General features: G+C 71.8%; 52 protein-coding genes, 1 tRNA gene and 1 pseudogene (2 of these 54 running past the window's edge). 23 read left to right on the top strand and 31 right to left on the bottom strand.

The genetic code is table 11. The features are described 5' to 3' along the window. Together ACTMS9_RS02480 and ACTMS9_RS02475 are read right to left on the bottom strand one after the other, a co-directional pair. A protein-coding gene (locus ACTMS9_RS02480; protein ID WP_441149556.1) for an MDR family MFS transporter crosses the window boundary here: on the bottom strand, positions 1 to 1,550 show its 5' portion. It extends 127 nt beyond the left edge of the window; only the first 1,550 of its 1,677 coding nucleotides appear in the window; the start codon lies at positions 1,548 to 1,550; its stop codon lies beyond the left edge, outside the window. A gap of 129 nt (positions 1,551 to 1,679) precedes the next feature. Then, a complete protein-coding gene (locus ACTMS9_RS02475; RefSeq protein ID WP_441149555.1) occupies positions 1,680 to 2,231 on the bottom strand; it encodes a type 1 glutamine amidotransferase domain-containing protein in 552 nt (183 codons plus the stop codon). Positions 2,232 to 2,347: 116 nt separating this feature from the next. On the opposite strand from ACTMS9_RS02475, the gene rfaE2 reads away from it, so the two are divergent. Further along, complete coding sequence (rfaE2, locus tag ACTMS9_RS02470) at positions 2,348 to 4,252, top strand: D-glycero-beta-D-manno-heptose 1-phosphate adenylyltransferase (RefSeq protein ID WP_441149554.1); 1,905 nt, start codon at positions 2,348 to 2,350, stop codon at positions 4,250 to 4,252. Next, positions 4,249 to 5,127 (top strand): glycosyltransferase, encoded by an 879-nt coding sequence (locus tag ACTMS9_RS02465; protein WP_088959196.1) that lies wholly within the window; start codon positions 4,249 to 4,251, stop codon positions 5,125 to 5,127. The genes rfaE2 and ACTMS9_RS02465 overlap by 4 nt, the downstream gene beginning before the upstream one ends. 19 nt (positions 5,128 to 5,146) lie before the next feature. Here the strand turns inward: ACTMS9_RS02465 and ACTMS9_RS02460 are convergent, their stop codons facing one another. Genes ACTMS9_RS02460 through ACTMS9_RS02450 form a run of 3 tightly spaced genes read right to left on the bottom strand, consistent with a single transcriptional unit; the run spans position 5,147 to position 7,330 of the window. After that, the gene (locus ACTMS9_RS02460) at positions 5,147 to 6,271 is read right to left on the bottom strand and encodes a glycosyltransferase family 9 protein (protein ID WP_441164005.1); all 1,125 of its coding nucleotides are present in this window, start codon (positions 6,269 to 6,271) and stop codon (positions 5,147 to 5,149) included. 7 nt (positions 6,272 to 6,278) lie between these two features. Next, on the bottom strand, positions 6,279 to 6,827 hold the full coding sequence (locus ACTMS9_RS02455; protein WP_441149552.1) for an Hsp20/alpha crystallin family protein: 549 nt from the start codon (positions 6,825 to 6,827) through the stop codon (positions 6,279 to 6,281). Then, complete coding sequence (locus ACTMS9_RS02450) at positions 6,824 to 7,330, bottom strand: DUF2231 domain-containing protein (protein WP_210776454.1); 507 nt, start codon at positions 7,328 to 7,330, stop codon at positions 6,824 to 6,826. Before ACTMS9_RS02450 ends, ACTMS9_RS02455 begins: the two co-directional genes overlap by 4 nt. A 157-nt stretch (positions 7,331 to 7,487) precedes the next feature. On the opposite strand from ACTMS9_RS02450, the gene ACTMS9_RS02445 reads away from it, so the two are divergent. The 4 genes from ACTMS9_RS02445 (at position 7,488) to ACTMS9_RS02430 (ending at position 11,036) form a co-directional block, all read left to right on the top strand. Further along, the gene (locus tag ACTMS9_RS02445; protein WP_441164004.1) at positions 7,488 to 8,108 is read left to right on the top strand and encodes a pyridoxamine 5'-phosphate oxidase family protein; all 621 of its coding nucleotides are present in this window, start codon (positions 7,488 to 7,490) and stop codon (positions 8,106 to 8,108) included. Positions 8,109 to 8,254: 146 nt separating this feature from the next. Further along, the gene (locus ACTMS9_RS02440) at positions 8,255 to 8,905 is read left to right on the top strand and encodes a hypothetical protein (protein ID WP_441164003.1); all 651 of its coding nucleotides are present in this window, start codon (positions 8,255 to 8,257) and stop codon (positions 8,903 to 8,905) included. A 62-nt stretch (positions 8,906 to 8,967) separates the two neighbouring features. Continuing rightward, on the top strand, positions 8,968 to 9,516 hold the full coding sequence (locus ACTMS9_RS02435; RefSeq protein WP_441164002.1) for a GNAT family N-acetyltransferase: 549 nt from the start codon (positions 8,968 to 8,970) through the stop codon (positions 9,514 to 9,516). 410 nt (positions 9,517 to 9,926) lie between these two features. Beyond that, positions 9,927 to 11,036, top strand: coding sequence for a hypothetical protein (locus ACTMS9_RS02430; protein WP_441164001.1), 1,110 nt, complete (start codon positions 9,927 to 9,929; stop codon positions 11,034 to 11,036). Positions 11,037 to 11,185: 149 nt separating this feature from the next. Here ACTMS9_RS02430 and ACTMS9_RS02425 read toward each other — a convergent pair whose 3' ends face one another. Beyond that, a complete protein-coding gene (locus ACTMS9_RS02425) occupies positions 11,186 to 11,632 on the bottom strand; it encodes a VOC family protein (RefSeq protein WP_441149547.1) in 447 nt (148 codons plus the stop codon). Between the two features lie 593 nt (positions 11,633 to 12,225). Between ACTMS9_RS02425 and ACTMS9_RS02420 the strand changes: the two genes are divergently transcribed. Then, complete coding sequence (locus ACTMS9_RS02420) at positions 12,226 to 12,693, top strand: hypothetical protein (protein WP_441164000.1); 468 nt, start codon at positions 12,226 to 12,228, stop codon at positions 12,691 to 12,693. 219 nt (positions 12,694 to 12,912) lie between these two features. Here the strand turns inward: ACTMS9_RS02420 and ACTMS9_RS02415 are convergent. Continuing rightward, positions 12,913 to 13,020, bottom strand: a pseudogene (locus ACTMS9_RS02415) (integrase core domain-containing protein); the annotation flags it as partial. A gap of 228 nt (positions 13,021 to 13,248) precedes the next feature. Here ACTMS9_RS02415 and ACTMS9_RS02410 point away from each other — a divergent pair. From ACTMS9_RS02410 to ACTMS9_RS02390, 5 genes are all read left to right on the top strand, one after another. Next, positions 13,249 to 14,088 carry an alpha/beta fold hydrolase gene (locus tag ACTMS9_RS02410; RefSeq protein WP_441149545.1) on the top strand — a complete coding sequence of 280 codons (840 nt, stop codon included), beginning with the start codon at positions 13,249 to 13,251 and terminating at the stop codon, positions 14,086 to 14,088. Between the two features lie 141 nt (positions 14,089 to 14,229). After that, entirely contained in the window at positions 14,230 to 14,418 is a 189-nt protein-coding gene (locus ACTMS9_RS02405) for a hypothetical protein (protein WP_441149544.1), read from the top strand. Between the two features lie 259 nt (positions 14,419 to 14,677). Continuing rightward, positions 14,678 to 14,941, top strand: coding sequence for a hypothetical protein (locus ACTMS9_RS02400; protein WP_441149543.1), 264 nt, complete (start codon positions 14,678 to 14,680; stop codon positions 14,939 to 14,941). A gap of 676 nt (positions 14,942 to 15,617) precedes the next feature. After that, positions 15,618 to 15,941 (top strand): hypothetical protein, encoded by a 324-nt coding sequence (locus ACTMS9_RS02395; RefSeq protein ID WP_167999487.1) that lies wholly within the window; start codon positions 15,618 to 15,620, stop codon positions 15,939 to 15,941. Between the two features lie 62 nt (positions 15,942 to 16,003). Then, positions 16,004 to 16,714 carry a hypothetical protein gene (locus tag ACTMS9_RS02390; RefSeq protein WP_441149541.1) on the top strand — a complete coding sequence of 237 codons (711 nt, stop codon included), beginning with the start codon at positions 16,004 to 16,006 and terminating at the stop codon, positions 16,712 to 16,714. Positions 16,715 to 16,880: 166 nt separating this feature from the next. Here ACTMS9_RS02390 and ACTMS9_RS02385 read toward each other — a convergent pair whose 3' ends face one another. Continuing rightward, entirely contained in the window at positions 16,881 to 17,936 is a 1,056-nt protein-coding gene (locus ACTMS9_RS02385; protein ID WP_441163999.1) for an IS110 family transposase, read from the bottom strand. A 304-nt stretch (positions 17,937 to 18,240) separates the two neighbouring features. Here ACTMS9_RS02385 and ACTMS9_RS02380 point away from each other — a divergent pair, with 304 nt between their 5' ends. Continuing rightward, entirely contained in the window at positions 18,241 to 18,426 is a 186-nt protein-coding gene (locus ACTMS9_RS02380) for a hypothetical protein (RefSeq protein ID WP_441142586.1), read from the top strand. Positions 18,427 to 18,714: 288 nt separating this feature from the next. Here the strand turns inward: ACTMS9_RS02380 and ACTMS9_RS02375 are convergent, their stop codons facing one another. After that, complete coding sequence (locus ACTMS9_RS02375; RefSeq protein WP_441142584.1) at positions 18,715 to 19,170, bottom strand: VOC family protein; 456 nt, start codon at positions 19,168 to 19,170, stop codon at positions 18,715 to 18,717. 667 nt (positions 19,171 to 19,837) lie between these two features. Here ACTMS9_RS02375 and ACTMS9_RS02370 point away from each other — a divergent pair. Further along, positions 19,838 to 20,425, top strand: a complete 588-nt coding sequence (locus ACTMS9_RS02370) for a tyrosine-type recombinase/integrase (protein ID WP_441142582.1) — start codon at positions 19,838 to 19,840, stop codon at positions 20,423 to 20,425. Positions 20,426 to 20,442: 17 nt separating this feature from the next. On the opposite strand, the gene ACTMS9_RS02365 is transcribed toward ACTMS9_RS02370, so the two are convergent. Then, positions 20,443 to 20,516, bottom strand: a tRNA-Thr gene (locus tag ACTMS9_RS02365). 132 nt (positions 20,517 to 20,648) lie between these two features. Here ACTMS9_RS02365 and ACTMS9_RS02360 point away from each other — a divergent pair. After that, positions 20,649 to 22,388, top strand: a complete 1,740-nt coding sequence (locus tag ACTMS9_RS02360) for a metallophosphoesterase family protein (protein ID WP_441142580.1) — start codon at positions 20,649 to 20,651, stop codon at positions 22,386 to 22,388. A 106-nt stretch (positions 22,389 to 22,494) separates the two neighbouring features. Here ACTMS9_RS02360 and ACTMS9_RS02355 read toward each other — a convergent pair whose 3' ends face one another. From ACTMS9_RS02355 to tmk, 6 genes are all read right to left on the bottom strand, one after another. Beyond that, positions 22,495 to 23,334, bottom strand: coding sequence for a PSP1 domain-containing protein (locus tag ACTMS9_RS02355; RefSeq protein WP_441142578.1), 840 nt, complete (start codon positions 23,332 to 23,334; stop codon positions 22,495 to 22,497). A gap of 261 nt (positions 23,335 to 23,595) precedes the next feature. Continuing rightward, positions 23,596 to 24,261 (bottom strand): hypothetical protein, encoded by a 666-nt coding sequence (locus tag ACTMS9_RS02350; RefSeq protein WP_441163998.1) that lies wholly within the window; start codon positions 24,259 to 24,261, stop codon positions 23,596 to 23,598. After that, positions 24,261 to 24,566 (bottom strand): hypothetical protein, encoded by a 306-nt coding sequence (locus ACTMS9_RS02345; protein ID WP_357922958.1) that lies wholly within the window; start codon positions 24,564 to 24,566, stop codon positions 24,261 to 24,263. Before ACTMS9_RS02345 ends, ACTMS9_RS02350 begins: the two co-directional genes overlap by 1 nt. Position 24,567: 1 nt before the next feature. Further along, positions 24,568 to 24,894, bottom strand: coding sequence for a YbaB/EbfC family nucleoid-associated protein (locus tag ACTMS9_RS02340; RefSeq protein ID WP_154940248.1), 327 nt, complete (start codon positions 24,892 to 24,894; stop codon positions 24,568 to 24,570). Between the two features lie 109 nt (positions 24,895 to 25,003). Then, the gene (locus tag ACTMS9_RS02335; protein WP_441142573.1) at positions 25,004 to 26,245 is read right to left on the bottom strand and encodes a DNA polymerase III subunit delta'; all 1,242 of its coding nucleotides are present in this window, start codon (positions 26,243 to 26,245) and stop codon (positions 25,004 to 25,006) included. Further along, positions 26,245 to 28,344 carry a dTMP kinase gene (gene tmk, locus ACTMS9_RS02330; protein ID WP_441164422.1) on the bottom strand — a complete coding sequence of 700 codons (2,100 nt, stop codon included), beginning with the start codon at positions 28,342 to 28,344 and terminating at the stop codon, positions 26,245 to 26,247. Before tmk ends, ACTMS9_RS02335 begins: the two co-directional genes overlap by 1 nt. Positions 28,345 to 28,632: 288 nt before the next feature. Here tmk and ACTMS9_RS02325 point away from each other — a divergent pair, with 288 nt between their 5' ends. Next, positions 28,633 to 29,841 carry an alanine racemase gene (locus ACTMS9_RS02325; RefSeq protein WP_441163997.1) on the top strand — a complete coding sequence of 403 codons (1,209 nt, stop codon included), beginning with the start codon at positions 28,633 to 28,635 and terminating at the stop codon, positions 29,839 to 29,841. A gap of 23 nt (positions 29,842 to 29,864) precedes the next feature. Here the strand turns inward: ACTMS9_RS02325 and ACTMS9_RS02320 are convergent, their stop codons facing one another. Beyond that, a complete protein-coding gene (locus ACTMS9_RS02320; RefSeq protein ID WP_238448734.1) occupies positions 29,865 to 30,437 on the bottom strand; it encodes a TetR family transcriptional regulator in 573 nt (190 codons plus the stop codon). A gap of 227 nt (positions 30,438 to 30,664) precedes the next feature. Here ACTMS9_RS02320 and ACTMS9_RS02315 point away from each other — a divergent pair, with 227 nt between their 5' ends. Beyond that, complete coding sequence (locus tag ACTMS9_RS02315; protein WP_441163996.1) at positions 30,665 to 31,969, top strand: D-arabinono-1,4-lactone oxidase; 1,305 nt, start codon at positions 30,665 to 30,667, stop codon at positions 31,967 to 31,969. Positions 31,970 to 32,004: 35 nt separating this feature from the next. Here the strand turns inward: ACTMS9_RS02315 and topA are convergent, their stop codons facing one another. From topA to ACTMS9_RS02285, 6 genes are all read right to left on the bottom strand, one after another. Then, positions 32,005 to 34,830 (bottom strand): type I DNA topoisomerase, encoded by a 2,826-nt coding sequence (gene topA / locus ACTMS9_RS02310; protein ID WP_441163995.1) that lies wholly within the window; start codon positions 34,828 to 34,830, stop codon positions 32,005 to 32,007. Positions 34,831 to 35,260: 430 nt separating this feature from the next. After that, positions 35,261 to 35,878: a hypothetical protein gene (locus tag ACTMS9_RS02305; protein ID WP_441163994.1), complete on the bottom strand. Its 618-nt coding sequence runs from the start codon at positions 35,876 to 35,878 to the stop codon at positions 35,261 to 35,263. After that, positions 35,869 to 36,411 carry a hypothetical protein gene (locus ACTMS9_RS02300; RefSeq protein WP_210776160.1) on the bottom strand — a complete coding sequence of 181 codons (543 nt, stop codon included), beginning with the start codon at positions 36,409 to 36,411 and terminating at the stop codon, positions 35,869 to 35,871. The genes ACTMS9_RS02305 and ACTMS9_RS02300 overlap by 10 nt, the downstream gene beginning before the upstream one ends. Positions 36,412 to 36,525: 114 nt before the next feature. Next, on the bottom strand, positions 36,526 to 38,877 hold the full coding sequence (locus tag ACTMS9_RS02295) for a sodium-translocating pyrophosphatase (protein WP_441163993.1): 2,352 nt from the start codon (positions 38,875 to 38,877) through the stop codon (positions 36,526 to 36,528). Between the two features lie 319 nt (positions 38,878 to 39,196). After that, positions 39,197 to 39,634 carry an ATP-binding protein gene (locus ACTMS9_RS02290; protein ID WP_441142994.1) on the bottom strand — a complete coding sequence of 146 codons (438 nt, stop codon included), beginning with the start codon at positions 39,632 to 39,634 and terminating at the stop codon, positions 39,197 to 39,199. Further along, positions 39,631 to 39,987: an STAS domain-containing protein gene (locus tag ACTMS9_RS02285; protein ID WP_088959229.1), complete on the bottom strand. Its 357-nt coding sequence runs from the start codon at positions 39,985 to 39,987 to the stop codon at positions 39,631 to 39,633. Before ACTMS9_RS02285 ends, ACTMS9_RS02290 begins: the two co-directional genes overlap by 4 nt. A 140-nt stretch (positions 39,988 to 40,127) precedes the next feature. Between ACTMS9_RS02285 and ACTMS9_RS02280 the strand changes: the two genes are divergently transcribed. The 3 genes from ACTMS9_RS02280 to ACTMS9_RS02270 all read left to right on the top strand — a co-directional run bounded on the left by ACTMS9_RS02280 (position 40,128) and on the right by ACTMS9_RS02270 (position 43,619). Then, a complete protein-coding gene (locus ACTMS9_RS02280) occupies positions 40,128 to 42,641 on the top strand; it encodes a DEAD/DEAH box helicase (RefSeq protein ID WP_441163992.1) in 2,514 nt (837 codons plus the stop codon). Positions 42,642 to 42,786: 145 nt separating this feature from the next. After that, on the top strand, positions 42,787 to 42,993 hold the full coding sequence (locus ACTMS9_RS02275; protein ID WP_357995582.1) for a hypothetical protein: 207 nt from the start codon (positions 42,787 to 42,789) through the stop codon (positions 42,991 to 42,993). A gap of 47 nt (positions 42,994 to 43,040) precedes the next feature. Further along, positions 43,041 to 43,619 (top strand): hypothetical protein, encoded by a 579-nt coding sequence (locus ACTMS9_RS02270; protein ID WP_441143000.1) that lies wholly within the window; start codon positions 43,041 to 43,043, stop codon positions 43,617 to 43,619. A 71-nt stretch (positions 43,620 to 43,690) separates the two neighbouring features. On the opposite strand, the gene ACTMS9_RS02265 is transcribed toward ACTMS9_RS02270, so the two are convergent. From ACTMS9_RS02265 to ssd, 7 genes are all read right to left on the bottom strand, one after another. Then, positions 43,691 to 44,011, bottom strand: a complete 321-nt coding sequence (locus ACTMS9_RS02265) for an Rv3654c family TadE-like protein (RefSeq protein WP_441143002.1) — start codon at positions 44,009 to 44,011, stop codon at positions 43,691 to 43,693. 107 nt (positions 44,012 to 44,118) lie between these two features. Continuing rightward, positions 44,119 to 44,487, bottom strand: a complete 369-nt coding sequence (locus tag ACTMS9_RS02260) for a TadE family type IV pilus minor pilin (protein ID WP_441143004.1) — start codon at positions 44,485 to 44,487, stop codon at positions 44,119 to 44,121. After that, positions 44,484 to 44,612: a DUF4244 domain-containing protein gene (locus tag ACTMS9_RS02255; protein ID WP_208418639.1), complete on the bottom strand. Its 129-nt coding sequence runs from the start codon at positions 44,610 to 44,612 to the stop codon at positions 44,484 to 44,486. Before ACTMS9_RS02255 ends, ACTMS9_RS02260 begins: the two co-directional genes overlap by 4 nt. A 64-nt stretch (positions 44,613 to 44,676) precedes the next feature. Then, the gene (locus tag ACTMS9_RS02250) at positions 44,677 to 45,417 is read right to left on the bottom strand and encodes a type II secretion system F family protein (protein ID WP_441143006.1); all 741 of its coding nucleotides are present in this window, start codon (positions 45,415 to 45,417) and stop codon (positions 44,677 to 44,679) included. Then, positions 45,414 to 46,694 carry a hypothetical protein gene (locus ACTMS9_RS02245; RefSeq protein ID WP_441163991.1) on the bottom strand — a complete coding sequence of 427 codons (1,281 nt, stop codon included), beginning with the start codon at positions 46,692 to 46,694 and terminating at the stop codon, positions 45,414 to 45,416. Before ACTMS9_RS02245 ends, ACTMS9_RS02250 begins: the two co-directional genes overlap by 4 nt. Next, positions 46,691 to 47,896 carry a TadA family conjugal transfer-associated ATPase gene (locus ACTMS9_RS02240; RefSeq protein WP_441163990.1) on the bottom strand — a complete coding sequence of 402 codons (1,206 nt, stop codon included), beginning with the start codon at positions 47,894 to 47,896 and terminating at the stop codon, positions 46,691 to 46,693. The genes ACTMS9_RS02245 and ACTMS9_RS02240 overlap by 4 nt, the downstream gene beginning before the upstream one ends. After that, positions 47,893 to 48,948 (bottom strand): septum site-determining protein Ssd, encoded by a 1,056-nt coding sequence (gene ssd / locus ACTMS9_RS02235; RefSeq protein ID WP_441143998.1) that lies wholly within the window; start codon positions 48,946 to 48,948, stop codon positions 47,893 to 47,895. The genes ACTMS9_RS02240 and ssd overlap by 4 nt, the downstream gene beginning before the upstream one ends. A gap of 1,224 nt (positions 48,949 to 50,172) precedes the next feature. On the opposite strand from ssd, the gene ACTMS9_RS02230 reads away from it, so the two are divergent. Further along, positions 50,173 to 51,507, top strand: a complete 1,335-nt coding sequence (locus tag ACTMS9_RS02230) for a hypothetical protein (RefSeq protein WP_441163989.1) — start codon at positions 50,173 to 50,175, stop codon at positions 51,505 to 51,507. Between the two features lie 312 nt (positions 51,508 to 51,819). After that, positions 51,820 to 53,652 carry a glycoside hydrolase family 15 protein gene (locus ACTMS9_RS02225; RefSeq protein ID WP_441143012.1) on the top strand — a complete coding sequence of 611 codons (1,833 nt, stop codon included), beginning with the start codon at positions 51,820 to 51,822 and terminating at the stop codon, positions 53,650 to 53,652. Between the two features lie 18 nt (positions 53,653 to 53,670). Here the strand turns inward: ACTMS9_RS02225 and ACTMS9_RS02220 are convergent, their stop codons facing one another. Further along, positions 53,671 to 54,270: a hypothetical protein gene (locus tag ACTMS9_RS02220; protein WP_441143014.1), complete on the bottom strand. Its 600-nt coding sequence runs from the start codon at positions 54,268 to 54,270 to the stop codon at positions 53,671 to 53,673. A 1,058-nt stretch (positions 54,271 to 55,328) separates the two neighbouring features. Here ACTMS9_RS02220 and ACTMS9_RS02215 point away from each other — a divergent pair. Then, positions 55,329 to 56,064, top strand: partial view of a tyrosine-type recombinase/integrase gene (locus tag ACTMS9_RS02215; protein WP_441143016.1) — the 5' portion only. It continues 527 nt past the right edge of the window; only the first 736 of its 1,263 coding nucleotides appear in the window; its start codon is at positions 55,329 to 55,331; its stop codon lies off the right edge, out of view.

Genomic DNA, 56,064 nt, shown 5'->3' with positions numbered 1-56,064 from the left:
TGCGGACCGGTCCCGCGCAGCTGGTCGTCCGGCAGGGCCAGGGTGACCAGCACCGCCAGGATGGCGATCAGGCCGGCGGTCAGGAAGACCATGTCCAGCGAGTCGACGAAGGCACCCTGGATGGCGGCCCGCACCGGCCCCGGCAGCGCCAGGATGGTCGCCGGGTCGTTGATCGAGATGTCGGCTCCGCCGCTGGCCGCGACGGCGGCGCGCTGCTCCGGAGGGAGCTGGGCGATCGCGGCCGGCAGCCGGTCGGCGAGCTGCGCGGTCAGCTGGGAAGAGAGCACCGCGCCGAGGATCGCCACCCCGAACGAACCCCCCAGCGACCGGAAGAACGTCGCCGACGAGGTGCCCGCGCCCAGATCGCGGACGTCGACCGCGTTCTGCACCGCGAGGATCAGCGACTGCATGCACAGGCCCAGCCCGACGCCGATCACCACCATGAAGCCGAACGCCACCCAGAGCGAGGTCTCCACCCGCAGCCGGGTGAAGAGCAGCATGCCGACCAGCAGCACCACCGAACCGACCACCGGGAACCACTTGTACCGACCGATCCGGCTCATCGCCCGGCCGGTGAGGACCGAGGTGACGATAATGCCGGCCATCATCGGCAGCATCAGCAGACCGCTGCGGGTCGGGGAGGCGCCCTTGACGATCTGGAGGTAGAGCGGGATGAAGATGATCGACCCGAACATCACCAGACCGAGCACGAAACCGGCCGAGTTGGCCAGCGCGAAAGTGGCGCTGCGGAACAGCCGCAGCGGCAGGATCGGCTCGGCGACCCGAGCCTCCTGCACCACGAAGAGCACCCCGAGGACCACCCCGGCGACGAAGAGCCCGATGATCACCCCGGAGTCCCAGGCGTACTCGTTGCCGCCCCAGCTCAGCGCCAGCAGCAGGGCGCTCACCCCGGCCACCAGCAGCCCCGCGCCGAGCCAGTCGATCGCGTGCTCCCGCCGCTCGAACGGGATCAGCCGCATCACGTGGTAGCAGACCACGATCGCCAGGATCGCCAGCGGCACGTTGATGTAGAAGATCCACCGCCAGTTCGTCTCGGCGAAGTAGCCCCCGACCAGCGGCCCGGCCACCGACGACAGCCCGAAGACCGCGCCGAAGAGTCCCTGGTAGCGGCCCCGATCCCGGGGTGAGACGACGTCCGAGATGATGGTGAACGCCAGCGTCAGCAGGCCGCCCGCGCCGATGCCCTGGATGCCCCGCGTGACGATCAGCTGGGTCATGTTCTGGGACAGGCCGGCCAGCAGCGAGCCGAGCAGGAACGTGCCGATCGAGAAGAGGAAGACCGGTCGGCGGCCGTACAGGTCGGCCATCTTGCCGTACAGCGGGGTGGAGGCGGTGGAGGCCAGCAGGTACGCGGTCACCACCCAGGAGTAGTGGTTGATGCCGCCCAGCTCGCCGACGATGGTGGGCAGCGCCGTACCGACGATGGTCTGGTCGAGCGCGGCCAGCAGCATCCCGGTCATCAGGCCGAACATCAGCAGGCGGATCTGGCGGGCATGCAGGACCGGGCCGCCCTGGGCTTCCGTCGTCATCCCGCCTTCTATCCCGGACCGTGCGGAACATGCGCCCCCGGGCCGGAAAACCCGTCGACAGGCCTGCCGACCGGGGCGAGTTGATCATGAAGTTGTTGTCCCGACACGCCGGGCCGGTCGACAACAACTTCATGATCGACGGGAGCCGAACGCTTCGATGATCGCGGTGCAGAAGGCGGGGAGGTCGGCGGGTTTGCGGCTGCTGACGAGGTTGTTGTCCTTGACGACTGGCTCGTCCAGCCAGGTGGCGCCGGCGTTGGTCAGGTCGGTGCGGAGGCTGGGCCACGACGTGATCCGTCGGCCGCGCACCACGTCCGCCTCGATGAGCGTCCACGGGCCGTGGCAGATCACCCCGACCGGCTTGCCGGCGTCGAAGAACGCCTTCACGAACCGGACCGCGTCCGCATCGGTCCGCAGGAAGTCCGGGTTCGCCACGCCGCCGGGCAGCACCAGCGCGTCGTAGCCACCGGCGTCCGCGTCGGCCACGGTCACGTCGACGCCGTACGTCCTGCCGTGGTCGAGGTGATCGAAGGACTGGATCGAGCCGGGCTTGAGCGAGACCAGTTCCACCGTCGCGCCCGCCCGCTCGACCGCCTGGCGCGGCTTCACGTACTCGGCCTCCTCCACGCCGTCGGCGGCGAGGAAGGCGATCCGCCGGCCCTGCAGTGGCGTCGCTGCCATGTCGTGTTGCTCCTCTCCGGGGTGTCCCTTGCCGGTTCCCGGGCTCGAATGCCCGAAACGTGGCGCCCGGCCGGCGGGGATGTTTGGCCCGGGGCCCTCGGGGGAGTCGGGAAGGCATGGCAGGAGCAGCAGCGGAACAGCGCCGGCTCGCCACCGTCGTGGAGAGCTGGCTCGGGCGCCCGGTCCTGGTCGTCGGGGACGCCATGCTGGACGAGTGGCGGTTCGCCGAGTCCGACCGGCTCTGCCGCGAGGCGCCCGCCCCCGTCCTCACCCTGCGCCGGCGCATCTCCGCCGCCGGCGGCGCCGCCAACACGGCGGTCAACATCGCCACCCTCGGCGGCCGGGCGCTGCTGGTCGCCCCGGTCGGCGCCGACGTGGCCGGCGACGAACTGCACGACTGCCTGGACCGGGCCGGGGTCTGGGACCGTACGGTCAGCCAGCCGCACCGGCCGACGCCGGTGAAGCGGCGGATGCTCGCCGGCAACCAGATCCTGCTCCGGGAGGACTCCGGCGACCCGGAGGACGCGCTCGACGATGACGGGGTGCGGGACCTGCTCACCGCGCTGGACTGCGCGACCGAGGAGCTGAAGGCGGCCGCCGGGGGCGCCACGCCCACCCTGGTCGTCTGCGACTACGGCCTGGGCGCGCTGCCCGCGCCGGTGCGCGCCTGGCTGGTCGCCAACCGCGAGCGCTACACCACCGTCGCCCTGGACGCGCACGACCTGGCCGACTGGCGGGGCCTCGCCCCGACGGTGGTGACCCCGAGCTTCGCCGAGGCGACGCGGCTGCTGGCCCGCGCCGCCGCCGGCTTCGGCGCCGCGCCGCGGCCCGCCGGACTGACCGGCGCCGGCCCGGACCTGCACCTGGACCACCCGCCGGTCGACCCGGCCGACGGCCCGTCCGAGCTGAGCGTCGGCGCGGCCCCGGGCGGGGTCGGCGTACGCCTCTCCGCCACCGGCGACCGGTCCGGTGTGGTCGGCACCGGGCCGACCGGGGAGCCCACGCCCGGCGAAGACCGGGTCGCGATGACCGGCGACGGGCTGAGCGTCACCGGCACCGGGGTCACCCTGAACACCGCCGCCGGCGACGGCGTCGACCGGGCGGTGCTGGCCGAGTCGCGGCTGGAGGAACTGCGCGAGCACACCGGCGCGGACGTGGTGGCGGTGACCCTGGACACCGAGGGGGCAGTGGTCGGCGGGGCCGACGGCGAGCCCCGTCGCAGCCACAGCACACCCGTCCCCGCCAGCCACGCGGTCGGCGCCGGGGACGCGTACCTGGCGGCGATGACGCTGGCCCTGGCGGCCGACGCGCCGCTGCCGACCGCGGCCCAGCTGGCCCAGCTCGCCGCGACCATCACCGTGTCGGACACCGGCACCTGCGTCTGCCGGCGGGAGGACCTGCTCGCCGCGCTGGGCACCACTGCGGACGGTACGGCCCACCCGACGCTGGTCGGCACGGCCGAGCTGGCCGCAATCGTCGGCGACCACCGGCGCGCCGGCCGCTCGATCGTCTTCACCAACGGCTGCTTCGACGTGCTGCACCCCGGGCACGTGCGCTACCTGGAGCAGGCCCGCGCGCTGGGCGACCTGCTGGTGGTGGCGGTCAACTCCGACGGCAGCGTCCGCCGGCTCAAGGGCCCGGACCGGCCGGTCAACCCGGTGGAGGACCGGATCGCCCTGCTCGCCGCGCTGTCCTGTGTGGATCACGTGGTGGTCTTCGAGGAGGACTCGCCGGCCGCTTTGATCGAGACCGTCCGGCCCGACGTGTACGTCAAGGGCGGCGACTACCCGCCGGAGATGGTGCCGGAGGCGCCGCTGGTCCGCCGGCTCGGCGGTCAGGTCCGCACCCTCGGGTACGTGCCGGACCGCTCCACCTCGGCGATCATCGAGCGGATCCGCGCCCAGGCGACCCCGTCGCCGCAGCCGCCGCAGTCGACCCGGTCGCCGCAGTCCACCCCGTCAACGCAGTCCACCCGGTCGCCGCAGTCCGGAGCCCCGCAGCGGATGGGCAGGTCGGCGTGAACCGACCGCTCGACCTCGGCAGCGCCGAGGAGTTCCGCCGGCCCCGGCAGCTCGACGTGCTGATCCCGACCCGCAACCGCCCTGCCGAACTGGCCGTCACCCTCTCCGGGCTGGCCGCCCAGGAGGGCGTACCCGGGTTCGGGGTGGTGGTCAGCGACCAGTCCGACGGCGAGCCGGCGTACACGCACCCGGCGGCGGCCACCATGGCCCGGGCACTGCGCCACCGGGGGCACCCGGTGCTGCTGACCCGCCGGCTGCCCCGGCGCGGGCTGGCCGAGCACCGCGCGTACCTGCTGGGCCGGTCGGCGGCGCGGTACGTGCTCTGTCTCGACGACGACGTCTGGCTGGAGCCGGGCACCCTGCACCGGCTGGTCACCGCGATCGGCGAGCTGGGCTGCGGCTTCGTCGGCAACGCTGTGCACGGCCTGTCGTACGCCGACGACGTGCGCCCGGAGACCCACGCCCACTACGAGGAGTGGGACGGCCCCGTCGTGCCCGAACGGATCCGGCCGGACACCCCGCAGTGGCAGCGAGCGTCGATCCACCCGGCGGCGAACCTGCTGCACGTGACGCGCAAGCTGGACCTGCCGCCGGGCGCGTGGCGGGCGTACAAGGTCTCCTGGATCGGCGGCTGCGTCCTCTACGACCGGGCGGCGCTGGTCGACTCCGGGGGCTTCGACTTCTGGCGGCGGGTGCACGAGCGCCACCAGGGCGAGGACGTCGCCGCGCAGCTCGCCGTGATGGCGCGCCACGGCGGCGCCGGCGTGCTGCCCAGCGGGGCGTATCACCTGGAGTCGCCGACCACGGTCACCGAGCGGGAGGTGGAGGCCTGGGAGGTCGTGCTCGCCGACTCCGACACCCCGCAACCGGCCTGAGCCGGGCCGTCGAAGCAGGTCAGCGCGGCGCGCCCGGTTCCGGGCGGAGCAGCTCGGCGGCCGCCTCCAGCACCTCCACCACCGGCACGTCGGTGACGAACGAGTCCCGGTGCGGGCACTCGCCGTCGCCCGGCCGGTGCGGGTAGATCCCCGGGGTGCAGTCCACCCCGCAGACCGGGCAGTGCGTGGTCCAGGAGGCGATCGGCCGGTGCCGGGCGCGCAGCGGCGTCGCCCCGTTGATCAGGTTGCCCAGCCAGTAGATGCCGACCGTCGAGGTGCCGACCGCGCCGGCCAGGTGCAGCGGGCCGGTGTCGTTGGAGATCACCAGCTCACACCCGGCGTACGCGGCGGCCAACCCGCCGAGGCTGAGCGTGCCGACCTGCGGGCGTACCGGCACGCCGGCCGCCACGACCACCGCGTCGACCAGTTCCCGCTCGGCGGGGGTGCCGGTGACCAGCACCTCGTACCCGTCGCCGTGCAGCGCCCGGGCGACCTCGCCGAAGCGTCCGGCGGGCCAGCGCCGGCGGGTGTCGGTGGCCCCGGGGTGCAGCGCCACCCGGGGCCGGTCCGGCTCGCCGAGCACCGCCAGCGCCTCGGCCCGGTCCGCGTCGGTGACGGCCAGCGCGGGGATGACGGTGGTGGCCGGCGCGCCGACCAGGGCGACCACCTCCAGGTAGCGGATCACCTCGTGCTGGTAGTAGACGTACCGGATCCACCGGTCCAGCGGCGGCGCGTCCTCGGCGCGCAGCCCGGCGGTCACCCGGGCGCCGAGCCGGCTCATCAGCGGGTTCGAGTTCGCCCCGCCGCCGTGCACCTGCACCGCCAGGTCGATGCCCTCCTTCGCGGTCCGCTCCAGGAAGTCGTCCATGGAGGCGGGCGGCTCGTCGGGGCCGGGGTCGCGGATGCCGGGGGCCGGCGGGACGACCAGCACCCGGTCCACCGGACCGGGCCGGTCGCGCCAGAGCTTCGCGTGCCACGGCGCGCCGAGCAGCACGATCTCCGCCTCCGGGTACGCGGCCCGCAGCGACTCCAGCGCGGGCAGCGCGAAGATGAAGTCGCCGAGCGCGTTGGCGCGCAGCACGGCGATGCGCCGCACGTCGGGCACGCGCTCGCCGACCGGGCCGAGCAGGGACGCGGTGGCCACCCGAACGCTACAGCCGGTCGATCTCTTCGGCGGTGGTGTCCGGGTGGTGCATCTCCCGGTCCGCCGCCGGATCGGCGAGCCTGCCCGTACCAACGGCGGCCGGACCGCCGCGGTGGACGGCGCGGCCGACGGTGATGGTGCGCGGCGCGGCCCGCTTCGCCCGGGGCAGGCGGACCCGCAGCAGGCCGTGGTCCATCACCGCGTCGATGGCGTCCGGGTCCACCCGGGACGGCAGGTCGATCCGATACTCGAAGCCGCGGGTCTCGAAGCCGCCCGGGATGCCGTGGTCGGCGTTGACCTCCGCCTCGGAGCGGGCGCGCACGCACAGCTCCCGCTCGTCCAGCTCGACGGCGACCTCCTCCGGCGCCACGCCGGGCAGCCGGACGACCGCCTCCCAGCCGTCGGCGGTCTCGGTCAGCTGGACGTCCGACGTGCCACCCCGGCCGCCGACCAGCCGGCTCAGCTCCGACCGCAGCGACTGGAGCTCCCCCATCGGGTCCCAGCCCTGCTGCCGACCCCGCCATCCGCGGCCGAAACCGCCGGGCTGTTCCGTCATCGCACGTCTCCGATCCGCTGGGTGGCCGCCGGGGGCCGCAGTGAGCTGGGGGCGTCGAGGCCGGCCTCCCGGTCGACCCCGACACCGAGCCGGTCGACCAGCTCGCCACCGAGCCAGGCACTGACGCCGAGGATGGCCATACCGACCACCTCGATGGCGATCAGCGCGCCGCCGGCCGCCCGGGAGTCGGCGTTGAGCCGGACCGCCCAGACGGCGGCGAAGAGCAGGATGACCGCCACGTTCGCGGCGGCGTGGGTGAGCGCCACCCGCTTCGCGCGGGTGCCGGCCGGGATGGCGAGCAGGTCGAACGTCCCGGCCGCGGCGGCCAGCAGGCCGCCGACCAGGCCGACCGTGATGTTCCAGTACGCCACTTCGCCGAGGAAGTCGGGGCCACCGACGGTGTCGACGATGTCGAAGAGCGTGCCGACGACCAGGAGCGCCACCGGGAACATCACCAGCATCGGGTGCACGGGGTGCCCGAGCACCTTCAGACGGCTCTCCATGGTGGGCCTCCACTGCTCGGCTCGGGGGGCGCTGTGTGAGCCGGTACCCGCCGCTCCGGTGGGCAAACCTCGCGCTCGCCACGCCCGCCTAGGCTGACGGACGGCGGTCGGCGTCCGGCCGGGCCGCCACCGGGGTCAACGCACGGGGGAGGCGGACGTGACGGTGGAGATCACCTCGCACGAGGAGCTGCGCGACCTGCTGGGGGCGGCGATGCCCCGGGCGGTCGCCAAGGAACGCGTCGTGCTGCACGAACGGGACCGGCAGTGGCTGGCCGCCTCACCGTTCTGCCTGATCGCGACGGCGGGGTCGGACGGCAGCTGCGACGTCTCGCCCAAGGGCGACCCGGCCGGCTTCGTCAAGGTGCTGGACGAGACGACCCTGGCCATCCCGGAACGGCCGGGCAACCGGCGGGCCGACGGCTACCGCAACATCCTGGACAACCCGCACGTCGGCCTGATCTTCCTGATCCCGGGCCGGACCGACACCCTGCGGATCAACGGCCGGGCGCGGCTGCTGCGGGACGCCCCGTACTTCGACGACATGGTGGTCAAGGGGCACCGGCCGATCCTCGCGATCGAAGTCCAGGTGGAGCAGATCTTCTACCACTGTTCCAAGGCGTTCCTCCGCTCCGAGCTGTGGCAGCCGGAGACCTGGCAGCCGGACGTGCTGCCGACCCGGGCCAGGCTGATCAAGGAGGTCGAGAACACCGCGGAGAGCCTGGCCGACCTGGAACGCCGCTACGGCCCGGAATACCTCAACTCGTTGTACGCGGGGTAGGGGCGGCCGTTCCAGCGGGTCGTCAGCGGGGCGCACGCTCGGCCACGTCCCATCGGCGCAACGTATGGCCGCTCTACGCCGAGCACGGGTTGACCCGGCCGCCACGACTTCCCGTGTCCCTTGCCGAGGTCTGGTGTCATCGACGCATGAAGGGTGTGTGGCAGAGCGCCAGCCGCCGGGCCGAGCGGGAACGCCTCGCCAGCGCGGCACTGATCCACGAGAGTAACCAGAACTGGTTGCACCATCGCCACCTGGAGACACAGCGCGGGCAGTACCTCGGCTTCTTCTTCACCGCACTACTCGCCTCGGCTGGCCTCCTCACGAGCATCGCCACGCAAGACCGCAGGGACACCGACCTCGTCGTGCTGGGTGGTGCGTTGCTCTGCTTCATCCTGATGATCGTCAGCTTCGCCATCTATGCGGCGGTTCGTAAGCTCGGCGCAGTGCTCCGCTTCTACGACCGGGAGATCCGACTTCTCCGGCAGAAGCTGTTCGCGAACCTTGAGCAGGAAACCGGAGGCTATGGAGAACGAGAACTGGCGGGACTCCACGTGCCTCCGATCATGCGTACCCGGATCTACAGCGCCCAGGGAGTAGCGGAGAACATCCTGGCGAGCACATGTGTCCTCCTGCTCCTCATCCAGGAGGCAACCGCGGCCCTCGTTCTCATCACACCGTCAACGGGCGCCGTCGTCCGCTGGGGCACCGTGACCCTGGCGCTGGCCGCACTGATCCTCGCCGGGCTGTTGGCGACGTTGCACTTGCGGGTGAGACGGGCAACTCGCATCAGGGCGTGATCCGCTGGAGCGTGCTCGGCCCGCGACCGCGCCGACCAACCGCAGAGCTGATACTGGGCAGCATGTCTGAGCTGGCACTGCCGATCCGTACCGAGCGACTGGTCCTCCGCCGGTACCGGGCCGACGACGTGGATGCCCTGCTCGCGTACTACAGCAACCCGCTCGTCGCCCGCTACATCCCGTGGGAGCCGTGGACGCGCGAGTTCGCCACCACGGTGGTCACCAAGCGGCTCACCAGCACAGGGATCACCGGGCCGGAGTCCCGTCTCGCCGTGGTGGTGGAGCACGAGGGCAAGGTCGTCGGCGATGTGATCCTGTGGCCGGCCGACGAGACGCTGTCCCGCGGCGAGATGGGGTGGGCCTTCCACCCGGCGGTCTCCGGCCGCGGGTTCGCCACGGAGGCGGTTCGCGCGGTCATCGACGTGGCCTTCGCGCACTGCGGCATGCACCGCGTGATCGCTCATGTCGATGCCCGCAACGAGGCGTCGGCGCGGCTGTGCGAGCGGGTGGGCATGGTCCGGGAGGCGCACCTGCGCCGGGACCACTGGACCAAGAGCGAGTGGACGGACACGCTGATCTACGGCCTGCTCGCCGAGCAGTGGCAGAGTTGATCGAGGCTGCCTGCGGATCACGGCCGGCGATCGAGGGCTGATCGGCCCGGGAGCGGCGCTGCGCGACCAGCGACCGACTTTGGGCGGGATCTTTCCTGCGGAGGCCACCCCCTTCCCTCAATCTCGCCAGGGCGCCTGACATCTCGTCGCCGCGACCGCCGGTCGGGACCACTCCTTTCGACCTGCGGCACAGCACGCCAGGGGTGTTCGCCTCGGATGCCAGGGCTGGATTGTGGCCGGCCTGCGCCATGGCACCAACGTGCCGGCCGCCAACCATTGCTCACGTCGAAGCTGACCAGTTCCCTTCACTCACGACCGTCCCTCACCGATTGATCAACAAGGTTGGAGATAGCGTGAGACGCACCGCCATCGCTGGCACACCGCCGACCAGCAGATCGTGGTACTCCCGGTTGTCCGCGTCCGTCGGCACGGCGACGGCCCTCGCCGTGCTGGTGGCTCCCTCCGTCGCCTCGGCGAGCACGACCGACCGGGCACCGGCGGCGACCCCGACCACGGTGTCCACCGCCGGCGTACCTGCCGGCTTCGCTCCCACGTCCACCTCGTGGACCAGCGCCGCCGACGGCTGGGTGCTGGGCTTCGCACCGTGCCGGGCCGGTTCATGCCCGACCCTGGTCAGCACGGCGGACGGCGCGCAGACCTGGCAGCAGCACACCGCCCCACGGGTGTCGTCCACACCTGACCAGACGAAGATCCACTTCGCCAACAAGCTCGACGGGTGGACCACCGACGGCCAGGTTCTCATGGCCACCCACGACGGTGCCGGCACATGGCGGCGCGTGCGGCTGTCCGGCGCTGTCGGCTCGGTCAGCATCGCCAAGCTGGCTTCGACCGACCGGTACGCCTACGCGATCGTCACCTACGGAATCGGAAGCACCAGGACCACCCAGCTCTACTCGTCGCCCCTCGGCGCGGACAACTGGCAGCCGGTGGCCGGCGTCGCGGTACCTGGCAGCGGCGGGTGGGACATCGCCACCCACGGTTCGGCCGTCTACGTCGCCCTCGGCGTGATCCACACGTCGATCCGGATGTGGTCGGCGGCCGACGGCAGTGCCTGGACCGAGGTCCAGCCGGTCTGCTCGGCGTACGACGCGGTACGGCTCAGCAGCACTGAGCCCGATGACGTCGAGGGCATGTGCAGCTTCGGACCGGAGCGCGGCTACATGCACAAGCAACTGGTCGAGTCGGTAGGCGGCACGGCCCCCGTCGTGCTGGGGTACGCGCCCACCACGGGGATCACCACCGGGTTCGCGACGACCTCGGCCGGTAGCACGGTCGTGGCCGGCGTCGGTGCGGGCGCGAGCTGGCTGCACGCCAGCTTCGACAACGGCGCCACGTGGGAGACGCCCCTGGCGATCCCCGACGTGCAGCTCCCGATGCTCGACCTGGACTTCCAGGACGCCACGCACGGCGTGGTGGTCTGGGGTGGCCCCGCATGGTCGGGAGCCGCGGTGTACCGCACCACCGACGGCGGTCACACGTGGAGCCAGCTCACGCTCTGACGTCAAGGCGGTCCGGGGACCGTTTCGGCCCCCGGACCGCGAGGCCCCGCAAGATCGCTCCGCGCTGGCTGCTGCCGGCGCTCGCTCCCGGCCCGGGGGCGGGTGCGCCCGGCCTGCTCATTCATCCTGGAGAAGCGCTGGCCCGGCACTCACCACAGCCGGCCGGGGAAGCGCGTGGTGACCTCCTGGAGGAACCAGCCATTGCCGTCCGGGTCGTTGAACGATGCGAACGAGAAATAGCTCGCCCGGTCCGGAGCCAGCCCGGGGGTCCGTCCTTGGCCGTTCGCAAGGGGCAAGCCACCGCCTGCGGCATGGAAGACCTCGCTCACGTCGACGCCGCGGCCAACCAGCTCGGCGCGGGCCGCCTCGATGTCGTCCACGACCAGGTACAGGCCCTGCATCGAACCGGGCGCGGCCGTGGTGAGGCTGGGGCCCAACATGATCGAGCAGTCCGACCTGGGCGGTGTCATCTGCACCACCCGGCCATCCCCCTCGCCGACGTCGATATCCTCCCGCCAACCCAGCGCCTTGTAGAAGTCCTTGGCCCGTCCCGCGTCGGCAACGGGCAGCACGACGAATTCCAGCTTCATGTCCATGCTGTCGGCTCCTCTTCCTGCGTTGGCAGGCGACGTGTCAACGCCCTGGTTCCTGCGCCCTTGGCTGGCCCTGCCGCCCATCCTCAACCAGCCCTTGCCCAAATGCCCTGGAAACTACAAACCTCTCGAATCCCTCATGGATGTGATGCCCCGATGGCGTCTTCGGGCAGCGGACAGCTTGGCCGCGGTCACGGGCTGGTCCATGAGGTGGAAGCGGGGAGCGATGCCGGTACGCCAACGGTGGCCACCGTGGTCGGGTGAGTGCGGCGTTGGCTGCTCGCTTCGGTCCTCGGCTTCACGACCGGCATGAAAAAGCCCAGGTCATGATCGGCGATCAAGCCGGTGACCTGGGCTTTTCTACGGAGCCGCCTGACGGAATCGAACCGTCGACCTACGCATTACGAGATCAAGTTGCCCGCCCCGCCGACCTGGGCACATGCGGGCCCAGCAGCAGAAATGCCTCTCGACATCTCACACCACTCCCCCGCCGTCCGCCGACCTCTTGCGGACCAGATGCGGACCGCTCACGGTCAGGAGACGGGCAGAGGTGACCGCAGCGTCCGCCTACCCCTGATACTTGGCAAACTGACCGCGTGATGGATGAGCACGGCCAAGACGAACCCGACACCGACCAGCCGGCCCGGACACCAACTCTGAAAGTAGCGAGGCAGTTGGCACAGGAGTTGGCAGGGGTGGCGACTGTGGAGGTCGACAGCGTCGAGGGCGGAATATCGGTGGGCGTCACACCAAGTAACCCCGATGCTCGTGCCTTCGGATGGACGGACTTCTCCGATGAACTCATCTTGGGGGTCGGTGACTACGGCGGCCGATGGGAACTGGAAGCCGGCCCTGAAGACGTCGCCCTGCTCGAAGACATCGCTCGCTCAGTGATCGCCGGCAGGGTCCGGGAGGTGTTTGCTCCGGGCCGCTCGGCCGTCTCGGTCACGCTCGCCGATGGATCAGTGGAGACCGAGATCGGAGGCGAAGCGCCGGCCGGCTGCCTGCCGCTACCCTTCTGGCGGCGTTGGTCCCGCAGCGTCCACTACGCCCCCTACAGGTAATCCGGTGTGCGCGTCAGTTTGGAAGGACGAAGAACACGGCCGCCAAGGACCTGGTGGGCCAGGTCAAGGCAGGAAGCGCGTGACCGTTCGTGCCCCCTGGTGACCGTCCGAGGTACCGGCTACTGGCACGTGGATGGCACGGAGACCGGAGAATTATGAGATCAAGTTGAGCGACCCGGCGAGCTGCACGTATGAACCTCTAGCTGTACCCGGCCATAACGTTGGTGACAGGCGGCTGGTCGGCGGAAGTCCTCCGAGTGCGGTGTGACGCCGTGGAGTGTTGTACTGCTCGAGCCATGGGGCAAGGGCGGCTGATCGGTCATCGTTCCCTTGCGGACAGGGTCCCGATGAGTTTCCGCCCCGCCAGTTGTCCATCTCTGAGAGCCAACCCCAGTCGCGTACGTTCAACGCGACGCATACCACCGGCGGGGACGCGTAGCTTGTGCCGCCGTCCCCGCGCCACCGGTCCACTACGCCGCCCTGGAGGGTCATGATGTATCCGACGGCCCACTCGTTCTGCACGTCCGGCGGCGTCATCGCGACGGCGGAGGCGTGATGACGACGGTCGAGGCGGACGGCGTCACGCTCGGGGTCGAGCACTTCGGCGACACGGCGGCGCCGCTCGTTGTGCTCGCGGGCGGCACGACCATGCTCTCCTGGCCCGACGCACTCTGCGAGGCGCTCGCGCACGGCGGGCGCCACGTTGTGCGGTACGACCTGCGCGATTCCGGCGCGTCGACCACCGTCGATCCCGAGGCGCCGGCGTATACGCTGCGCGATCTTGCAGCCGACGCCGCAGCGCTCGCCCGCGAACTCGACGACCGGCCGGCGCACCTGGCAGGCATCGGCGTTGGCGGGATGGTCGCCCAGGTCGCCGCGCTCGACCACCCGGACGCGTTCTCGGCGCTCACCCTCGCCGGAACGCGGCCCGTCGCTCCAGGCCCGGTCGACGACGACCTGCCTGACCATGACGCGGCGACGATGGACCGGCTGTTCTCGCGTTCGATGCCCGATTGGTCCGACCGCGCCGCGGTGGCCGAGTTTGCCGCCGCAGGCGCAGAGATCCTCGGTGACGACCCCGTCGCCGCGCGCGCGACCGCCGAGCGCAGATGGGACCGCACGCCGGGCACGGAGCCCGCGGTGCAGATGGCCAACCACCTGGGCATGGTGTTCGCCAAGCTCGACTGCAAGCCGCGCTGGCGCGAGCGCCTGTCCGAGCTCGCGATCCCGTCGCTGGTGGTGCACGGTCGCCGGGACCCGTTCTTCCCTGTCGGCAACGGCGAAGCGCTCGCGCGCGAGATCCCCGGTGCGCGGCTGCTCGTGCTCGAACGGGCCGCGACGGCGATCCCCGATGCGGCCGCCGGTGAGGTCGCGGCGGCGATGCTCGCGCTCTAGCAGCGGAAACGCCTCTCGGTATCTCTCACCACTCCCTCGCCGTCCGTGGACCTCTTGCGGACCTGGCCTCGCTGGCGGATCTCTGAGGGTCGGGGTTCGGGGCGGAGCCCCGAGGTCTTCGAGTCCTGGTCGTCTCCAAGCGTGGCCGGCCGGCGCGGCCCGCTTGCGGGCCGCCTTGACGTGTACGCGGGGCTGTTCGGCGACGACCTGGACGCCGTTGCCAACCGGCTGGACGAAGCGGTCGCGGCGCGGGATGCGGACTATTTGCAGACTGGCACGGCCATCGGCGACGTGATCGACCTTGGGAAACGGCGAAGCCCAGGCCGTTGACCTGGGCTTCTGCACCGAGCCGCCTGACGGAATCGAACCGTCGACCTACGCATTACGAGATCAAACTGCCCACCTCGGTCTACCTGCCCGAACCCGGCTTGGCCTGCGGAAACCCCTCTCGGCATCTCTCAGCGTCGGCGGTCGAGGGCCAACCTATTAGGGACTGGATGAGGACTGAGGGCCCCTGGACTGCTTCGCGGCCGGGACCGAGAGCCACCGGCGCCCGGCGGACGATGTTCCGTACCGCAGGGGTTCCGGCATGCTGATGCTTATGGTCCAGAGGAACGGGACGCCGGAGCCGGCCGGATATGAACAGGCCATGCCAGATATTCAGGCGCGGGTGAAGAAGCATGAGGCAGCTCTTGCGAAGGCCCGCCTGACCCATAGTGGGTCGGTGGAAGAAGTGCGGGAGGCTCTCGCCGAGGCGTTCGAGGCCGAAGGCCTGACAGTCTGGAAGGAGGTAGCAGACGATGCGGCTCGGCTGATCGCAGGTGAGGACGAGCCTGGTCCAGCCGCAGGTTGATGTAGGAGGCCACTTGTACGGCCATCTGATCCGTAGATTCCCAAGACCATGTCTAGGCCGTCCGATGTCGTCCGCCTGGTCCTGGTCCTCAAGCGCTCGGCAACTCGATCGGTCCCGCCCCGTCCGGTCCAGTCCGCCCCGGTGGCTCCCACGCCTGGCTCCCAGACTGTCAGCTTGGGAATTGTCGATCTCCGGCGGGCCACGGGCTTGGCGGCCTGGTCTCGGCAGTCTCGCGTGGCCTCGGCTGGCCCCTGGTGTCCTCGCCCAATGGCACGCTAATGGCACGCCGGGTGCTTGCCCCGACCGCCGGCCGGAAGCGATCGCCGACCACCGAATTGCAAAGGCGAGTAGCGGGCGCTGAGCGTAGGCGACTGATGGCAACGCCAGTCGCCCATGCCCAGCGCCCATCGCCCGTTGCTAGCGGCTATCAACCAGTGTCAGGGCTCTCGCTGACTTTCCGCTGACGCTTCCGACGCCCACACAGCCTCTTCTGGAGACCTTGGCCGGCCCGCTAATCGGGGTCTACGAACTTAAACAGGGGTCGAGGTGCTCGCGGGCTCGTCGGTGGCGAGTCGCCCACGATGCTCCGGGTCTTGGATCAGCCTGGCGACGACGGACGTCAGCCAGCCCGGCACCTTGGAAAAACGAGCCTGGGCGCATTAGACATGATGTGTACATGTCTCGCGCTCAGACTCTTGCCGCCGCCCTTCTGGCCGGGCTGATGCTGGCCGGCGTAACCCTCGCCGGTTGGGGTCTGCACGATCTCGCCCGTGCGCGAGGATGCCTGGAGAACGGCGCGGGCGTGTCCGGGTGGACCGGGAGCACGATGACGGACGCCGGGTGCCTGATCGAGACGGAGCATCAGGGGACGATCCTGCTCGCGCTGTACGGTCCTGATTTCGGGACTACCTTGCTGGCGATGGCGGTCGCCGTTGGCTCGGCGGTTCTGCTAGTCGTACAGCTCGCGCGGCGTCGGCGGGATCGGAAGATCGCAGCATAGGCGGCTTCCGGCGTCGAAGCGGCCCGCCCAATGCCGAATCCAGTGGGAGCTAGGTGGACTCAATGTGGCAAAACCCCAACCAGTCGCACCAGGGACCACGGACGCTGCCGGTCGCCATCGACAGCGCCGCAGTCCTGCCCGGCCGCACCCTCCAACTCGACACGCTGGAACTGGGCGCCGACCGTGTGGTGCTGCGCTACCGGGCATGCCCTGGCTTCAGCGTGGCCGAGCTCCGGGAGCACGGCCGCCGGAGCTACGCCTGGCAGGCATTCCTCGAAGACGATCTCGGAACCGACTATTTCTACGGATTCTCCACTGGCGGCTTCAGCACGGACGAACCGATCACCACCGGTGACAGGTCCACCAACATACCTGTCCCGTCCGGCGCCCGCTTCCTCGCCCTCAGCATCTACACCGCTCGTCTGCCGGAACAGCCCTACGGCCGGCCCGTCCTCGCGGTGTTCCTCCCCGTGCAGCCGTCGGGGACGGCCGAGACGCTCGGCGCGGCGGCCGAGACGCTCCCAGCAGCCGCCGAGGAGCTTGAGTACTACCGGAGCGCCCGCCGGGCGGGGCTGCGCAGCCTGCTCCGGTCGATCGCCCGCGGCGCCGAAATACTCGAGCCGCCGGCCGGCGTCGTCGCCGAGGGGCATCAACGCGCCTGGCTACACGCGCTGGCCGCGCACGGGCTCATCGAGCGTCACGCGGGCCGCTGGCGGGTCACCTCGTCCGGCGAGGCCGCCGTGGACGCCGCCAACGTCTATCCGCTGGGCTAACGCGCCGGGTGGCCCCAGACCCCAACCAAGATCCAAAAAACCTTCAAGATCACCATACTGACGTCTCTACGGTTTCAGGGGATTGCCAGTCTTCTTCATCTACGCGGGCAGCGGCCTTGCTGTGGACCGGGTGACGCCCGACCTCACACTGATGCTCCTATGGAGGTCAAGGGGTGAGAGCGGCGAAGTCGGCGCGTAGGGCGGTGTAGACGTCGCGGACGATGTAGCGCTTGAGGCAGCGGAGGATCTCTTGTTTGCTGAGGCCTTCGGTGATGCGTCGTTGCTGGTAGGCGCGGGTGCGTTGGTCGTAGCGCAGGCGGCAGAGAGCGATGGTGTGTAGGGCGTGGTTGGCGCCGCGGTCGCCTCCTCGGTGAAGGCGGTGGCGGCGTACCCGTCCGGAGCTGGCGGGGATGGGTGCTGCTCCGCAGAGGTGGGCCAGGGCCGCTTCGGATTGGAGTCGGTTGGGGTTGTCGCCGGCGGTGGTGAGCAGCTGGGCGGCGACCTCGGGGCCGACGCCGAACAGGGCGCTGGTGCGGGGTGCCGCTTTCTGGACGATGGGTGTCACCTGCCGGTCGAGGAGGGCGATCTCGTCGGTGAGGGCGGTGACTCGTCGGGCGAGCCCGACCAAGGCTGCCGCGGTGGCGTGCTCCGGCTCGTGGAGTCTTGCAGGGTCGTAGGCCAGTGCCCTGCATCGGCTGACCAGCACGGCGGCGCTGACCCTGGTCAGGTGGGCTCGCAGAGGTTCGGGGGCAGCGGCCACCAGGCCGCGCATCTGATTCAAGGCGGCAGTGCGGGCCTTGACCGCTCCTCGACGAGCGACCCTGAGGGCGCGGATGGCCTCCACTGGTCCGGTGCGGGTCTTCGGAGTGCCCATGGCGGTGCCGGCGAGGGTCGCGCGGGCGGCGGCGATGGCGTCGATGGGGTCGGACTTGCCCTGGCGGCGGCGGGCACGGCGGTCTGGCCGGTCCACCTCTATGACGGCGATCTTCTTGCTGGTCAGATGACGGGCCAGGCCTGCGCCGTAGCTTCCGGTGCCCTCCACGCCCACGGCCATGATCCGTCCGAAGGAACGCATCCAGGCCAGCAGATCCGCATAACCGGCGGTGGTCGCCGGGAACTCAGCGTCGCCCAGTAGCCCGCCCGTGCTGTCGATGATCCCAGCGTGGTGCATGTCGCGGTGAGTGTCGACACCACCGATTACAGATCGCTTCTTGGCTGCCATGCTGGTGAGGTCCGCCCTTCTCGTCTGCGTCGAGATCCGTGGACACGTCACCGGTCAGGCGATGCGGACAACACAGTGGTGGGCGCCTCTCGCACAGGCTCCTATCAGGTCACGACGCCTGACCGGTGACATGCAGCTGTCGGGGCCACCGAGCGGGCCGACGAATCGGGATGAGGACAGCAACCGTCGGTCTGCCGGTGAGTCAGACCAGCTCGGCGACCCACCTCACCATCCTCACTGATGCCGCCGACCCACACACCCTGGCCCTGGCCTGCTCGGCTTGCCTGGGTCGGTGGCGGGCGGGATGGCATCCCACCTCAGCCACTCACCCACCGCGCTGCACGAGGTGCTACGCGCGGACCGGAAGACGTCCAAGAAGTCTGCCGGCGGCGAGGGCAAGAACAAGGACAAGCCGGGCAAGAAGTCGGGCGCCAAGAAGGGCAAGAAGCGGTCAGCGGACCGGGAAGGCACCAGGGATGACCGAGGCTAATGGCACGCCAATGGCACGCGGCCTGGTCCTTGGCTACGGAACATCGAAGGCCCTGACTCGGACTCGTGTCCTGGCCAGGGCCTTCACGCCGGAGCGGGTGACGGGAATCGAACCCGCACTGTCAGCTTGGGAATCGCACAATATCGCTTCGACGTGGCGCCGCTTCTCCTGCTCGCCTCGGCCGTAGGCGGCCTCACGTAGCCCCCGATGACATCGGCTTGTGGCCCGTGGATGGCCCGTCTCAGGAGGCAGGCGGTAGGTGGTGTAGCAACGACGAGGCTTGTAATGTCACGAACGGGCCTCGCGACCCGGCATGCGGGTAGTGACCTCCTGCAGCGTCCAGCCGTTTCCGTCCGGGTCCTGGAATGAGGCGAACGAGTTGTAGCTATTACGTTCGGGGTCGGGGCCGGGTTGGCGCGCCTCGGGCCAGAAAGCGCCGCCGGGGCCGTGGTAGACCTCGGTGACGTCGACGCCCCGCTGGGCCAGCTCCTCCCGTGTGGCCACGACGTCGGAGGTCACTAGCTCTAGGTGCCGCATCGACCCCGGTGGAGCGGCTATCGGCAGGCCTTTGCCGAACGCGATGGACGTATGGCCGTCACCAGTCGGGGTCAGTTGCACGATGCGGACGTCGTCGCTGACCTTGATGTCTGCGTCCAGTCGCCAGCCCAGGCGATCCCGGTAGAACTCCAGCGCCCTGTCGACATCCGACACCGGGATCGTGACCACCTCAAGATTGACGTCCATCGTACCCACTCCTTGCCTGTCCTGTCTGCGGTGTTTTGTCCCGACGGCGGGAACCCTTTGGTCCTGGCCCCGGGCCACCCGGGCTCCCGCCGGCCATCAGTCACCAAGACCGGATCAACGCCCCTGTGATCGAGGAGCGGGAGCGGCTACTGCCGCCGCTGTTCCTACCGCCGGACGTTACCCCCGATTGGGCCACGTCGCGGAGGATCCGGAGGTTGTGCTGGCGGATCTCCGTCGCGAGGGTCCGTGGCCCGCTGCCGGTGACGAGTGGTTCGGTTGCGGACCAGCAGGCGGGACAGCGCTGCTTCGTTACGGTCCACGCTACAAGCACCTGGCGGAGTGACATGCGCGACCTCTAAGCAGGCCGATCGCGGAGGCGTGGATCTCCTCGTCGGGCAGTCGGCAGACCGTCCAGGGAGGCTGGTAGCCCTTGTGGTGCCCGGCGAGGAGATCCACGCCAGCTGATCTCCGAGGAGGGTCGGGGTTCGGGGCGGAGCCCCGAGGTCTTCTGGTCCTTGTCGTCCCTCAGCGTGGCCGGCCGGCCCGGCCGATGCCGGCCGAAGGTCGCCAGCAGGCCGGGGCCGGGCCGGCGCGGCCCGCTTGCGGGCCGCCTTGACCACGACCAGGTGGCGAGGCTCGCGGAGGCGTGCGGCGGTACGGGCTGCTGGTGCGGTTCCTGGCTTACACCGGGCTGCGGTGGGGTGAGGCATCCGCGCTGCGGGTGTCGCGGCTGGATCTGCTGCGGCGTCGGGTGACGGTGGCCGTGGCGTTCGCGGAGGTTGGCGGGGAGCTGGTGGAGGGCACGCCGAAGAACCACCAGCGCCGGTCCGTGCCGATTCCGCGGTTCCTCGTCGACGAGCTGGCCGCGCATGTCGCCGGAAAGCGCCGCGACGAGCTGGTGTTCACCGCCCCGAACGGCGGGCCGCTGCGCAACACGAACTTCCGGACGCGGGTCTTCGGGCCGGCGGCGGCCTCGGTGGGGCTGGCCGGGCTCACGCCTCACGACCTGCGGCACACGGCGGCGAGTCTGGCCGTGGCAGCCGGCGCGAACGTCAAGGCGGTGCAGCGGATGCTCGGGCACGCCTCGGCGTCGATGACATTGGACGTATACGCGGGGCTGTTCGGTGACGACCTGGACGCCGTCGCCAACCGGCTGGACGAGGCGTTCGCCGAGCGGGACAAGGACTATTCAAGGACTCGACCCGCCAGCGGCGACGTGATCGACCTTGGGAAACGGCGAAGCCCAGGCCGTTGACCTGGGCTTCTGTACCGAGCCGCCTGACGGAATCGAACCGTCGACCTACGCATTACGAGTGCGTCGCTCTAGCCGACTGAGCTAAGGCGGCAACGATCGTCAAGTGTACGGCACCGCCGGCCCACCGGCCGAGGGGGTTCCCCCACCCGGGAACCCGGACATCGGACGCGATCGGTCGTTCGCCGGACAGCGGTAGCGGCCGGTCGGCGCTACGCTCCGGCGGGTGACCGACGATCACCCCACGTCCGGGTCCGACGTTCCCGCCGAGCACGCCCCCGGCGAGCGGGCGGCCCGCCGGCCGCTCAGCCTCGACCCGGTGGAGCTGGGTTTCACCCCGCGTAAGCCGGTGCCCTGGCTGGCGCCGTTTTTGCTGATCAGCACCGGCATCCGGACGCTGCTGGCGATGCTCTTCGGGGCGTACCTGGACAAGCGGGAGCTGCAGAACGCGCTGGATTCGAAGATCGCGCGGCAGGTCGGGCCGGACGGCGGGCTCTGGCTGGACTACGTGGCCGACCTGGGCGACGGCTTCAACGCCACCTACTCGGTGGCGTACCTGCTCGCGCAGCGGGAGTTGGAGGTGGACGGGCACCGGCTGCCCCGCGCCCAAACCCTGGTGATGGGGGGCGACCAGGTCTACCCGTCGGCGGCGTACGAGGCGTACGAGGACCGGTGCAAGGGGCCGTACCAGGCCGCGCTGCCGGTGGCGCCGCCCGAGCGGCCGACGCTCTTCGCCGTGCCTGGCAACCACGACTGGTACGACGGCCTGACCGCCTTCCTGCGCCTGTTCGTCCGCTCCCGGGACCGGCATTTCGGCGGCTGGGGCACCGGGCAGTCCCGCTCGTACTTCGCGGTGGAGCTGCCGGCCGACTGGTGGCTGCTGGGCCTCGACGACCAGTCCGGGTCGTACCTGGACGACCCGCAGCTGGCCTACTTCGATGAGGTGGCCCGGCGGCTGGGCCCACAGAGCATGGTCATCCTGGCGGTGCCGGCGCCGACGTGGGTCAAGTCCGTCGACCACCCCACCGCGTACGACTCGATCGACTACTTCATCCGGACGATCCTCGCCCCCACCGGCGCGCACGTGCGGCTGCTCATCTCCGGCGACCTGCACCACTACGCCCGGTACGCCGGCCCGGAGCGGCAGCTGATCACCTGCGGGGGCGGCGGGGCGTACCTGTACCCGACGCACAAGCTCCCGGAGCGGATCGAGGTGCCGCCGAAGGACACCCTGTCCCGCCGGGCCAGCGCCACCCGCCCGTACGACCTGGTCGCCCGCTACCCGGACGCGGCCCGATCCCGGCGGTACGGCTGGGGGATCTTCCCCCGGCTGCCGTTCCGCAACCCGGGTTTCACCACCCTGCTCGGGGCCCTGCACACGCTGCTCATGCTGGCCATGGCCGGGGTGACGGCGAACCGGACGGACAGCACCGAGCAGCGGCTGTTCAGCGTCCCATTGGTGATCATGCTGGGCGTGACGCTGCTCGGGGCGGCCCTATTCGCCAAGCCACCGAGCGCCGGCGGGAAACGGCACGTCCGGCACTGGATCCTCGGGGTGAGCCACGGTCTGGCGCAGGTGGGGCTCGCCGCCGCCGGCACCTGGGCCTGGCTGGCGCTGCCCTTCTACGACTGGCCCTGGCCGCTGCCGGCGGCCGCGGCGGCGGTCGTCTACGGCCCGGTGATCGGTCTGGTGTCCAGCCAGGTGGTGGCGGCGTACCTGCTGGTGGCGGGGGCGTTCGGGGTGAACGTCAACGAGCTCTTCGCCGGCCAGGGCATCGAGGACTCCAAGTCGTTCCTGCGGATGCGGATCGACCCCGACGGGTCGCTGACCATCTACCCGATCGCGGTCGACCGGGTGTCCCGGGACTGGCAGTTGAACCCCGACCAGTCCCCCACCGCCTCCTGGCTCACCCCGAAGACCACCCTCACCCCCCGCCTGGCCGAACCCCCGGTCACCCTCGACTGACGGCGTCGATCAAGAAGTTTGCGTCCCGATCCGGGCTCCGGCAGACGCAAACTTCTTGATCAACGGCCGAGGCCCGCCGGGCGCAGGGCGGGCGCGGGGAGGGTGGTCAGGCCGAGTAGTGCTGGTCGTGGGCCTGGCGGGGGGCGCAGACCGAGGCGCGAGAGCAGGAGCAGCGGGAGCCGTCGGCGTCCAGCCGTACCGTGACCGCGTCCCGGGGGACGCTGTGGCCGACCACCTTGCCGTCGCCCTCGGGCGTGGTGACCCGGCTGCCGATCGGCGGGGCGGACTCCTGGAATTTTTGGTACAGCGGATGTTCGTACTTCAAGCAACACATCAGCCGGCCGCAGGCGCCGGAGATCCGCAGCGGGTTGAGCGGCAGGTCCTGGTCCTTCGCCATCCGGATGGTCACCGGCTCGAAGTCGTTGAGGAAGGTCGCGCAGCACAGGTCGCGACCGCAGGAGCCGATGCCGCCCTGCACCCGCGCCGAGTCCCGGGCGGAGAGCTGCCGCAACTCGACCCGGCATTGCAGGGTCGCGCCCAGGTCGCGGACCAGTGAGCGGAAGTCCACCCGGTGCGGGGCGGTGAAGTAGACGGTGGTCCGGTCGCCGCCGGCATCGCCCTCGCCCAGGACGTGGTCCACGGCGACGACCTTCATCGGCAGCCCGTGCTCCCGGATCAGCCGCTTGGCGGCCACCTTCGCCTCGGCCTTGCGCCGGCGCAGCAGCTCGTCGCGGCGCAGGTCCTCCTCCTGCGCCAGCCCGGCCAGCTTCGGGAAGCCGTCGGTCTCCTCCGACACCCACTGCGCCGCCCAGACGCACTCGGCCACCTCGGGCCCGTCGTCGGTCGGGACCAGCACCCGGTCGCCGACCTGCGGCCGCAGCTCTCCCGGGTCGAGATAGTAGAGGCGCCCGTACCGGTTGAAACTGACCGCGCAGAGCATGCCCATGCGGTCCACCCTACGACGGACGACCGGCGCCGGCCCGGCCACCCGTCGCCACCTGGTTACCCCGTGCAGTCATCCACGATCGTCGACTCGTTCCCTTGCCCCTCGCCCGGACGGCTGAATCGGTCCCCGGGGCGGGACAAACGCCCGGGTGGAGGCGTTGAGTGGAGGCAGACCTGCGGGGGGTGCAGGGAATGGCCACGGCGCCGCCGCCGGGCCCCGGTCCAGGCCGGGCGGCGGCGCGCGGCGCCGTGGACCACCCGGTCAGCGACCCACCCGGGTGGTGCTGTCGTAGCGGACCGGGCCGCCGGTCGACGCCCGCCAGGTCGACTCGGCCAGGCTCGGCGACCACTGGCGCAGCAGCGTCTCCGCCCCGTCGTACGCCACCCCGAGCACCGCGAGCACCCGGGTGGCGATCTCCGCCGCCGCGCCGGTGCCGCTGGCGGCGTCGCCGCCGGGCGCGGTCGCGGCGAGGACGCGTACCGCCTCGGTGGAGCCGAGCACCTCGGCGAGGACCCGGGCCACCGCCAGCCGGCTGCCCTCCACCCAGTGGGCGAGCGCGTCGGCGTACCCGGCGGTCGACTCGATCCGCCCGACCAGGCTCTCCGGCCCCTCGTCGAGGTGGCGCAGCAGCGCCGAGCGGGCCTCGTCGTACGCGGCGGCGGCCGGGCCGGACCACAGGCCCGGATCGGTGAGGGCGGCGCACGCGTCGTCGTACCCCCGGACCAGCCGGCGCACCGCGTGCCCGGCGGTCGTCAGCGGCGCCGGGTGCAGGTCGAGGAAGGCGTGCAGCGCGTCGCCGGGCAGCACCTGCATCCGGCGCAGCAGCGGCCAGAGCCGGTGGCCCTCGGGAGCGCCGGCGGCGAGCAGGTGGTCGACCCGGCGCAGCAGCTCCAGGCCGGGCTCGGCGAGCCGGTCCAGGGCGTCCATCAGCGTTCCCCGAACAGCCGCCGGCCGGCGGTGTCGTCGGTGCCGGCGTAGCGGTCGGCGGCGCTGCGGACGGCGGCGGCCGCGGCGGCGAGCCGGGCGGCGGCCGCCCCCGCCTCCCGGGCCCGGTCGCCGGTGGCGGCGGTCCACTGCCGGTGCAGCGCCCGGCCGACCTCGCCGGGGCGGCCCGGAGCGTCCGCGCCGAACGCCGGGTGGGCCGGGTCGGTGGCGGTCACCGTGCGGGCGAGCACGGCCAGCGTGTCGCTCGCCTCCTCCAGGCGGGCGGCGAGGGCGCGCAGCGCGTCCATCTCAGGCCCCCGCCAGCGGCCGGTACGCCGCGAAGGTCTCGTTGTGCAGCTTCTCCCGGGCCCACTGCGCGGCGTCCGCCGCGGCGGTGACGGCGGCCTGCACCGAGCCGGCGACGTCGCGCGGGTGGCGGGAGTGCAGCGGCCCGAGAAAGCGGACGTCGGTGATCCGGCCGCCGGCGGTCACCACCACCTCGACCAGCCCGTCCGGCGAGCGGACGGTGACCTCGACGGTGTCGACCGCCTGGTCGAACTCGGCCTGGAGGGACTCGATCCGGCGGTAACGCCGCACCGCCTCCTCGATCCACGCCTCGTCGATCTCGCGCGGCATCGGTTCTCCCCCCGGCCGACCATCACCCTGCGTGCCCTCACCGTCACCACGGCACACCGGACCGTACCGCACGCCCGCGACACCTGTCGATGCCTGTGGACAGCGGAAACTATCCCTTCCAGAGGGTGAGCATCATCGCCTCGACCGCGATCCGGGGCTTGACGTTCGCCTCGATCGCCGCCCGGCACTCCAGCACGGCCTCCAACCGCCGCAGCGCGCCCTCGGCGTCCCACTTCTGCGCGCCGGCCTCGGCCATCGCGGCGGTGTCGGTGTGCACCGGGGCCACCGGGGCACGCAGCGCCATGGTGAGCGCGTCCCGGTAGAAGCCGGCCAGGTCGACCAGGGCCCGGTCCAGCGCGTCCCGCTGGGCGCGGGTGGCCCGGGACTTCTGCCGCTTCTCCAGGTCCTTGAGCTGCCCGGCGGCGCCGCGCATGGCGCCGGCCGCGCCCCGCCCGGTGCCGCCCGCGCCGAGCGCGGTCTGCAACGCCGCCCGTTCGGCCGCGTCGGCCTCGGCCACGGACGCCTCGGCCTCCGCCTCGGCCGCCTCGATCAGGGCCGACGCCGCGTCGAGCGCGGCGCCGACGCCGGTCAGCCGGCGGGGCACCGCCAGCACCGCGTCCCGGCGCTGCCGCGCCTCGGGGTCGCGGGCCAGCCGCCGGGCCCGCCCGACGTGCCCCTGCGCGGCCGCCGCCGCCCACTGCGCCACGTCGGGCGCGATGCCGTCCCGGCGCACCAGCACCTCGGCCACCGCGGCGGCCGGCGGCTGCCGCAGCGGTACGACCCGGCAGCGCGACCGGATGGTCACCGACACGTCGTCCGGGTGGGTGGACGGGGCGCAGAGCAGGAAGACGGTCCGCGGCGGCGGCTCCTCGATCGCCTTGAGCAGGGCGTTGCCGGCGGCCTCGGTGAGCCGGTCGGCGTCCTCGATGATCACGATCTGCCAGCGCCCGCCGGACGGGGTGCTGGCCGCCCGGAGCACCAGCGCGCGCATCTCGCCGACCCCGATGGAAAGCCCCTCGGGCACCACCAGGCGAACGTCGGCGTGGGTGCCGGTCATCGTGGTGTGGCAGCCGGGGCACTCGCCGCAGCCGGTGCCGTACTTGCACTGCAACGCGGCGGCGAAGGCGCGCGCGGCCACCGACCGGCCGGAGCCGGGCGGGCCGGTGAAGATCCAGGCGTGGGTCATCCCCGCACCCGGGTCGACCCCCGGCTGTCCCTCGACCTCGGCCTGTCCCGACCCGACGGCGGCCGGGTGGGCGGCGCGCAGCACGGCGGCGGCCGCCGCGGCGGCGTGGCGCAGGGTGGCGACCGCCTCGTCCTGGCCGACCAGGTCGGCGAAGACGTCCGGCATCAGGTCCGGTGCTCCATCGTCACCAGCTCCGCGTCGGATAACTCGGGCTGCACCGAGGTGTCCGGCCCGTGGGCGGGGCGCGGGTGCACGATGGCGGCCGGGTCCACCAGGAACTCCTCGACCCGACGGGCGACCAGGGCGGCGATCTCCTCGGCCGGCCGGGCGGCGTCCAGCACCAGGTAGCGCTTCGGGTCGTTGGCGGCGAGGTCGAGGAAGGCGTACCGGACCCGCTCGTGGAAGGCGAGCGACTCGGCCTCCAGCCGGTCGGTGCCCTGGTTGCGGGACTCCACCCGGGACAGGCCGGTGCGCGGGTCGACGTCGAGCAGCACCACCAGGTCGGGCTTGAGCCCGCCGGTGGCCCACGAGGAGAGCCAGGAGACCTCCTCGACCGGCAGCGTACGGCCGGCGCCCTGGTAGGCCAGGGAGGAGTCGACGTACCGGTCGCTGATCACCACCGCGCCCCGGGCCAGCGCCGGACGGACCACGGTGGCGACGTGGTGCGCCCGGTCGGCGGCGTAGAGCAGCGCCTCGGCGCGCGGCGAGGGTGCCTCGGCGCCGGCGTTGTCGAGCACCAGCGACCGGATCCGCTCGCCCACCCCGGTGGCGCCCGGCTCGCGGGTGACCACCACGTCCCGGCCCTGCCCGCGCAGCCGCTCGGCGAGCGTGTCGAGCTGGGTGGACTTGCCGGCGCCCTCGCCGCCCTCGAAGACCACGAAGAGGCCGGAGGAGACGAACGGCTCGGCGGGCATCAGCGGGCGACCCCGGATCGAGCCCCAGAGGTCGGCGAGGACCGGCACGCCCTTCTTGTCGTCCATCTGCCCGAACGCGCTGATCCCGGCGAAGATGCCGGCGGCACCGGCCGCGAGCAGCAGCAGTCGGGTGGAGGAGACGGAGACGCCGAGGTCGGCGATGGTGAGCTTGCGGGAGCCGCCGACGCCGACCAGGAGGCTGCTCAGCGCGATGGCCAGGATCAGCACCAGCCGGGTGCCGATCTGCACCACCGCGAAGACCCGACCGCGTACCTCGTCGGCGACCTCGCCGCCGAGCAGCGTGGTGCCGGCGAGGAAGGCCATCCCCGCCCCGGCGCCGACCAGGATCGCGCCGAGCATGGCCATCGACAGGTGGATGGCGAAGGCGAGCACCAGCACGGACGCGCTGGCCAGCACGATGCTCATGCCGAACCAGCGGCGGCGGGACATGTCCCGCACGATCATCGGGCCGAGCCCGATGCCGAGGGCCAGGCCGATGAAGATCGCCCCGAAGAGCATGTAGAAGGCGGCGTCGCCGGCGCCGAGCGAGGCGGCGAAGAACTTGGCCGTGCCGATCACGATGCCGCCGCCGGCGAACGCGCCGAAGATGCCCAGCACCAGGCCGCGTACCAGCGGGGTCTGCTTGATGAACTTCCAGCCCTCGGTGAACTGGCGCATCATGCTCTGCTCGGTGCGTTCCCGCTCGCCGGCCTGCGCCTGGCTGATCTCCTTGATGCCGAAGGCCACCACCAGCGCGGTGGCCAGCCGGGAGAAGGAGTTGAACCAGAGGGCGAGCTGGGCGGGCTCGGCCCAGCCCGGCATCTCGCCGCCGGTCGCCGCGCGGACGCTGCGGTCGAGCACCGCCAGGGCGATGGCGGCGGCCACCGGGGTCAGCCCGTACGTGGTGATCAGCGTGAGCTGGTTGGCGCTCTCCAGCCGGGCGCGCGGGATCAGGTTGGGGACCGCGGCCTCCTTGGCCGGGATCCAGAGCAGGGTGATGGTCTCGATCAGGAAGGTGGCGACCGCCGCCCAGGTGACCACCACGGCACCGCTGGCCCCGGTAAGGGCGAGCAGCGGGATCGAGGCGAAGAGCACGAAGCGCAGCAGGTCGCAGATGACCATCGTCCAGCGCCGGTCGAAGCGGTCGGCGAGCACGCCGGCCACCGGCCCGAGGATCAGCGCCGGCAGCAGCCGGACCGCGATCAGCGTCCCGAAGGCGGCACCCTTGGCGGTGCTGCCGGAGACCTGGGCGGCGGCGAAGACGGAGGTGGCGAGCAGGCCGAGCCAGTCACCGAAGGAGGCCGCGCCGAGCACGATCCAGAGCCGACGGAACGGCCGGATGCGCAGCACCGAGCGGATCGCGGCCGCGCCGGACCGGTCGGCCTGGGCTGCTCCGGACTGCGCCCCGGGCGTCGACACGCCGGGCGACTCGCCGTTCTTCTGGCTTTCGATGGCCGTACCTCCACGTGCCGGCCCAACGCTGGGCAGTCCCGGTGCAACACTCTAGTCCCGGTGGGGGGCCTCCCCACCGGCGACATTCTCCTGCTCGCCGAGCCTAGGCCGCGAGGACCAGCGACCGCAGCCCGGCGGTACATGAGGGTATTTCGCATTACTATCCCGGACAGTTAGCGTGCACCCGTGGCCATCGACAGCGACACCCTGCGCGAGCGCCTCGACTCGGCGACCGCCCACCTCGACCCGCCGTACGCCGTGGTCGACCTCACGGCCTTCGACGCCAACGCCGCCGCGCTGGCCGACCGGGCGGGCGGCAAGCCGGTCCGCGCCGCCAGCAAGTCGATCCGCTCCCGGGAGCTGACCACCCGGGCGCTGAGCCGGCCGGGCTGGGCCGGCGTGATGGCGTTCACCCTGTCCGAGGCGATCTGGCTGGTCCGCTCCGGGGTGACCGACGACGCGCTGGTCGCATATCCGACAGCGGAGCGGGCGGCGCTCGCCGAGCTGGCCGCCGACCCGGCGCTCGCCGCGGCGGTCACCCTGATGATCGACGGCACCGAGCAGCTCGACCTGGTCGACGCGGTCCGCGCCCCCGACCGGCGGCCGGAGCTGCGGGTCTGCCTCGAACTGGACGCCTCCTGGCGACCGCTGGGCGGGCGGGTGCACGTCGGCGTGCGCCGCTCACCGGTGCACAGCGCCCGGGCCGCCGGCGCGCTCGCCGCCGCCGTCGCCGCCCGGCCGGGCTTCCGGCTGGTCGGGCTGATGGCGTACGAGGCGCAGATCGCCGGCCTCGGCGACGCGCCGCCGGGGCGGGCCGTCATGGGCGCCGCGATCCGGCTGGCGCAGCGCGGGTCGTACCGGGAACTGCTGGCCCGCCGGGGCGCGGCGGTCGCGGCGGTACGCGAACACGCCGACCTGGAGTTCGTCAACGGAGGCGGCACCGGCAGCGTTGCCGCCACCAGCGCCGATCCCGCGGTCACCGAGGTCACCGCGGGATCGGGCCTGTACGGGCCGACGCTGTTCGACGCGTACCGCGCCTGGCGGCCCACCCCGGCGGCGTTCTTCGCCTGCGCGGTGGTCCGCCGGCCGACGCCGGAGCTGGCGACGGTGCTCGGCGGCGGCTGGATCGCCTCCGGCCCGGCCGAGCGGAGCCGGCTGCCCCGGCCCTGGCTCCCGGCCGGGCTGAGCCTGGTCGGCACGGAGGGAGCCGGTGAGGTGCAGACCCCGCTGGCCGGCGCCGCGGCGGCCGGGCTGCGGGTCGGCGACCGGGTGTGGTTCCGGCACGCCAAGGCGGGCGAGCTCTGCGAGCACGTCAACGAGTTGCACCTGGTCTCCGGTGACGAGGTGGTCGCCACCGTGCCCACCTACCGCGGCGAGGGGCACGCCTTCCTCTGACCGGGGCCGCCCGGCCGGGACCGTCAGCCGGGTTGGACGGCCTCGGTGGCGTTCACGTGGCGGTGCAGGTACTCGCGGATCAGCGCCTTGGCCTCGGCGAGGACCCGCTCGTCGCCCTCGGGCTTACGGCGGAACGCCAGCTTGATCAGGGCGTCCGCGGCCTCGACGGCGATCTCCAGGCAGAACCGCAGCCGCGGTTCGTCGGTCATGCCGAACCGCTCGGTCAGCACCCGGGCCAACTGGTCGGCGATCACGCCGTTGTTGTCCCGCTGCTCATCGAGCAGGTGCAGGTCGACCACGTCGCCGAAGTGCAGGGTACGGAACCCCGGGACCGTCCGGTGCATCGTGATGTACTCGTCGATCCCCGCGTCGACACCGTCCCACCAGTGGGTCAGGTCGTCCGAGGCGAACCGCTCGTCGAGCCGCTGCAGGTAGGACTCCATCGTGCGCAGGGTCAGCGCCTGCACGATCGCCCGCTTGTCCGGAAAGAACTGGTAGACCGACCCGATCGCCACCTCGGCACGTTCGGCGAGCAGCGTGGTGGTCAGTCCCTCGTACCCCACTTCGTCGACGAGTTCGGCACAGGCGTCCAACATCCGCTGGACCCGCGCGACACTTCGACCCTGCACCGGAACGCGGCGCAGCGGCCCGGTCGTGGCGGCTGGTGTGGACACTCGGCGCCACCCCCCTTCGACGGAAGAAACTATCTGGTTGTCACGAGTCCGTGACTACCGGTACAACGAGCGGACCTCGATTGCGGTATTTACCAGGAACAACGTTCCTGATATGAAGTCAGTTCATATTCATGTCGAGGAGCGCGCCGATGGCCGGTACCGCCACCGCATGGTCCAACTGGGCCGGCAACCAGCACAGCACCGCCACCGCCATCCTGCGCCCCGCCACGCTGGACGCCGTCACCGAGGCCGTCCGGGACGCCGCGGCCGCGGGTGTTCGCATCCGGGTGGTCGGCAGCGGCCACTCGTTCACCCCGATCGCCGTGGCCGACGGTCGGCGGATCGAGTTGACCAGCCTGGCGACCGACGTCCGGGTCGACCGGGACCGACGCCTGGTCACCGTGCCCGCCGGGATGACCCTGCACACGCTCAACGCGCTGCTCGCCCGGCACGGGCTCGCGCTGCCCAACCTCGGCGACATCGACGCCCAGACCGTCGCCGGCGCGATCTCCACCGGCACCCACGGCACCGGAGCAGGATACGGCTGCCTGTCCACCTTCGTCACGGCGCTGACCCTGGTCACCGGCACCGGCGAGGTGCTGCGCTGCTCCGCCGACGAGCAGCCGGACGTCTTCGCCGCCGCCCGGGTCGGGCTGGGCGCACTCGGCGTGCTGGTCGAGGTGACCCTGCGCTGTGTCGATGCCTTCGTGCTGCGCGCCCACGAGCGCCCGGCGCCGCTGGACTCGGTGCTCGCCGAGCTGCCGACACTGATCGACGCGCACGACCACGTCGAGTTCTACTGGTTCCCGTACACCGCGCGGGTGCAGGTCAAGACCAACGACCGGGTGCCCGCCGACGACCGGCCGCTGCCCCGGTGGCGCGGCTGGCTCGACGACGACTTCCTCGCCAACACCGTCTTCGCCGGGGCCTGCCGGCTGGGCCGCGCCGTGCCGGCGCTGGCCCCGACCATCAGCGCGGTCTCCGCCCGGGCGCTCACCGAACGCACCTACACCGGCCGCTCCGACACGGTCTTCTGCACCCCGCGCCGGGTCCGCTTCGTCGAGATGGAGTACGCCCTGCCGCGCGCCGCCCTGCCGACCGCGCTGGACGCGCTCCGGCGGATCGTCGACGGGCTGCCGTTCAAGGTGCTCTTCCCGGTCGAGGTGCGGTTCACCGCCGCCGACGACATCTGGCTGTCGCACGGCTACGGCCGGGAGTCCGCGTACGTGGCGATCCACCAGTACGTCGGCATGCCGTACGAGCCGTACTTCCGGGCCTTCGAGGAGGTGGCGACCGACCTCGGCGGCCGGCCGCACTGGGGCAAGCTGCACTACCGGGACGCGGCGTCACTCGCCACGGCGTACCCCCGCTTCGCCGACTTCCTGGCGGTCCGCGACCGCCTGGACCCCGACCGGCTCTTCACCAACCCGCACCTGGACCGGATCCTCGGCTGAGTGCTCCCCCGGGCGCCGAGGCGCCCGGGGCTGCGTCACTCGGCGGTGCTGGCCGCCTTCTTCGGGGCGGCCTTCTTCGCCGGGGCCTTCTTGGCCGCCGTCGCCTTGGCGGTGGTGGTCTTCTTGGCCGCGGTGGACTTGGCCGCGGCGGTCTTCTTCGCCGCCGTCGCCTTCTTGGCCGGGGCCTTCTTGGCGGCCGCCTTCTTCTTCGGCGCCGGACCCTTCGCCCGCTTCTCGGCCAGCATCTCGGAGGCCTGCTCGATGGTCAGCTCCTCCGGGGTCTGGCCCCGGCGCAGCGACGCGTTGAACTCCCCGTCGGTCACGTACGGCCCGAACCGGCCGTCCTTGATGACCAGCGGCTTCTCGGTCAGCGGGTCGACGCCCATCTCCCGCAGCGGCGGCGCGGCGGCGCGACGCTGGCGGGTCTTGGGGGCGGCCAGCAGGGCCAGCGCCTCGTCCAGCGTGACGGTGAACATCTTGTCTTCCGAGTCCAGCGAACGGAACTCGTCACCGCGCTTGACGTACGGGCCGTAGCGGCCGTTGTTGGCGAAGACCTCGACCCCGTCGGGGGCCACGCCGATCAGCCGGGGCAGGCTGAGCAGCTTCAACGCCTCGTCGAGGGTGAGCGAGTCCGGCGTCTGCGAGCGCAGCAGCGAGGACTTCCGCTCGCCGCTGGCCACGTACGGGCCGAACCGGCCGGACTTGAGCAGGATCGGCTCGCCGGTGGCCGGGTCGTCGCCGAGCTTGCGCTCGCCCCCGCCGCCGAGGAACAGCTCGTGCACCTTCTCCGGGGTCAGCTCGTCGGGCGCCAGCCCCTCGGGGATCGGTGCCCGGTCGCCCGGGGCGCCGCCCTCCTCGCCCTCCGCCTTCGGCGCGGGCTGCTCGCCCGGCACCGCCCGCTGCAGGTACGGCCCGAACCGGCCGACCCGGACGACGACCTCGCGGCCCTCGTCGTCGGTGAAGAGCGGGATCGAGTTGACGCTGCGCGCGTCGATGTCGGTGATGTTCTCGGTGACCAGCTTCTTCAGCCCGCCGGCGTGGGCGATGGCCTGGTCGCCGGCGCCGTTGGCGCTGCCGAAGTAGAAGGAGGTGAGGAAGTCGACCGCCGCGTGCTCACCGCCGGCGATCTCGTCCAGCTCGTTCTCCATGCTGGCGGTGAAGTCGTAGTCGATCAGGCGCGGGTAGTGCCGCTCCAGCAGCCCGATCACCGCGAACGCCAGGAAGGACGGGATCATCGCCTGGCCGCGCTTGAAGACGTACCCGCGGTCCTGGATGGTCTGCATGATCGACGCGTACGTCGACGGGCGGCCGATGCCCAGCTCCTCCAGCGCCTTGACCAGCGACGCCTCGGTGTAGCGCGACGGCGGCTGGGTGTGGTGGCCCTGCGCGGCCAGCTCGTCGGCGGTCAGCGGCTGGTCCTTGACCAGGGTGGGCAGCCGGCGCTCGGCGTCCTCGGCCTCGGCGTTCTCGTCGTCGCTCGACTCGACGTACGCCCGCAGGAAGCCCGGGTCGGTGATGGTCTTGCCGGTCGCGCCGAAGTCGGCCTCCTCCTGGGCGGAGGAGACGGCGCGGATGCGCACCGAGACGCTGGAGCCGACGGCGTCGGTCATCTGCGAGGCGATGGTGCGCCGCCAGATCAGCTCGTAGAGCTTGAACTCCTCGGCCGACAGCTCCTTGGCCACCTCGCCCGGGGTGCGGAAGTTGTCCCCCGCCGGGCGGATCGCCTCGTGCGCCTCCTGCGCGTTCTTCACCTTGCCGGTGTAGCGGCGCGGCTCCGGCGGCACGCTGCGCTCGCCGTACAGCTCGACGATCTGCCGGCGGGCCGCCGAGATGGCGGTCTCCGACAGGTTCACCGAGTCGGTACGCATGTAGGTGATGTAGCCGTTCTCGTAGAGGCGCTGCGCGGTGCGCATCGTCTGCTGCGACGACAACCGCAGCTTGCGGGCCGCCTCCTGCTGAAGCGTGGAGGTGATGAACGGCGCGTACGGGCGGCGGCGGTAGGGCTTCTCCTCGACCCGGGTGACGGTGAACGGCCGCCCGTCGAGGCGGGCCGCCAGGCCCCGGGCGCCGCCCTCGTCGAGGTGCACGACGCCGGCGCCGGCCCGGACCCGACCCGTGGTCGGCTCGAAGTCCTTGCCGGTGGCGATCCGGTCGCCGTTCAGCGCGACCAGGGTGGCGTTGAAGGTGCGCGGGCCCTCGCCGGCGTTCGCCACGGCCAGGGTGGCCAGGATGTCCCAGTACTCGGCGGTGCGGAAGGCCATCCGCTGGCGCTCCCGCTCGACCACGATCCGAGTCGCCACGGACTGCACCCGGCCCGCCGAGAGCTTCGGCATGACCTTCTTCCACAGCACCGGCGAGACCTCGTAGCCGTACAGCCGGTCGAGGATGCGGCGCGCCTCCTGGGCGTCGACCAGGTCGCGGTCGATCTCGCGGGGGTTCGCCACCGCCGCCTGGATCGCCGGCTTGGTGATCTCGTGGAAGACCATCCGCTTGACCGGCACCTTGGGCTTGAGCGTCTCCACCAGGTGCCAGGCGATCGCCTCGCCCTCGCGGTCCTCGTCCGTCGCCAGGAAGATCTCGTCGACTTCCTTGGCCAGCTTCACCAGCTTGCTGATCTGCTGCTTACGGTCGGCGGAGACGACGTAGAGGGCCTGGAAGCCGTTGTCGACGTCCACCCCGAGCCGGGCCCACGCCTCGCCCTTGTACTTGGCGGGCACGTCGGCGGCGTTGCGCGGGAGGTCCCGGACGTGGCCGAAGCTGGCCTCCACGACGTATCCCGGGCCGAGGTAGCCCGAGATCGTCTTGGCCTTCGCCGGTGACTCGACGATGACCAGACGGGTGGTTCCAGCGTTGCTCGGCACGTCTCTCCCCGACCTCACTCCTGCTCAATGCCCGATTCGGGCCCTGTTGCACCCCACCGGACCACCGGCGGTCCGGATGTCCAACGTAACGCGCCGCCGGGGTTTCGGGTTTCGCGGGCGGCAAACAGCCTCCGCGCGGCGGGCGCCACGGCGCCGCGCGGGCTTCACGGGCCGGACGGCGCCACCGTACACCGTGGGTAGGGCCGGAGGCGGGCCACTGTGACGATGGCGGACCCTCGGCCGAGGGTCGCCGAGCCGTTTTACCGGCCGAGACGCCGCCCGGCTGTCCCCGATCGGACACCTCGTCGCCGCGCCCGCCCGACCCGGCGTGATCGACTCCGTTACGGCGAGACGGCGGTGTCCCGATGGCCCTGCTGCCGCCACCTCGCCGGCCTGGAGTCGATCTTGCACACCGTGTTTGAGCCGGCCGTCAGGTCGGGGTCGGCCAGGCCTCCGGCGGGGTGGCCGACGGCCGCTCGCCGACCAGCTCGGCCAGCCGGGTCAGCCGCCGACGGCCGGCGATCCGGAAGGCCGGCGCGCCGTCGTCGGGCTCCGACACCGCCGTCGGCAGGCCCACGGCGGCGAGCGCCGCCCGCACCGTCGGCCACCACTCCTGGTCACCCGGGCCGAGCCCGAGCAGGAACCCCGCGGGGTCGGACCGGCCGGCGGCGGCCAGCCAGAGCCGCAACCGCCGACCGTTGAGATGGAAATGCGCGGGCGGGCGCTTGCGGCCCGCGTCGGTCAGCCAGGCCGTCGCCAGCGGCGCGAGGGTCCGCGCGTACGAGGTGCGCACGGCGTAGCGCTGGTCCTCGGTCGCCTCCCAGCTCGCGGCCAGCCCCCGCAACCCCAGCTCGGCGACGAGCACGTGCACCCGCCAGGCGGCGTCGACCACGATCGACAGTCGGGCGGTACGCCCCATCCGGCCCACCTCACCGGGGCCGGCGAGCAGGCCGGCCAGATCGGCGACGGACGGGTCCGCCGCCTCGGTGCCGAACAGCGAGAGCTGGCGCACCGGTTCGGGGGGTGAGTCGGGAGGGGTCAGCGACACTCCGGAACCTCGGCGAAGGCCTGTTTGAGCTCTTGATCGTTGAGCCGGCTGGTGTCCAGCGCGCTCGCGTCGTAATCCCTGGTGAGCGTCTCGACCGTGGCCTTGACGCCGTCGTAGAAGGTGGTCGCCTCGCCGGTGCCGAGCCCATCGATGGTGTCGCGGGCCCGGCCGTACGCGTCCCGGACCTTCTCCAGGGTGGTCTGGAACCCCTTGGAGATCTCCTCGCCGTGCTCGGTCTCCGGCACACCGGCGTCGGCGACCCTGCGCCGGGCGGTCTCGCTGGCGTCCGCCGCACCGGCGAAGAGCCGGACCAGGTTCTCCTTGGCCTGCGCCGGGGTGGTCTGCGCGGTCATCTGCTGGTCGGTGCTGCTGGTCAGCTTGCTGATCTCGGCCCGCCAGGGGGTGAGCGCCTCGCAGACCGAGGCGGCCCAGGCGCGCGGGGTGGGCCCACCGCCGCAGGCGGCGACGGCGAGCACGAGCGTGGCCAGGACCACCGTGAGCTTTCCGGCGGCTGCCGCCCGGCACGTTCGCATGCGTTGCAGCGTACGGCCTCCGCGGCGATGCGCCACCGCTCAGGTTTGCCGCCCTCGGGGCGCGGCGGACGGGTTCCCGGCCGGCGGTCGGCCGACCGGGAACCCACCGTCGCCTCAGGCGTTGACCGTCTCCGCCCGCTCCGGGCTGCCCGCCCCGGAGCCGTCGTCGGAGGAGTCCATCGCCACGCCCTTGCGCTTGCTGAACACCACCGCGGCCACCACGATCAGGGTCGCGACCAGCGCGATCGTCACCCGCAGCGGGGTGTTGCGGTCGTCGCCGACGCTCCACGCCACCACGGCCGGCGCGATCAGCAGCGAGACCAGGTTCATCACCTTGATCAGCGGGTTGATCGCCGGGCCGGCGGTGTCCTTGAACGGGTCGCCGACGGTGTCGCCGATGACCGTCGCGGCGTGCGCCTCGGAGCCCTTGCCGCCGTACGCGCCGTCCTCGACCAGCTTCTTGGCGTTGTCCCAGGCGCCACCGGAGTTGGCCAGGAAGACCGCCATCAGCGTGCCGGCACCGATCGCCCCGGCCAGGTACGCCGCCAGCGCGCCGGGCCCGAGGCCGAAGCCGACCGCGATCGGCGCGAGGATGGCCAGCAGACCGGGGGTCATCAGCTCGCGCTGCGCGTCCCGGGTGCAGATGTCGACGACCTTGCCGTACTCGGGGCGCTGGGTGCGGTCCATGATCCCGGGCAGTTCACGGAACTGCCGGCGGACCTCCATCACCACGGCGCCGGCCGAGCGGGAGACCGCGTTGATGGCCAGCCCGGAGAAGAGGAAGACCACCGCCGCGCCGATGATCAGACCGACCAGGTTGCGCGGGTTGGACACGTTCAGCGAGTTGAGGATCTCGGTGCCGACGTCCCCGACCCCGGCGTCGGCGTACGCGGTGCGCAGGGTGTCGGTGTACGAGCCGAACAGCGCGGTCGCGGCGAGCACCGCCGTGGCGATCGCGATGCCCTTGGTGATCGCCTTGGTGGTGTTGCCCACCGCGTCCAGCTCGGTGAGGATCCGGGCGCCGTTCTCGTCGATGTCGCCGGACATCTCCGCCACGCCCTGCGCGTTGTCGGAGATCGGGCCGAAGGTGTCCATCGCGACGATCACGCCGACGGTGGTGAGCAGGCCGGTGCCGGCCAGCGCGACCGCGAACAGCGAGAGCGTGATGGAGCTGCCGCCGAGCAGGAACGCCCCGAAGACGCCGGCGGCGATCAGCAGCGCCGAGTAGACCGCCGACTCCAGGCCGACGCTGATGCCGGCGAGGATGACGGTGGCCGCGCCGGTCTGCGAGCTCTTGCCGATGTCCTGCACCGGGCGCCGGTTGGTCTCGGTGAAGTAGCCGGTCAGCGCCTGGATGGCGGCGGCCAGCACGATGCCGATGACGACCGCGCCGATGGCGACGATCCGGGGGTTCTGGTCGACGTCGGTCAGCCCGCCCTCCAGCTCGGCGAAGGTCGCCGGCAGGTAGGCGAAGGCGGCGATCGCCACCAGCACCGCCGAGATCACCGCGGAGAGGTAGAAGGCCCGGTTGATCGCGGTCAGGCCGTTGCGGTCCGAGACGCGCAGCCGGGTGATGAAGACGCCGATGATCGCGACGAGGACACCGATGGTGGAGATGATCAGCGGGAAGACCAGGCCGTCCTCGCCGAACGCGGCGCGACCCAGGATCAGCGCCGCGACCAGGGTCACCGCGTACGACTCGAACAGGTCGGCGGCCATGCCGGCGCAGTCGCCGACGTTGTCGCCCACGTTGTCGGCGATGGTGGCCGCGTTGCGCGGGTCGTCCTCCGGGATGCCCTGCTCGACCTTGCCGACCAGGTCGGCGCCGACGTCAGCGGCCTTGGTGAAGATGCCGCCGCCGACCCGCATGAACATGGCCAGCAGGGCGGCGCCGAAGCCGAAGCCCTCCAGCACCGTCGGCGCGTCGCCCTTGAAGAGCAGGACGACCATCGCGGCGCCGAAGAGGCCGAGCCCGACGGTGAGGAAGCCGACCACGCCGCCGGTGCGGAAGGCGATCTTCATGGCGGCCTCGCGCCCGCCCTGCGCCTCGCGGGCCGCCGCGGCGACCCGCAGGTTGGCGCGGGTGGCCAGCCACATGCCGGCGCCACCGATGGACGCGCTGAACAGGGCACCGACCACGAAGAACGCCGACCGGCCGAGCTTCACCGCCAGCTCGCTGCCGTCGGTGTCGTGCACCGGGAGCAGGAAGAGGAGCACGACGGCGACGACGACGAAGATCGCCAGCGTCCTGAACTGCCGGAGCAGGTAGGCGGAGGCGCCCTCCTGTACCGCTCCGGAGATCTCCTGCATGTTGGTGGTGCCCTTACCGGCTGCCAGCACGGCCTTGGTCAAGGCGGCGGCGAAGACGAGTGCCACCAGCGCGATCACCGCGGCGATGACGACGTACGTCAGGTTTCCTCCGGAAAGGGACAGCGCGCCGCCTTCGGCGGCCAAGGTCCCGGACATCTATGTCCTCCTGTACCGAACACTGTCGCGCCGGCCAGCGGACGCACTGACCCGACGCCTGGATGCGGTTGCGCAGGCGCGCCAACCCACCCCACCGGACCAGCGATGAACGCACATACCCGCTGGTTGCGGGAAGGAGCACTTGCTGACAACCCCGGTACTGTAGCCCCGCGCAGTGTTGGAGGTCACATCCGGGGGACACCGTGTCCGGATGATCTTCGTAACTGTGTTATGAGGAAAAATCTGATATAGGAGGCCATCAGCACGTCGAGGCCGCGACCCCGAAGGGTCGCGGCCTCGTAGACGCAGAGTGCGCAGGTCAGCGGCCGACCGGCCACACCATCCGGACCTCGGTGCCGACGCCCTCGTCGACCGGACGAACCTGGAGATCCTCCACGAAACCGGCAAGCAGGGCGAAGCCGACGCCGGTGGTCAGCGCCTCGTCGGTCAGCGCCTCGTTGGCCAGGTCGTCGGCGTTCAACGCGGCCAGCCCGATGCCGGCCTCGATCGGCGCCCGGTCCACCACCCGCACCGAGTACGCCCCGGAGTCGGACATCTCCACCAGCACCGGGTCGGGCAGCCCGTACTGCCGGTGCAACGCGACCGCGCGGGTGCACGCCTCACCGATGGCCAGCCGCACCTCGTCGAGCAGGTTCTCGCGCACCCCGGCCCGGCGGGCCACCGCGACGCCGACCAGACGGGCGGTGCGCACGTGCACCGGAGCCGGCGAGAAGGAGAGTCGGACCGTCGCCATCACGCGCCGGCGCCGGTGGGGTCCGCCGCGATCGCCGCCTCGACCGTGGGGTGCAGCGGGAACACCTGGTCCAGGGCGGTGATCCGGAAGATCTTGAGCAGCGGCTCCTTGTCGCAGACCAGGGCGAAGGAGCCACCGGCCGAGCGGAGCCGCTTGAGGGCGCCGACCAGCACGCCGAGACCGGTCGAGTCGAGGAAGTCCACCCGGCCGAGGTCCACGACCACCCGCCGGGAGCCACCGTCGATCAGCTCGAGAAGCCGTTCGCGCAGGCGGGGGGCGGTATAGACGTCCACCTCACCGCCGACCTCGAGCACCGTGTGCTCCCCCACGGTGCGGGTCGCCAGCGACAGCTCCATCAGTCCCTCCTCCGAGAGCCGTAAACTCTCCTGGGCATCTAACCATCCCCGCCACGACGGCCTCTGGTCACCGGCGGAGGCTTCCTCTTACCCACGCCCGGAGTTGTTCACCTCCGAACACCAGTGCGAGAGTGCAGGACGTGAATCCCGCAGCCACCGTATCCGCAGGTCCCGGCCCCGGGCGACCGCCGACGGCGGCGCCGGGCGACCTGCTGCGCCGGCTGCGCGCCCGGCACGGCGACGATCCGGTCACCCACGTCGAGCGGGTCCCGGCCCGACCCGGCGAGCCGGCCCCCTGGCCGCAGTGGGCTCCCGAGGACCTGCGGGCGGCGTTCGCCCGACGCGGCGTGGTCGCGCCCTGGCGGCACCAGGCCGAGGCCGCCGAGCTGGCGTACGCGGGGCAGCACGTGGTGGTGGCCACCGGCACGGCGTCCGGCAAGTCGCTGGCCTACCAGCTGCCCGCGCTGGCCACCCTGCTCGCCGACCCCAGGGCCACCGTGCTCTACCTGGCCCCGACCAAGGCGCTCGCCGCCGACCAGCTCCGTGCCGTCGCCGGCCTGGAACTCGACGGGGTACGCCCCGCCACCTACGACGGGGACACCCCGCGCGCCGAGCGGGAGTGGATCCGTCGGCACTCCCGGTTCGTGCTGACCAACCCGGACATGCTGCACCACGGCATCCTCCCCGGGCACGCGCACTGGTCCGGCTTCCTGCGCCGGCTGGCGTACGTGGTGATCGACGAGTGCCACACCTACCGGGGCGTGTTCGGCTCGCACGTCGCGCACGTGCTGCGCCGCCTGCGCCGCCAGTGCGCGAAGTACGGCCGTACCCCCGTCTTCGTGCTGGCCTCGGCGACGTCGGGCGACCCGGCGACGGCGGCCGGGCGGCTCACCGGCCTGCCGGTGGCGGCCGTCACCGAGGACACCTCGCCGCGCGGCGGGGTGACCTTCGCGCTCTGGGAGCCGCCGCTGCTCCCCGATTCCTCGGGAGAGGTCGCGGACCTCGCGCCGGTCCGCCGGTCGGCGCTGCGGGAGACCGCGGACCTGCTCGCCGACACCGTCGCCGAGGGGGTACGCACGCTGGCCTTCGTCCGCTCCCGCAAGGGCGCCGAGGTGGTGGCGGCGAACGCGCGGCGGGCGCTCGACGAGGCGGTGCCCGGGCTCGGCGACCGGGTGGCCGCCTACCGGGCCGGCTACCTGCGCGAGGAGCGGCGCGAACTGGAACGCGCCCTGCTCCACGGCGACCTGCTCGGCCTCGCCTCCACCAACGCGCTGGAACTCGGCGTCGACCTGGTCGGCCTGGACGCGGTGCTGATCTGCGGCTGGCCGGGCACCCGGGCGTCGCTCTGGCAGCAGGCCGGCCGGGCCGGCCGCTCCGGCGACGAGGCGCTGGCGGTGCTGGTGGCCCGGGACGACCCGCTCGACACCTATCTGGTGCACCACCCGGAGGCGCTGTTCGGGCGGCCGGTCGAGGCCACCGTGCTCGACCCGGCCAACCCGTACGTGCTCGCCCCGCAGCTCGCCTGCGCGGCGGCGGAGGCCCCGCTCACCCCGGCCGACCTGGACCTCTTCGGCGAGGGGGCGAAGGAGGCCGTGGAGGAACTGGTCGTGGCGGGGGCGCTGCGGCAGCGGCCGACCGGCTGGTACTGGCGACACCGGGAGCGGCCCGAGGTGGACCTGCGCGGCGAGGGCGGCGCGCCGGTCTGCGTGGTGGAGGCCTCGACCGGGCGGCTGCTCGGCACCGTCGACGGCGGCTCCTCGCACTTCCTCATCCACCCCGGCGCGGTCTACCTGCACCAGAACGTCTCGTACGTGGTCGACTCGCTGGACCTGGCCGACGGGTGCGCGCTGGTGCACGCCGAGGAGCCGGACTGGTCCACCCACGCCCGCGACGTCACCTCGCTGTCGGTGGTGTCGGTGCGCTCCTACGTGGACGCCGGGCCGGTCGGGCTCTTCCTCGGCGAGGTGGACGTGACCAGCCAGGTGGTGTCGTACCAGCGGCGGCGGATCGCCTCCGGGGAAGTGATCGACACCCGACCGCTGGACCTGCCGGCCCGGGAACTGCGCACCGTCGCGGTCTGGTTCACCCTCTCCCCGCAGTCGCTGGCTCTCGCCGGGGTGGAGGCGGCCGACGTCCCGGGGGCGCTGCACGCCGCCGAGCACGCCGCCATCGGACTGCTGCCCCTGATGGCCACCTGCGACCGCTGGGACATCGGCGGGCTCTCCACCGCCGTGCACCCGGACACCGAGGCCCCGACCGTCTTCGTCTACGACGGCCACCCGGGCGGGGCGGGCTTCGCCGAGCGGGCGTACGGGACGGCGGCGGCCTGGCTGCGCGCCACCCGGGACGCGATCGCCGAGTGCGGCTGCGAGGCGGGCTGCCCGTCCTGCGTGCAGTCGCCGAAGTGCGGCAACGGCAACAACCCGCTCTCCAAGCCGGACGCCGTCCGGGTCCTCGACGTGGTGCTCGCCAACCTGCCCCGCGACGCCGAGCCGGCGCCGGCCCTGCCCGATGGCCTCGTTCCGGCCGCGTCGGGTGCGCCTGTGGCGGCGGACCTGCCGGCCGCCTCGGCCGCTCACGCCTCGGCCGCACCGCTCCTGCCGCGCCAGGACGACCGGGCCGGCGCGGACGCCGACGTCGCTCCCCCGAGCTGAGGCCTTCCGCTTTCCGGGATGCACGCATGACCCGCACGACAGGTGGGCATTGATGTATGGGAGCGCTTCCATGGGTGGCTGCCCCATCCTCCGGCGGCGCTCAGCACACCAGCCGACCCGTCGTTTCCGCACCGGAGGAGGAGCCGTGGCCGATACCATCGCCGAGACCGTCGACCTGCTCTATACGATCGACCAGGAGAAACTCACCCCCGACCAGCAGATCGCCCTCGGCGCCGCGCTGGCCAGCCTGGCGCAGGCGGAACGCCTCGAACAGATCAACGAGCGGCTGCGCGGGATCCACCAGGTGCTCAACGCCTGGGCGCTGAAGGCGACGGTCGAGGGCGGACGCTGAGCCGCTGGTTGTGCGAGACTCCGGCGCACACTTCGGAGGAGACCTCAATGCAGCTCGACAACTTGCAGACGCAGCACCAGTTCCACGTCCGGCAGCGGATCCGGATGATGGTCAACCAGTACGAGGTCCGCGCCGTGGCCCCGGACGGCACCGAGGGAGAGCTGCTGGCTTTCGCGCAGCAGAAGCGGCTCGCCTTCAAGGAGCAGGTCACGATCTACACCGACGACTCGAAGCAGCAGCCCCTGCTCGGCTTCAAGGCGCGGCAGCGGCTCGACCTCGGCGCCACGTACGACGTGACCGACGCGGCCGGCAACTCGGTCGGGCTGTTCCGCAAGGACTTCGCCCAGTCGCTGCTGCGCTCGACCTGGCACGTCGAGCAGCCCGGCCTGCCGCAGATCACCGGTCAGGAGCGGAGCATGCCGGTGGCGCTGCTGCGCCGGTTCGTGGACTCGCTCTCCTGGCTGCCGTACCACTTCGACTTCGTCGCCGAGGGCCAGCCGGTCTTCACTGTGGTCAAGAAGTGGGGCCTGCGCGACAAGTACGTCGTCGAGGTGCAGAACCCGCAGGTGGACCGCCGCCTGGTGATCGCGATGGCGATCGGGCTGGACGCGCTCCAGGGCCGCTGACCAGTTGACCGGCCGGGGCGCGTCCTGCGGGCGCGCGCCCGGCCGGCTTGCCGCCACACGGCCGGGCTCGGTCAGTCCCGGCTTGGGCCGGCGCGGGAGGTGGCCGTGGCCACCCGGTGGAAGCCGGGAAGCGGGGTGACCGGCACCTCCACGTTCACCAGCACGTCGAGGCCGTCCAACTGGCAACCGGCCAGGATTACGCCGTTGGCCCGGGCGAACTCGGCCGCCGCCGCGCACGCCACCCCGTCACCGTCCAGCGCTCGCCCCGCCCCGGCGAGCGCCGCGAAGTCGGCACCGACCCGGGCCTGGTGCCGAGCCGTCCGGGCGGTGCCGATCGCCGCGCCGAAGACCCCGACCAGGACGAACACCAGGCCGACGACGAGCAGGCACACCGTCGCCCCACCCCGGTCGGACGCACCGGGTCGCCTCGGGGGCACGGCTGCGCCGCCGGGAAGCCCGGACCGCCCCCGCGTCACCACAGGGCCGGATCGCGCGGGCGTCACGGGTGCGCCGCCGGGGAGCCCGGCTCGACGGCGGCGACCGTGGTGGCCGCCACGGTGATCCGGGGCAGGCGGGCGCCGAGCGTCCGGACCGGCGCCCGCACCGTCACGGTGACCCGGTCGCCATCCACCGTCACCGAGACGTCCGCTCCCGGTGGCGCGATCCGCACCCCGGCCGCCGCGCCGCTCTCGCCCCGGGAGGCGGCGAGTGCCGCCTCCCGGGCCGCGTCCAGGCAGGCGGCCTTCGTGGTGACCGCGTCGACCGCGGTGAGACCGGCGAGCAGGAGCAGGAGCAGCGCCGGCAGGCCGGCCGCCAACTCGGCGGTGAACGAACCCCGGTCACGGCCGGCCGGCCGGCGCCGGCTCACTTCAGCGCCCGGTCGATGACCGCGGTCAGGGCGGACTGCACGTTGCCGGACGTGAGCACCTTGAGCAGGATGCCCGCGAAGGCGACCGCGGCGAGCGTGCCGACGGCGTACTCGGCGGTGTTCATCCCGGCGTCCCCCCGGAGCCGGGCGAGGAGTTTGCGCACTGGTGTGTCCCTTCTCGATGGTTTCTCAGAGCACGTCGCCGAGGACGGCGACGATCACCGGCACCAGGCCGGCGAGAATGAAGGCCGGCAGGAAGCAGAGCCCCAGTGGCAGCACGATGAGCACCCCTGCCCGCCGGGCCGACGCCTCGGCGGCGATGGACCGGTCCGCCCGCAGGTCGTCGGCGACCCGGGTCAGCGCCCCGGCGAGCGCGGCTCCACTGCGCGAGGTACGCAACGCGGCGGCGACCAGCCGGTCGGCCCCCGGTACCGCGCCGAGGTGCGCCCAGGCCTCGTCGGGTGCGCCGCCGAGCAGCAGCGTCCGGCCGATCCGGTGGAGCCGCTCGGCCAGCGGCCCGCCGAGGGCGTCGGCGACCTCGAGTACCGAGCGGTCGACCGGTGCGCCGGCGCGTAACGTCGCCGCGAGCAGGTCGGCGGCCAGCGGAAGGTCGGCGGCCTCGCGCAGCCGGCGGTCCCGGGCGGCCGGGGACTCGATCCGCCGGAGCAGCCGGTCCGCCACCAGGGCGGCCACCGCCCCGACGAGGCAACCCGACACCCCGCCGAGCAGGACGGCCACCGCCACTCCGGCCAGCCCGGCACCGAGCCGTACGCCGTCCGGCCACCACGGCGGGCGCCGGTCTGCCGCCGGCCGGACCTGGGGACCCAGTCCCCGCAACCGTCGGGAGGGGCGGACGCCCGGCGCCCGGAGCGCCACCACCAGGGCCGCCGCGACGACGAGAGCGCTGGCTGTCCACTCCTGCCGGTTCATCGGGCGCTCCCGTCCGGCGTTCCGCCCAACCGCTCCGCCCAGAACAGACCACCGATCTGCAACCCCATGGCGGTCACCGCACTGACCGCCCCGACCGGGGTGTGCAGCAGCACCGCCACCGGATCGGCGCCGATGCCGTAGCCCAGGCCGATCCCGCCGAGCGGCAGGGCAGCGAGCAGCAGCGCGGTCGCCCGGGCGCCGGCGGCCTGGGCCGAGGCGGCGGCCAGCCCCCGGTCCAGTGCCCGGGCGTCGGCTTCGACGCGTTCGAGGAGTTCGGCCAACGGCGCACCGGTCCGGTCGGCGAGCCGCACCGCGGCCCGGGTCAGGTTCCCGAGGCGGTCACCGTCGTCGTCCGGCGTCGGGACGGGCAGGCCAGCCCGCAGGTCGGCGGCGAGTCCGCAGAGCTGGTCCAACCTGCGGCGGCGTTCCCCGACCGCGTGCCGGGCCGCCCGCCGCCGGAGCACGGCCCGGGCGCCCAGCACGCCGTACCCGCCGAGAAGGACCCCGGCGACCGGCCCGGCGGCGAGCGCGCCGAGCGCCGCCGCCACGAGCCCGACCAGGAGCAACGTCCGGCGTGGGCGACCCACCAGCGGCGCGAGGAGCCTGCTGAACCGCTGCACGGCCTGCACCCGCATCGGCGGCCGGCCAGTGGTCAACGCGCCCGACCACCGACCGGCGGTGTCGGCGGTCCGGACGCCGTCCGAACCGGCGGCTCGATGGAGGCGGCGGATCTCGCCAGCGCCGAGCCGCAGCGGCTCCACCGGTCGGCGGGAGTCGCGCCGACCGGGCGGCCGGAACGACGGCGACCTGGTCAGCGCCCCCGCCGGACGGGCGAGCCGGCCGCCGGCCATGGGAGCAGGCGTCGGGCCTGCGACGGCCACCGCCACGGTGCACGGGCGGTCGGGAGCCGGCGTGGGCCGGCTCGATCTCGTCCCGACGGACCGGCGCGGGCCGGGCGGTACGACCGCGGCCGGGGCGGTGCCAACCAGTGGCGGTCTCTCCGGCACTTCGGTGGGGGGCCCGGACGCGAGAAGGGCGGCCGGGGCGGCGACAACCGGTGGCGGTGTCTCCGACACTCCGGTGGCGGGCCCGGAAGCGAGGAAGGCGGCCGGGGCGGTGCGGAACGACTCGCCGTCGTGCGGCGTGAGTGCGGGTTGACCGGGTGCGCCGGCACCGAGCAGGGCGCGGCGTCGCCGGCGGCTGCTGCGAACCGGCCAGCCCACCACCGCCGCCGCGCCCACCAGCAGCGCCGCCACCAGCCAGATCGGAAGACTCATGCCGGCCCCGCCGACCCCGGCCACGGCTCGCAGAGGATCGGTGGCACCGGCACGCCGCGGTCCCGCAACAGCGTGCCGAGGGCCCGACCGGCCAGTCCCAGCCCCCGTCCACGTACCCAGGCGGGCACGACGGTGACCAGGCGGTCGGGCCCCTCCGGCAGCAGGAGGCAGATCGACTCCAGCACCCGGCCGCGCGGGCCGCGGCGTACCTGGAGCACCACCTGGAGCGCGGCGGTCACCTGGGCGTGCAGCGCGGCCCTGGGCAGCCCGCCGAGCAGTCCGAGCGCCTCCAACCGGGCCGGCACGTCGGCCGGGGTGTTCGCGTGCAGCGTCCCGGCACCGCCGTCGTGGCCGGTGTTGAGAGCGCCGAGCAGGTCGACCACCTCCCCGCCCCGGCACTCCCCGACCACCAGCCGGTCGGGGCGCATCCGCAGTGCCTGCCGGACCAGCTCGCTGAGCCCGACCGCGCCGGTCCCCTCCACGTTGGCCGTACGGGCCTGGAGCCCCACCACGTGCGGGTGCACCGGGTGCAGCTCCGCGGCGTCCTCCACCAGCACGATCCGCTCGGTCGAGGGCACCAGCCCGAGCAGCGTGTTCAGCAGGGTGGTCTTGCCCGAGCCGGTGCCGCCGGTGACCAGGTACGCCAGCCGGGCGGCGACCACGGCCGCCAGCACCGGGGCGACCGGTCGTGGGACGGTGCCCTGGCGTACCAGGTCGTCGAGGGTGAACGGCCGCTGCCGGAAGGTACGCAGGGACAGGTAGGGGCCGTCGGTCGCCACCGGAGGCAGCACGGCGTGCAACCGAGTGCCGTCGGGCAGCCGCGCGTCCGCGTACGGGGAGCCGTCGTCGAGCCGGCGGCCGGCGGCTGCGGTGAGCCGCTGCGCCAACCGCCGTACGTCGTCGAGAGAGCCGAGCGGCACCGCCACCTGCCGCAGGCCCTCGCCCCTGTCCACCCAGACCCTGGTCCCGTTGACCAGCACGTCGGTGACCTGCGGATCGGCGAGCAGCGGGACGAGCGGCCCGGCGCCGACCAAATCATCGTGGACCCGGTCGGCCATCCGCAGCACGGCGGTGTCACCGAGGACGGCGGCGGTGGGTTCGGCCCGTACGGCGGAGACGATCGCGGCCGGGGTGACCGGGGTGGCACTGCCGGCCATCCGCTGCCGTACCCGGGCCGACAGGTCGTCGGGGTGGCCGGTCATGCCGCACCCGGCACGGGCAGGCCGGTCAGCTCGGTGACGATCCGCCGGCAGAGCGCGGCGAGCGGGCCCCGCCCGGCCCCGGCCGGCGCCTCGCCGCGTTCCAGTCCCCGGCACAGCGCCGGCTCCGGCCGCAGCGTGCCGGCGAGCGGCAGGCCGAGGGCCCGCGCCACCTCAGCCGCCTTCAACCGGCCGGGTGCCGGCCCGCGCACGATCACGCCGAGCGCGGCACAGTGCGGGGCGGCCGCGGCGACCACCCGGGCCGCCGCCGCGGTCGCCCGCAGCTCGGCCGGCACCACCAGGTACGCCTGGTCGGCCGACTGCAACGCGACCACCGCCGCATCGTCGAGCTGGCGGGGCACGTCGACCACCACGAAGTCCCGGCCACGGCGGGCGGCGTCGACCGTGGCGGCCATCGCCTGGGCGGGCAGGGCCAGCAGGTCTCCCCGGTCCCAGGAGAGCACCACCAGGTCACCCCGGCTGGGCAGGGCGCGGACCAACGCCGGCGCGTCCACCCGGCCGTCGGCGTCGGTGAGCGCCGGCCAGCGGAGGCCGTCCAGCTCCTCCCAGCCGAGGACGAGGTCGAGGCCGCCGCCGAGCGGGTCGGCGTCCACCAGCAGGGTGCGCAGGCGGGCCCGGGCGGCGGTGACCGCGAGAGCGCCGGCGAACACGCTGGCCCCCGCGCCGCCTCGCCCGCCGAGCACCGCGACGGTCCGCGCCGGCCCGCCGAACGGGCGGTCGGACCCGCACTCGGTGAACCGGTCGACCAGCCAGGGCTCGGCCGCCGGGAGGGTGGCCACGTGCTCCGCGCCGAGCAGCTCGGCGACGTCCCATGCCGGGTCGAGCACCCCGGTGCGGCCGACCAGGACCGTGCGGGGCCGCCGGGGCAGCCGCGCCCGCAGGCACGCCTGCGCCTGATCCCGGCCGACCAGCACCAGCGGTGCCGGCAGCCACCGGGCGCGGGCGGCGGCGGGATCGGCGGCCAGCTCGACCTCCGTACCGCCTGCGGCGGCGAGCCGGAGCAGTTCGTCGAGGAGGTCACCGTCCGAGGTCACCAGGAGCGGCAGCCGCCGGTGCGGCGGCAGTGAGGTACGGGGTGGCATCGCGGCCTCCAGCAGTCCGGCTCGGGGGTGCTGGCCCAGACCCTGCTCCCCGCACCACCCCGCCCGCCGGCCTCGCACCGCCGCCTGTGGACAACCGCAGGCCCTGTGGACAACCCCCTGGACCGCCGGTCGATCTGCTAAGGGTTCAGTCGGCTTCGTCGACCATGGATGTTCGGCTGCACCCTGACTGGCCGCAAGCAGCGCCGCACAGCGGGCACGTGTCAAACCAACGCGGCGGCGTGGCGTACACCTGGCCGAACGGCCGTCCATCGCCTCAGCGTCGCCGAACAAGCAAAGTTCCACACAAAGTCGGACAGGTCCGATTAGGTGCGCGTGCCGAAAGATCACCTCTTGACGGTTGCCGATCCGCCTGTCGCTCTCTCTTTGATCGTAATGATCAGCATTGACGGGGGAAGAGGCGACTGTGGCGAAGGCAATTCTGGTAAGGCCGAAGTCGGCGTCGCGTGACAAGAGCTTTTCCCGCTCACGGTTTGTTGGTGTTCTGATGGCAACAACCGCTCTCGCCTCCGGCTGCAGTTCCGAGCCCAGCCCAATTGACCGCTTCCGCGAAGACGTCCGGAACGTCCGCGGACATAGCGCTGTGGCGCTGCCGAAGGAACTACCTCCGGCCCTGATCGACGCTTGGGTCCAGTCCAACGAGGCCACGACGAGTGTGAGCTTCTACAGCGAGAATGCTCCCGTTGTGACGGTTTGTGTTGGGACCTCAGACAACTGCCTGAAGATGTCAAACGATGTCGAGATACGGACTGTCCAGGCGGGCTCGCAGCAGGTGGTGGTGTCCCTGGGACGGCGGGAGGAACCATCACCTCCGCCCGTTCTGAACAGCGAGCTTGACGCCTTTTGGTCTAGCGTTTCCCTAACGACTGACATCCCGGAGTGGCTGGCCTCTAAGTGATTCGGGGGCGCTCCAGCCCTTTCCAGCCCATGTCTCTCGAGTGACTTGCATCCCGGCGGACGGCCGGGCGCAACCTCGAGTAGTAGCACCAGGCTAGCGTGACATGCCTGGCAATTGTTTCTTCTATTCGAAGGGTAGCCACTGGCTGAACCTTTCGGGGCATTTGCCGTGGGCAAACGACAGCAGTTTCTCGGATTAGCAATATGGAAAGGAGCACTTCTGTGCGAAGATTGACAGCCTTAACAACTATCACAACTATCATGTCCTCGACGATGGTCTTGGGGGTGGCGGCTCCCGCCGCAGCAGAGGAAGCAGTCACCGTCACGACGGAGTCGGTGGTAACGATGGACAACGCAGCCATCGTTCATGCCGAGCAGTACAAGACAGACACTGCAACCAAGGACGCCGCAACGGCTGAGTACACAGAGGCCCAGGCGGCCGACGGTCGGCTTGTTGACTCCAGCCAGGTGCATGTCGCCGCCGTGGCCTCGGGAATTGCCACGTGGGAGACTGGCTCCAAGATCGACCAAATCGGTCGCAACCGGTATATTGCCACCGATCCGTCTACGGGCGAGCAGGGCGAGATTGAAGACCTGGAGTTGATCGGCGCCGAGGAAGATCAAGTGATCATCATTGAGTCGAGCGTCAACGGCAGTGGCATGACCGCGGCACGCAGTATGTCTGGCGGCACAATGCTCGCGAAGTACTGCCAGACGTGGTCGTACAACGGTAGCAAGGTCACTGGTTGCGTCGAGAAGATGAAGCCGACAAACGACGGCAGTTCCTCGCGCGACTACTACGTCTATAACCGGTGGGGCACGGCCGAGGGCAAGATCGTGGACTGGGCCCCGGACTACCACGTGACGAAGTTCGACATGCGGTCGCGTCCCCACGCGTCCTACCCGTCGTACACCAAGGGCTTGAGCGACTACTTCCCGAACGATCGCAGCGAGCTCTGCGCCTCTTCTTCGGCCACCCTCGGCGCCGGTAGCCTGACGTTCAGCATCGGCGTTACCAACTGCGACGAGAAGTACCCGCCCGGACCCAGGGTGAGAAGGGCCGCCGCGGCTCTGACCGGGCGTGTGGGGATGCGATGCATACGGTCCTCTCGTCTGTCGGACCATGATCGAACGGATCTTGGCCCACTTATCAGTGGGAGCGCCGGCATCCTCCGAGGGGTTACATCCGTCCTGTCTGGACAGCGGGTGACAACCAGCTGGGCGAGCAAACGATTCAACGTCACTTCACCTCGCCAGCGCCTTCCAGCAGCCACGCGGAGGGCGGGCCGGAGCGTGGTTGGATCTCTCGCTTGCAAGTTCTGGGCGCTCCATCCGGGCCGGTTCAGGCGTGTTCCTGACCTCGGCTGGTGGTCCGCCGCCGTCCGGCTCGACCCCTCTCCCGTCTGGCCTTGTTGCTGTCACCATTGGTGTCGACAAATGCTCTCGCCGCTCCACCCACACCCCGGACGACTACGCCGCGCGCATCTTGGGGCCTTCACGCTGCCTGCTGACGATTTGCTGGCTCTAACGACCGAGCCGCCGGCGAGAGCATGGGAGACACCCTGTGATCTGCTCCGGAGCACTTGCCCGGAATAGGGACGACCCCCGTCGGGGGGATGCGGATTCAAGCTGTCGGCTGGTGCCAGCTGGTGGCGTCCCGCATCGACGAGCAGGTGTCGGACCTCAAAGCTTGACGTTCGCGGCCGACCCGCATCGAGGTTCGCGCTGCCTTCTCGCTGCCTCGCTGACGCCCGACACACCGTGCGACGCCTCGGAGCTCGCGATGTGTCGCAATCTCCACATCCGCTGTAGCGGTACCTCCTGAGAGTGGTCCTCTTTTCAATCTCACACCCGGTGGGGCATGTACCTCTACCTTGCGTAGGGACCGTAGGCAGGGTGGGAGGTCGTGTGGAGGAGTACCTGGCCCTTGAGGACCATGGGCTCATCGGCGATCTGCAGACCGCCGCGTTGGTCGCTCGCGATGGCACGGTCGACTGGTTCTGCGCTCCGCGTTTCGACTCCCCCAGCATCTTCGCGGGCTTGCTCGACCGTCAACGTGGCGGGTACCTCCGTATTTCGCCCGACGGCGTCGACTATCTGAGCAAGCAGCTGTATCTGCCCGGCACGCCTATTCTGATCACCCGATTCATCAGCGCGGACGGCGTCGGCGAGATCATCGACTTCATGCCGGTCACCGGCGAGCAGGTCACCGATCAGCACCGGCTCGTGCGGATGGTCAACATGGTTCGGGGCAGCATGCGGTTCCGCATCGAATGTCGGCCCCGTTTCAACTACGGCCGCGACCGCCACGATCTGGAGCTGCAATCCGATGGCGTTGCCTTCCACAGCTCCTCGATGACACTCACCGTCAATCCGGTCCGCCCAGTCGGGCGGCTGGTACACGAGGCCGACGTCCACGCCAGCGGCGGGGACCTGCTCATGTTCGCCACGTTCCGCCAGGGCGACACCGGCGGAATGGTGGTGGAGACCGCCTCCACCCACGACCCCCGCGTCATTCCCGCTGACGAGGTCCAGGCGATGTTCGAGCAGACCCGCGACTACTGGCGCCGCTGGCTCGACCGATCCCGCTACACTGGACGGTGGCGGGAGATGGTCGAACGCTCCGCGATCACCCTCAAACTCATGACCTACGCACCCACCGGTGCCATGATCGCCGCCCCGACCGCCGCACTACCGGAACAGGTCGGCGGCACCCGGAACTGGGACTACCGCTACACCTGGATCCGCGACACCTCATTCTCCGTCCACGCTCTTCTGGGGCTCGGCTTCACCGAGGAGGCGACCCGGTACGTGGACTGGCTCGACGAGCGCGTCCGCGAAGCCGGCGACAGCGGCAACCCGCTGAAAATCATGTACCGCATCGACGGCTCGTCGGATCTGCACGAAGAGGTGCTCGACCACTTCGAGGGCTACCGCGGCTCCGGTCCGGTGCGGATCGGCAACGGCGCGGCCGACCAGCTGCAGCTCGACATCCACGGCGAGGCGCTGTACGCGATGCACCTGGCCGACGAACAAGGCATCCGCGCCTCACACCAGGTCTGGCGCAGCACCGTCAAACTCGTCGACTGGCTCTGCGACAACTGGGACCAGCCCGACGCGGGCATCTGGGAAAGCCGAAGCCACCCCCGCAACTACACCTACGGCCGGCTGATGTCCTGGGTCGCCCTCGACCGCGCCATCCGCCTCGCCGCACGCCACGGCCGCCCCGGCGACACGCGCCGTTGGGCCCAGCAGCGAGACACCATCTACCACCAGATCATGGAACGCGGCTACCACGCCGGCCGCCGCTCCTTCGTCCAGAGCTACGGCGAGGCGGTTCTCGACGCCGCGCTACTCACCATGCCGTCCGTCGGCTTCGTGACATCCACCGACCCCATGTGGCAGTCCACCCTCCGCGCCATCGACGACGAACTCGTCTCCGACAGCCTCGTCTACCGATACGACCCCGCCGCCTCCCCCGACGGGCTACCCGGCGACGAAGGCACCTTCAACATGTGCACCTTCTGGTACGTGGAAGCCCTCGCCTACGCCGGACGCCTCGACGAAGCCCGCCTCGCCTTCGAGAAGATGCTCACCTTCAGCAGCCACCTGGGTCTCTACGCCGAAGAGATCGCCCCGAGCGGCGAGCAGACCGGCAACTTCCCCCAGGCGTTCAGCCACCTTGCCCTCATCAACACCGCAGTCGCCCTCGACGAACTCCTCGACGGCCAGAGAAAGTGAGCCCGGCGTATCCACCGGTCAGCGACGGGGTACGTGGGCGCAGTTCTTTGGCTGGTAATCGCCGGCGACTCGGAAGTCTCCGCAGGTGAGAAAACGATCGTTGAACCGGCCGACGAAGAAGCCGGTGAGTGTCACAGCGGTGACAACAGCTACGACAGCGATCTTGCTTCGGCGGTCGGGCAGGGTGAAGTAGTTCGGTGCGAGCAACCGCGCAACGACCCAGGCAATGATCGGCACCACCGCTACGGTGGCGACGAGCAGGATACGGTCCACGACACGTGAAGCGGCACCTGACTCACTGGCCGGAAGGACAAGCCGCACCAGGGTGAGCAGGAGCGGAGGCGCGAACAGGGCCAGCAGCCAGGGGTGGATCTGCATCCGAGAGCGCATGATCAGCCCGCCCAGCAGCACGACCAGCGACACGACGAGCAGTTGCTGTCGAAATTGGTAGAGGAGCGTGTGGTACGCGCCGAAGGCGAAAGCGACGTGCCAGGCGTACAGGGATGCACCGATGGTGATGGCGAAGAAGCCGCCGAGCCTTCCCCGGCTCGGGCCTGTCTGGTCGAAACCCTTCAACAGGTCGTCTTCTGCCAGCCGACGTCGCTTCGACTCTGCCACGCCGTTTGCTTCCCGCACGGGAGCCATCAAAACGGGGTCTATCGCCGTCCACGGACGTCTGGGCCGCTGCTCGCGTCTTCGGTCGCCCAGCTGGTCATCCAACCCAAGTGTCAGACGTTGAAGCGGAACTTAGAGCGGCAAACTCGTGACCAGGGGCAGCGGCCATTGGCACCTGCTCACAGGGCATGTGAGGCTGTCGCGATTCCACGCTGTGCGCGCGCGTTTGACGACATTTCACGGTGTCTTGTGCCCCCACTGTGCCCCGCGTCCTGCTGCCCACGTTCGCCGCAAGACAAGCAGGCAACCTAGTCCGGGACGGTGTCGCGTGGCGCGTGCCGCTTGGTTGTGGTCTTGCGTCCGGGCCAGTACAACGAGGGTGGGTGCCTCTCGGGGTCCGTGACCTTGTACCGCGCGTCACCGCTGCTCGGCTTGCCCGGGTCGTCGGCTGGCGGGATGGCCCGCGCAACCACCCACGGACCGCAACGCGCCGACGGGTTTGCAGCCATCTCGGAGCCCGAGCGCCCCCGCCGGAGGCGCAGTAACCGCACCCCGCGACCGCCGGCAGCTCGCCGGTGCGGCCGGCGTGCGTTCCCCTACGCCGCGCGGGCTCGTGGCCGCGCGGCCCGGCCGGCTGCCGGCCCACCCCCACCCGGTCAACGATCCTGTCGTTCTGCGGCGGCCCTCCGGGCTTCCCGCTTTCCGCGCCAGCCGACGGGCGTCCGGCGTGACGGCCGCAGAGCGACAGCGGCAGCGGCCGGCGCGCGCCCAGGCGGCGGCGCGTGCGGCCCGTTGCGGGCCGCCTTGAAGACGTACAGAAACTCTGAACAACCTTGCCGGCAGCCAGCCGGATCGTACGTCTGTTCGACTAGATTGTTGCCCGGTGGAGGTACGGGGGCGCTGGTGGAACGGGTCGTGGGGTCGCATGGCCCCGGCGGGACATCTGGCTGCTCTCCGACGGTCGGCTCTGGCGAGTGCGAGGCCGCCTCGGCGGTGACGGAGGGCAGGAAGTCTCGTACGACTTCCCGGACGAACCCTCTGCCCGCTCGATGGTCGAACGGATGATGAAGACCTCGGCCGGCACCTTCCGCGCCTGCTGGCGCGACCCTGCTGGTGGGCAGAAGTCCAGGAGCTTCCGCACGAAGCGGGAGGCCAATGCCTTCCTAGCCGAGGTGGAAGGCAGCCTGAACCGGGGCACTTACGTCAATCCGCACGCCGGCCGTACCCGCTTCGGCGACTTCACTCAGCAGTGGCTCGCCACACGGGCCGTCGAGGCCCGTACCACCGAGCGGACCGTCTCGATGCTTCGCACACACGTCCTGCCGAAGTGGGGTGACTGGCCGCTCGGGAAGGTCGACTTCATGTCGGTGCAGGAGTGGGTGACCGGTCTCGGCCGGGAGCTTGCCCCTACCACGGTGGCTAAGTGCTACCAACTGCTGTCGATGATCCTCCGGACGGCAGTTCAGGCCCGACTGATCGCCACCAACCCCGCCGAAGGGGTGAAGCTGCCCCGTGACCGGTCCCGCGACGTCAAGCCGGTCACGATCAGCCGGGAGGACTTCTTCGGCCGGTTGCTACCCGCCGTCCCACCTCGACACCGGGGCATCGTCTCCGCCGCCGCCGGGGCGGGGCTCCGCTGGGGTGAATGCGCCGGACTGACGTGGTCCTCGGTCGACCTCCACCGGGCATCGCTGCGCGTGGTCCAGGTGGCCGAGGAGACCCACGGCGGAATCGTCCTGCGCCCGTACCCGAAGAGTCGCGCCGGGGTCCGAACCGTGCCGCTGCCCGGCTTCCTCC

This window comes from Micromonospora sp. L31 (assembly GCF_052068075.1).
In the GTDB taxonomy this organism is placed as follows: Bacteria; Actinomycetota; Actinomycetes; order Mycobacteriales; family Micromonosporaceae; genus Micromonospora; species Micromonospora purpureochromogenes.
Note: the sequence above shows the minus strand (reverse complement) of the source record. Positions and strands in the feature narration are given on the sequence as shown.

Bases quoted from the DNA above. Each gene is read 5' to 3' on its own strand.
- ACTMS9_RS02475 (WP_441149555.1), bottom strand. From the start codon at position 2,231: ATGGCAGCGACGCCACTGCAGGGCCGGCGGATCGCCTTCCTCGCCGCC.
- rfaE2 (WP_441149554.1), top strand. From the start codon at position 2,348: ATGGCAGGAGCAGCAGCGGAACAGCGCCGGCTCGCCACCGTCGTGGAG.
- ACTMS9_RS02455 (WP_441149552.1), bottom strand. From the start codon at position 6,827: ATGACGGAACAGCCCGGCGGTTTCGGCCGCGGATGGCGGGGTCGGCAG.
- ACTMS9_RS02450 (WP_210776454.1), bottom strand. From the start codon at position 7,330: ATGGAGAGCCGTCTGAAGGTGCTCGGGCACCCCGTGCACCCGATGCTG.
- ACTMS9_RS02440 (WP_441164003.1), top strand. From the start codon at position 8,255: ATGAAGGGTGTGTGGCAGAGCGCCAGCCGCCGGGCCGAGCGGGAACGC.
- ACTMS9_RS02435 (WP_441164002.1), top strand. From the start codon at position 8,968: ATGTCTGAGCTGGCACTGCCGATCCGTACCGAGCGACTGGTCCTCCGC.
- ACTMS9_RS02425 (WP_441149547.1), bottom strand. From the start codon at position 11,632: ATGGACATGAAGCTGGAATTCGTCGTGCTGCCCGTTGCCGACGCGGGA.
- ACTMS9_RS02410 (WP_441149545.1), top strand. From the start codon at position 13,249: ATGACGACGGTCGAGGCGGACGGCGTCACGCTCGGGGTCGAGCACTTC.
- ACTMS9_RS02400 (WP_441149543.1), top strand. From the start codon at position 14,678: ATGCTGATGCTTATGGTCCAGAGGAACGGGACGCCGGAGCCGGCCGGA.
- ACTMS9_RS02395 (WP_167999487.1), top strand. From the start codon at position 15,618: ATGTCTCGCGCTCAGACTCTTGCCGCCGCCCTTCTGGCCGGGCTGATG.
- ACTMS9_RS02390 (WP_441149541.1), top strand. From the start codon at position 16,004: ATGTGGCAAAACCCCAACCAGTCGCACCAGGGACCACGGACGCTGCCG.
- ACTMS9_RS02385 (WP_441163999.1), bottom strand. From the start codon at position 17,936: ATGGCAGCCAAGAAGCGATCTGTAATCGGTGGTGTCGACACTCACCGC.
- ACTMS9_RS02380 (WP_441142586.1), top strand. From the start codon at position 18,241: ATGGCATCCCACCTCAGCCACTCACCCACCGCGCTGCACGAGGTGCTA.
- ACTMS9_RS02375 (WP_441142584.1), bottom strand. From the start codon at position 19,170: ATGGACGTCAATCTTGAGGTGGTCACGATCCCGGTGTCGGATGTCGAC.
- ACTMS9_RS02355 (WP_441142578.1), bottom strand. From the start codon at position 23,334: ATGGGCATGCTCTGCGCGGTCAGTTTCAACCGGTACGGGCGCCTCTAC.
- ACTMS9_RS02350 (WP_441163998.1), bottom strand. From the start codon at position 24,261: ATGGACGCCCTGGACCGGCTCGCCGAGCCCGGCCTGGAGCTGCTGCGC.
- ACTMS9_RS02345 (WP_357922958.1), bottom strand. From the start codon at position 24,566: ATGGACGCGCTGCGCGCCCTCGCCGCCCGCCTGGAGGAGGCGAGCGAC.
- ACTMS9_RS02340 (WP_154940248.1), bottom strand. From the start codon at position 24,894: ATGCCGCGCGAGATCGACGAGGCGTGGATCGAGGAGGCGGTGCGGCGT.
- ACTMS9_RS02335 (WP_441142573.1), bottom strand. From the start codon at position 26,245: ATGCCGGACGTCTTCGCCGACCTGGTCGGCCAGGACGAGGCGGTCGCC.
- ACTMS9_RS02320 (WP_238448734.1), bottom strand. From the start codon at position 30,437: ATGTTGGACGCCTGTGCCGAACTCGTCGACGAAGTGGGGTACGAGGGA.
- ACTMS9_RS02315 (WP_441163996.1), top strand. From the start codon at position 30,665: ATGGCCGGTACCGCCACCGCATGGTCCAACTGGGCCGGCAACCAGCAC.
- ACTMS9_RS02300 (WP_210776160.1), bottom strand. From the start codon at position 36,411: ATGCGAACGTGCCGGGCGGCAGCCGCCGGAAAGCTCACGGTGGTCCTG.
- ACTMS9_RS02295 (WP_441163993.1), bottom strand. From the start codon at position 38,877: ATGTCCGGGACCTTGGCCGCCGAAGGCGGCGCGCTGTCCCTTTCCGGA.
- ACTMS9_RS02285 (WP_088959229.1), bottom strand. From the start codon at position 39,987: ATGGAGCTGTCGCTGGCGACCCGCACCGTGGGGGAGCACACGGTGCTC.
- ACTMS9_RS02270 (WP_441143000.1), top strand. From the start codon at position 43,041: ATGCAGCTCGACAACTTGCAGACGCAGCACCAGTTCCACGTCCGGCAG.
- ACTMS9_RS02255 (WP_208418639.1), bottom strand. From the start codon at position 44,612: ATGAACACCGCCGAGTACGCCGTCGGCACGCTCGCCGCGGTCGCCTTC.
- ACTMS9_RS02250 (WP_441143006.1), bottom strand. From the start codon at position 45,417: ATGAACCGGCAGGAGTGGACAGCCAGCGCTCTCGTCGTCGCGGCGGCC.
- ACTMS9_RS02245 (WP_441163991.1), bottom strand. From the start codon at position 46,694: ATGAGTCTTCCGATCTGGCTGGTGGCGGCGCTGCTGGTGGGCGCGGCG.
- ACTMS9_RS02240 (WP_441163990.1), bottom strand. From the start codon at position 47,896: ATGACCGGCCACCCCGACGACCTGTCGGCCCGGGTACGGCAGCGGATG.
- ACTMS9_RS02230 (WP_441163989.1), top strand. From the start codon at position 50,173: ATGTCCTCGACGATGGTCTTGGGGGTGGCGGCTCCCGCCGCAGCAGAG.